Raw genomic sequence first — 44,995 nt, 5'->3', positions numbered from 1 at the left:
CGTCATTATTGTCGTCGCAGACATGCAACACAGGGAAAGAAGGGATAACAGGTGCCCCCACGACAGTCACACTCACCGTCTGGTTGATCTGCCGGATGCAGCCGTTGACGTCCGAAATGCTTGTGAGATGAACCGTAACAGGGCCCACTGCGTCTGTTGGTATTGAAATAATATGTTGTGTTTCTGTTCCAATCGTAGTGTAAGAATCGGCAGCACCATCGATTTCAAAATTAAACGTGTATGGCGCATTTCCGGAACTTGCCGTAAATGTTACTGTAGGCTCATCTGAATTCTGGCAAACCTGAGTAGCGGAAGACACAATGGTAGCCGTAGGTAATGTCCACACGTCCAGATCAAGAATATCTCCTTGTGGATTGGTACAGTTAGCATCTGAAACGTCAACCAAAACAATATGCACAGGTCCTGAAATACTTGTATCGATGGTAACGGTCGGATTTGTATCTGTAGCAGTTCCGGCAACTCCATTTAGCAAATAGTTGAATGTGTAAGGCGCGGTTCCGTTTGAACCTGTAAATGTCACAGTCATTGGATTCGAACCCTGACAGATCGCGGCAACATTTGACGCAATTGTAGCTTCCGGCAACGGATTTACAGTCACCGTTACAAGGTCGTTCTGTCCTTGCGTACAATGTGCATCGGCAATGTTTGTCACAAGGATATCATGATCGCCAGGCGTTAAACCGGAAACCGGAACTGTAACACTATCCTGACCGGCAAGGGTCGAAACAGGGGTTTGGGCAATACCGTCAATCTCGTAGCTAAAACTATAAGGAGCTTCTCCGTTCGATCCGGTGAATGTCAATTGAAATGCACCTGAACCATCACACAAGGTCGTTACATCTGAAACGACAGCTGCTTCAGGAAGTGAATAGACCGTAACAGATATGGTTTCATCTTTAGCCCGTGTACAGTTGGCATCTGAAACTTCGGTCAGATGCACATCATAATCTCCCGGAACACTTGGCAACACTATAGCCTCGGTTCCAGTCGCAGAAGTTAACATCTGGAGTGGTCCGCCGTTAATTTGGTATGTAAACGTAAATGGCGGAGTTCCTACTCCATTCGTACCACACCAGATATTGATTCCAGGTTCTCCTTCACATATAGAAGTTGCGCTTGCTGTAAGGCTTGCATCGGCAACAGGATTAATGGTAACCGTTGCAGATGTTCCAGGTGTGCTGGTACAAGAGGTCGTATTATCTGTAACACTTACAAGAGTCGCAGTTACGGTTCCCGGAACAACAGTGTCAATTGGAATTACAGCCGTGTTTGAACTTATGGTCAACGGAATATCGGCTCCACCAATATTATATACGATGTCATACGGAGGTGTCCCTCCCACAATAGTGAATGTAGCTTGAGGCGAAGCTGCTCCCACGCAGGCTTCCGGAACATCGAATGCTACAGTTCCTGTTGGTACGATTCCGACATTGAGGACGAAATCTACAACGTCGACATCTGTAGGGTCTGTATTGTTTTCGAATCTCACGTACAATATCTGTCCATTTGAACCAGTATAGGTCGTGGCCGGAATGGATGGACCGTCATTCTGGGCATCGATGAGGGTTTCGTGGATTGTTATGGTATAATTCGCAGCAATGTTTGAACCCAGTACTTCGGCTGGAATTCCTGAAATATCAAAATCGGTGGTTCCATCGGCAACGCCATCGTCATCGCATTCGAACAAATCGGCAGGATCTGTCGGATTACCGCAATCAAGAGTCACCAGCGTAAATGGACGAACAGAGATACATGGCGCAGCTCCGGTCTGATCTTCGATACTGGCGTAGATGATTTCTCCGTCAAAACCATTATATGCCGTATAGTTGAGGATTGGATCGACAAGATAAACGGCATCTTCTGCAGAATGGTGGAACTGGATTCCGTACCCGGTTTGGCCGTTAAGGATTTCCGGGTTGATCAGCGTCAGATTGAACGGAGTTCCCTGGCACTCTTCCAGCGTATCCGGATTTCCGAAAAGAACATTTTCCGGACGGTATTCTACAGTGATGTCATCCGTTTGCTGACAGCCTCCGTTAACAGAAACGTTTACGGTATAAACTCCCGGTTCATCGACGACTAAAGTGTATCCGGTTTCATCAGGAATGAGCAGGTCATTAAGATACCAGGCATATGTTGCTCCCGGAATAGCCGAGGCTCCGGCTTCGAGCGTACGGGTATCTCCTATACAAGCTGCCGCGTCTCCGGTGAGGTTAGGGAAATCATCCAGTTCAAATCCTTGGCCGGCAATATCGGTCTGGCCTACGTTGAAGGAACCGGCTTCGAGGAATACGGCTGATTGTACCTGCGTGTCGCTATAATTTCCAATAGCCAGCTTGATTCGGTAATTGTGGTTCGGTATTACCGTTGCTTTAGCTTTCATGGGCAGCACCTGGCCGCGTAGATTAATTGGAGTAACCGCAGCTGGCAATTGAGAATTCATTTGCCCGAACCATTCCGGATTTACAGAATCACAACCACCGTTATATGCTTCATCTCGGATTGAAAAAACCGAAATGAGCGTTGGTGGAAGCAAATCTGGTATCACAGCTATATTGACAGGGTTTGTACCCGGAACCAAAGGCTGGTCGAGATCTGTAAGCAAAAAGGCAAATACGTCACCGAAACCACACTGGAAAACCTCATATTCCTCTGATGCGAACAAAAAGTCAAAACTGAATTCATTTACATACGGAACAAAGTCAAATTGCACGTAAGATACGTTGTTGATATCCGTTCCGGGAAACTCGTTGTATGGGTTCGTGTCACTGACGTATTCAAGGTCCGTATCAGATCCGCCAAAAGTGGAGACATTACCGTTACTGCCTGTGTAATGACCGTCGACATCGCCCGCTCTGGTTGTAGCGATAACAACCCCATCGGTAAGTGGAAAATCGGCATTATTGGTCTCGAAGTAACCTACTGTAGAGTTATTACTGTTTGCAACAAAGCCCAAAGAGGAAAAATTAGATACGTTCGCACAATCGGAATGAATCAATACATCTTCCACTAATTCCTGAAGCGTGAACTGATTGGTTGTAACAGTCACAAATTTATCGTCGGCTGTATCATTATCGGTACACCCGGGACAAGTCGGGTTCTGATCTGGTGTATCAGAATTTACAATTACCGTATTCACAAGATTGGTATGTGTGTCGCTATAGCCTGCAGGGATATGTACGCTCACCTGATACGTTATTACTTCTCCTACCTGCAACGATGGAATCACATCGTTCAGCACACCGGAACCGGTTTTGCCGTTACCCGACCATTCCATGATGGCAATCCCGGCAGGCAGCGGATCGTATACAGATACGTTGTTGGCTGCGCTCGGCCCAAGATTGGTAATGGTTACTACGTATGTCCACATTTGAGGGTTTAACGGATCGTCATCATCCGGACTGTCTGTGAATGTAGCAGAACCATCTGTTTTGAATGTCACGACATCGGCCATTGGAAAAGGTATATCCGTGTCTGTACAACGGAAACAATCCGGGTTCGGATCTGGAGTTGTACTGGTGACATCGACTGTATTGACCAGATTCTGATCCTGAGGATAATCTGCAGGAACAACTACATTTACTGTATATGTAACAACCTGACCTACGGTAAGTGTTCCAAGATTTTCCGAAACAGCACCGGTTCCGCTTCCATTTGGCCCCGTCCAGCTTACATTTGTCGACGGAACGTTTGCAGGAACCGGATCGCTGACAACAACATCCTGAGCTTCTTCAGGCCCATTGTTGACAATGGTTATCGTATATGATCTGATGGTGCCCGGAGTATAACCGATAGAACCATCTGTTTTGGTAACATTGATGTCGGCACCCGTGAGTGCCTGAGTATCTGTATCGGAACAAGCTGTACAAGCCGGATTCGGATCTGTAGAAGTAGAAGTCACGTTAACAACACTTGTCAACGGGCCTGTAAAACCTGACGGAACTCCGAGGGTTATGGTATAAGTCACGGTTGATCCTACGGTTAATGTCGCGATGTTATCGGCCAAAGGCACGTTCGAACCACTGCTCCCATTCGATCCTGACCAGGAAAATGCCGTAATGCCGGCAGGAATAAGGTTTGAAACCACTACTCCGGTAGCATCGTTAGGACCAAGGTTCGTAACCGTAACCGTATAAACGTTATTCGAACCCGGAACGTAGGTTACGTTTCCATCTGAATTCGTAATTACCAAATCGGCTCCAAAAGTATAAGTATCGGTGTCGGTACACGCATCGCACGCAGGAGTCGGATCTGTAGAAGTAGAGGTAACCGAAACCTGGTTGACGATATCTGCAGTCAATCCGGCAGGAACCGTAAGCGTGATTGTATAAGTAACCGTCTGCCCGACTCCTATAGTCGGGATAATTTCGTCAATTCCGGAATCTGTGCCTGAAGTTGAAATGTTGCTGTACCAGTCGTAATTAGTGGCCGGAATCCCAGCCGGGATAAGATTTACCACATGAACATCTGTAGCTGCGGCAGGACCGTTATTGGTAATGGTGAGTGTATAGGTATTGGTGCCAGGATCTGTATAAAGAGTCTGGCCGTCAGTCAAAGTTGTCGTCAGATCTGCTCCTGAACCTTGTATATCTGTATCGACACACTGCGTACAACCCGGAACCGGATCAAAAGTAGGACTCGTTGCAGATGCTGTCGTGGTAAGGTTTCCTGTAAATCCGGCAGGAACCACAAATGTCGTAGTGTAAACAACAGATTCACCGGGCAAAAGCGAAGGAATTATGTTATTTACCGGGCTATTGCTCGCGCCACTGCCATTGGTTCCACTCCAGGTGTAAGCCGTTATTGCCGCAGGTAGCGCCAAATTGAATTGTATGTTTGCAGCAGTCAGCGGCCCGTTGTTTTGGACCGTAGTTGTGTACGTAACCGTTGACCCCGGTGCATACTGAGCCTGGCCATCTGTATTTATGACCTCAACATCTGCTCCAAAGGCTTTCTGATCTGTGTCGATACAAGCCGGGCAAGCCGGAAATGGATCGATGGATGTAGAGGTAACTATAACTTCGCTTGTCAATGGCCCCGTTAAAGAAGCCGGGATTTCCATTTCTATAATGTAAGTCACCATCTGACCCGGATTCAGTGTCGCGATCGTATTTACAAGTGGGTCGTAAATACCCGAAGAACCGTTACTTCCCGTCCACGAAAAGTATTCAATTCCTGCAGGAATCGCGTTGTTGACCGTGACTCCCGTAGCTACTCCCGGTCCCATGTTTATGACCGTAACCGTATAGGTTGAAGTTGTGCCGGGAATGTAATACGCACTGTTATCGGTATTGATAACGACCAAATCCTGGGAATAGGAAAATGCCGAAATCATAAAAAAAAGCAGCAGAAGTAATCTTTTTTTCATAGAGGTAGTATAAAGGAGTTTTGCAAAAAATACTGCAAAAGATAGTTGTTGTTGTTAAATTTTTCTAAATCGCCAAATATAGCGATTGGCCCCAATAATGTTTGTTAAATTTGCCGTGAATTTCACCACTTTTTGATCAAAAAATATGAAACCCGAAATAAAAACCACCGCAAATCCTTCTGTACTGAAATTTGAATTCCCCGAATTCATCGTGAACGGAAATTTCGAATATAAAAACATAGACGAAGCCAAAAATTCAGCCCTGGCAAAGCAGCTTTTTTATCTTCCATTCGTTAAAACTGTCTACATATCAGGCAATTTCGTAGCCATCGAACGATACAGCATCGTGGAATGGGAAGATGTCCAGGCCGAAGTCGCAGAGCAAATCGAGGCTTACGCAAACAGCGGTGTTCCTTTTGTAACAATCGAAGAACAAAAAACCCTACTCAAACCGGTACAGGTTTATGGCGAAATGACACCCAATCCGGCATCACTCAAATTCGTCGTCAGCCGCATGCTTACCAAGACTGCCGCCGAATTCAAAAACATCGACCAGACCGAGGCTTCCCCACTCGCCCGCGAACTGTTTAAATTCCCGTTCGTCAAGGAAGTTTTTATGGATCAGAACTATGTTTCCGTGACCAAATACGACAGTTATTCGTGGGATGAGATTACCCTTGAAACCCGCAGCTTCATACGCGAATACATCCAAAATGGCGGAACCGCGATAGACGAGTCCTTAATCCAGGCCGCGCCGGAACAGGAAAAGCAGCAAATCGCTAACTTTGATTCACTTGACACAACTTCCCAGCAAATCATCAATATTCTCGAAGAATACGTAAAACCGGCCGTAGCTGCCGATGGCGGAAACATTCTTTTTGATTCGTACGACGAAAATGAAAAGCGTGTAAAAGTGGTGCTACAAGGCGCTTGCAATGGCTGTCCGTCTTCTACCTTCACCCTCAAAAGCGGCATCGAAAACATGCTCAAGGATATGCTCCGGGACGAAAGAATTGTCGTCGAGGCCATCAACGGTTAAATCACAAGCGGCTTTCGGGTCGCTTTTTTATACGGCAAATTTCCCGCTGCCCGCTTCTATCTTTTTTAAACCCGTCAGCTTTTGTAATGGTTTTAAATGGCTTCTGGTGGTCGCCTTCAAAACCAAACAAAACCAGGCCGGCTTTTTCAAAAGGATAATCGCTCGCATCGGGGCCGGAATTGGGTATTGACAACCTTTTTTCTTTGAAGGAGAAACTAAGTCAAAAAATTCCGCTTTCGGTTAACTTTGTCCTATTTGAGACCAGAACCATGAACGAACTCGCTCACGAAACCAGCCCTTACCTGCTCCAGCACGCCCAGAATCCCGTCCATTGGAAAGCCTGGAATCCAGCCAGTCTCGAACTCGCGAAATCCCAAAATAAACTCATCATCATCAGTGTTGGTTACGCGGCCTGTCATTGGTGCCACGTCATGGAACACGAAACCTTTGAAGACGAAGAAGCCGCAGTTGTAATGAACGAACATTTCGTCTGCATAAAGGTTGATCGGGAAGAACGTCCGGACGTGGATGCGGTCTACATGAAAGCCGTCCAGCTTATGACACGTCATGGCGGCTGGCCCATGAACGTAATCGCGTTACCCGATGGACGTCCGGTTTGGGGCGGAACGTATTTCAGGAAACACGAATGGATGGAGTCGCTCCAAAGCCTTCAGGATTTATATGAATCTGATAAGGAAAAAATGGAAGATTACGCCCAAAAGCTGCATGAAGGAATCGTCGCTTCGAATTTGCTTCCACCCGCATCAACAGATGAAATCGCTTACAAAATCATCCTTGAAAATCTGGTTGCCAAATGGTCCAAAAGTTTCGACCCCGATTTTGGAGGTTACGCCCGTGCGCCAAAGTTCATGTTGCCGAATAACTGGGAATTCCTGCTCGCCTACGGACACAAATTCCAAAACGCGGAAATCCTCGATCACGTTTTCCTGACCCTTGATAAAATGGCCATGGGCGGCATTTTCGATACCGTCGGAGGTGGCTTTTCGCGTTATTCGGTCGATATGAAATGGCATGTGCCACACTTTGAGAAAATGCTGTATGATAACGCGCAATTGATCAGCCTGTACAGCAAGGCATATCAGCTTACATCAGAACCGCTATATCTTGAAATCGTCCAGAAAACCATCGCTTTCGCCCAACGCGAACTTCTCGGCGAAAAAGGGAATTTTTATGCTTCTCTGGATGCCGACAGCATCAATCCCCAAGGAAAATTGGAAGAAGGAGCATTTTATGTATGGACGAAAAAAGAACTTTCAAATTTGCTCGGAAAAGACTTTGGGCTGTTTTCACAAGTCTTCAACATTACTGATTTCGGTCATTGGGAACACGGGAATTATGTCTTGATCCGAACCGAACCCTACGAAGCGATAGCCGCAAAATCGAATCTGCGCTTACCCGAACTGCTTCTTAAAATCAACCAATGGGAAACGACCCTTTTCAATGCCCGTAAAAATCGTCCTGTACCAAGACTGGACAATAAATCCATCACTTCGTGGAATGCGCTTATGATTACCGGGCTTTGCGATGCGTATAAAGCCACCTCAACGGAATCATGGCTGGACCTGGCAAAACAAACAGCTTTGTTCATCAACACATTTTGTCGTGATGCAAACGGTTTATTGAGCCACACTTCATCTGAAAACGGCAACCAAAAACCCGGATTTCTCGAAGATTATGCTTTCTGTTGCCAGGCATTCATATCACTTTATGAAATATCATTCGATGAAAAATGGCTTCTCGAAGCGCGGCAGCTACTCGACCATTGCCTCGATGCCTTCTTTGATACGGAACATGGATTCTTCAAATTCAACGATACATCGGGAGAAAACTTAATCGCCGATCATTTTGAAATGGAAGACAATGTCATTCCGGCGTCGAATTCTGTTTTGGCTAAAATGCTCCATGTTTTGGGACGGTATTTTGACAACCCGGCTTATCTTAAATTGTCAGATCAGATGATTTCGTCGGTAGTTCCGGTTGCAGATTATGCGTCGGCTTTTTCAAACTGGCTTTCGGTGGCCCTTTTAAAAGAATTGGAACCTTTAGAAGTAATAGTCTGTGGGAAAAATGCGCGCGAATTCCTCAAACCTGTATTCGCCGAATATCTTCCGGATGTGCTGATTGCCGCAACTGAGAATCCATCGGAACTACCACTTTTCAGGAACCGTTTCGTTTCCGGAAAAACCGTCGCCTACATTTGTCGTGGAAAAACATGCAGCCTGCCAGTTGAAAATCCGCAGGAAATCCTGAACTTGCTTTTGCAAACGGATTGATTCAACTAAATCAACCTCAACTATGGGATTCTTTGGTTTTTTAAAATCGATTTTTGGCTCCGGCACTCCTGATAAAGAGTCTGTCGATCGTGGTTTGGATGCCGTGGAAGAGGCGTCGAATGTTGTGCTGCCTTCTACTGAATTGCTTCCGGAACAATCGGAACCGAAACCGTCAGATGAAGATCGAAATCTTTAAGAAGTCTTGAAATCTTTGAGGTAAAAAGGCTCGAAATACGCGACATCTTCAATTTGCCCTTTGACGAATTTATCATACGCGAGCCAACTCATTTCATGTGCCGACGGAAATTCGATACCGTCCAAAAAGTGGAATCTGCCGTCATTTAAAACCGTCTGTGCCTTTACATTGGAATCACCCACAAAATAGAGATTTCCGGAAAATCTGTCGAATGAACCGGCTTCAAGGATCAACGCTTCCGACGGAGAAATTTGATTGGATTTGCCATCGTAAGCGGCACAATAGACTTCCATGCGACGCGCATCGATCATAGGAATGATGATTCCGTCATCGATTTTTGCTGCGGCTGCCAAAACCTGAAGCGTGTCAATAGTAATCAAAGGTTTGTCAAGCGCCACGCAAAGTCCTTTCGCAGCAGAAACGCCAATACGCAAACCTGTATAGGAACCGGGGCCGCGACTAACCGCAATGGCATCTAAATCTGTAAAAGAAACACGGGCTTCATTCAACACATTTTGGATGAACAGATGAAGTTTTTCGGCGTGTTCGTAACCCTGGCCTGCATGTTCTTTTAAGGCAATCGTCTCTCCGTCCCTGGACAATCCGACCGAACAATTTCGTGTTGCCGTTTCAAGCGAAAGCACTAACGCCATTATTCCTTTTCTTTTTTATCGCCGGGTTTGCCGGAAGATTTCTTAGCCACTTTATCGCCCGGATTCAACTCTTTGGAAACCGTGGTGTAAGGCCCCGTGATTACATTCTCGCCTTTTTGGAGGCCGGAAATGATTTCGATGTTCGATTCGTCCTGTATTCCCGTTTTGACCACACGAAGTTTGGCGACACCTTTTTTTTCTACGAATACGCATTCGAACTTCTTATCCTTGGTATTTACCGGAGCCGATTGGTCTTCTACCTTGAAGTTTTTCTTGACAGAAGTCGTATCAGCTTTGACTACTACGGAACTGATTGGAACGGCAAGCACATTCTCGCGCTTTTTGGTGATGATATCGACCGTTGCCGTCATTCCAGGCCGGAACGGAGAAAAATTCTCGGGTTTTCCTTCGAGTAAATCGGCATAAGAAGATTTCAGGATCCGGACCTTTACCTTGAAATTCGTTACCTGGTCGGCCGTTGTCGTAGTACTTGCCGAATTGGAAATGCTCGTTACCAATCCCTTGAATTTCTTTTTGGTATACGCATCTACTTCGACATCGGCGGAATCACCAAGCTTTATCTTGACAATGTCGTTTTCGTTTACGTCGACTTCGACTTCCATATTGTTCAGGTTGGCCACGCGAAGAATTTCGGTTCCCGCCATTTGCTGTGTCCCAAGCACGCGTTCGCCCAATTCGACTCCTAAAACAGAGATGGTTCCGTCTGCCGGAGCATAAATATTGGTCCTTCCAAGGTTATCGCGGGCTTCACTAACGGTGGCATTGGCACTCTGCACATTGTAATACGACGACTGGCGGTTTGCCTTTGCGACTTCAAAAGAAGAAATGGCCTTATCCCAATCTGAACGCGAAATGATGCCTTTGTCAAAAAGCGTCTTGTTCCTGTCGTAATTGGCTTTGGCCTCGGCGAATTGTGCATCCGACTGGCTCAAGCCGGCTTTACTTCCGGATAGGTTGGAAATGGATCTGTTGAGGCTTGACGTATATAAATCGGGGTTGATCTTAACCAGCAACTGGCCTTTCTTGACAACCTGGCCTTCTTTGACAGGCAGTTCGATGATCTCACCCGAAACTTCGGACGAAATCTTCACTTCTATCTCAGGCTGCACTTTTCCGGTCGCGGAAACGGTTTCTACAAGCGTCTGTGAATTCACCTGGGCCAGTTCCACTTCGATTCCTTTGTCTTTGTTCCCGATAACGCCCGATTTGGACAATCCTACAAGTACGATTATCAAAACCACCACAATACCAATCAGGATATAGAGCCTCTTTTTTGACATATTATATTTTGTTTATGGGAATCCCAAAATAGAATTCCACGACCTTGACTTTAAAGATATATTCGAATTTTGCGCGTGCCACATCAGATTGTGCGTTGACAAAAAGCGTCTGCGCCTGATTGAAATCGAACGAATTCATCATTCCCACCGCGTATTTCTCTTTTGCATAATTGAAAGCAGATTCACGCGCCTCGACTGCAACCAAAGCAGACTCATAAGCGTTCAAAGCGCCGTTTGCATCGGTAAAAGCCTGATAGACGTTCCGTTCCAGATCAAGTTCAGCTTGTGACAAAGCCACTTTTGAGCGCTCGAGCGCCAGTTTGGAACGCTGGACACCGTTCCTGGCCGAAAAGCCGTTAAGTATGGGAACATTCAACTGCAATCCGAAAGAGTGCCCTTTATTATCGCTGAACTGGTCGAACAGTGGCGCACGCCTGGCCAATACCGGGACATAATTCGGCACGATTACATTCTGCCCTGTTCCTTCCACTGTTCCTATGACCGCGAAAGGATTTTCGGTATCGGGAGTCTGTCCCACGATCCTGTCAGCATAGGCAGCACGCGTGCTGAAACTGTAAAAACCGGTTATACTTGGTTGATAAGCACCTTTTGAGATTTTCACATCGCGCTCCGCAATTTCAAGATTTGTACGCGCTATCTTGATTTCATATCGCGCTTCTTTCGCTTTTTGATAGACATCATTGGCCGTTTGGGACATGACTTCGCTTTTAAGCAAATCGTAGTCGCGGTCTTCCACGTCGAAATCTTTGAATTCCCGCAGTTGAAGCAGTTGTGCCAGGCTTAATTTAGAAATCAGCAGCGCATTCTCGGCATCCACGACCGATTTCTGGCTGGTTGCCACAGTGGCTTTCATATCGAGCAAATCACCTGCGGGAACGGAACCGGCCTTGACCATTTCCTCTGTACGGTTCATCTGGCGTTTGTTATTGGCCAACTGCTCTGTCTGGACCTTTAGGTTCTCTTTATTGAAAAGAATCTGGAGGAATGCATTGGCCACGTTGAGCGAAACATCATCCCTTATCTTTGAAAGTTGGTACGACGCTGCAAGCGCGCTCAATTTCGCACGACGCAGTTTGTTCTGGTTCTGTAAACCTTTATAGATATCGACCCCGACCGAGACACCCGCAGAGGTAAATTGCGTAGTCTGGTTCTCGAGTAAACCAGTCGTGATGTTCTGGTTCAAACCGATATTCCACGAGTGCGAAGCATTGCCGTTGATTGAAGGCACAAAATTCCCGATCGCGTCTTTTCGGTCGATGCCGGCAACCTGGTTATCGATGTCAGATTGTGCTATCGAAATGTTATTCTTTTGTGCATATTCGACACATTCCTCTAATGTCCATTTTTTGGCCTGCGCTTGTGACATGCTAGTCATCAGCAGGAAAAATGCAGCTATATAAAAATAGTTTTTCATAAAAATAGATGGTACGCACAATAGGGTCGTGCAAATTTAACTTTTTTGGTCAGATGATGAATTATTTCCCTGATTCCTTTTGAAGTCCCTGATTCCAGACCTTGATTTTCTCGCCGGCTTTTACACCGTTTTTTATCTGGACATAGATGCCGTCACTGACACCGAGTTCGAGTTCGCGTCTTTCGAATTTCTGGTCGCCCGTCATGATCTCGGCAAAAGGTTTCTGGGTTTTTGGATCGAATTGAACAAGTGCTTCTTTTATGGAAAGCACATTCTCTGCCTTATCCAGTATAATCGATGCATTGGCACTGAGGCCGGCTCGGATAAACGTCGTGTCCCTATTCTTCAACGCGCCTTTAATCTCGAATTGGATGGCTCCATTCTCTGTCTTTCCTTTTGGAGCGATATAATTCAGGACGGCATCGAATTTCTTGTTTTCGATGGCTCCTACCGTAATTTCAACCGGAAGGTTTTCATGAATACGGCCTACTTCAGATTCGTCTACTTTGCCTACGAAAATCATTCGCCCTACATCGGCTAACGTCGCAATCGTAGTTCCTTCGTTGAAGTTGTTGCTTTCGATGACCTGGTTCCCGACTTTGACCGGAACATCAAGCACCATTCCGTTGACCGTTGACCGGATCATGGTATTGGCATAATTGCCCAAACCTGCTGTCGTTCCCGTTTTGACGATATCCAATCCCTGACGCGCCGAGGCATACGTTTGTTTTGCCTGTTTCCACGCCGTTTCAGAAACCTGGTAATCGTTGGCCGAAATAACACCTTTGTCAAAAAGGGTCTTTTGGCGCTGGTAAATCTTTTCTTCGTTGTCGAGCGCAATTTTGGCCGATGTCACCTGATTCTGCGAACTGCTCAAACTTGACACATTGGCAACGACACGAATCTGGGCAATTGGGTCGCCCGCCTTGATATGGTCGCCCGCCTTGATGAACACTTTTTCTATGATTCCCGAGATATTCGGTTTGATGAGCACTTCCTCGTCCGGAACGATGTTTCCAGTGGCGATGGTGTTTTTTACGATAGTGCGGTTTTCGGGCGTTTCGGTTTCAAACACAATGGGCGATTGCTTGTTTTTGGCGTACAGATAATACAACGAGCCACAAAAAACAAGGGCAATGAATACTAAAACGACAATGGTAACTCCTTTTTTCATTTCTGATTATTTTGCTATGCTGCAGATAGCGGTTGATTGATTTATTCGGTTCTGAGTGCGTCTACAGGTTTTACACTAACGGCAATCTGGGCGGGAATGAGGCCGGCGAGCAATCCGCTTCCTACAAGTATCATGAGCGCAATAAAGACCACGACCAGGTTGACGCTCGGGTTGGCGAACATCATATCTTCTTTTGGCATTCCGTCAAGGATATGGTTTATGAGGGCGATGATTCCAGTCGCTACGGCAATTCCGGCCATTCCGGCAATGATGGTGAGGAAAATCGATTCGCTTAAAATTTGTCGGCGGATCATTCCCGGTGTCGCGCCCAATGCACGCCTAATCCCAATTTCCCTCGTTCTTTCTTTAACGACGATAAGCATGATATTCGAGATTCCGATGACGCCCGAAAGCAACACCAGCGTTCCTACGAAATACGCAATGAACGTCAATATCCCGAACAGCCCATTGACTTTGGCAAATTCCTCGTACAAGTCGAAATTCCCAATGGCGCGGTCATCGTCGGGATGGATCGTATGACGGGCTTTGAGAAACGAAATGATTTCCGGTTTGAGTTCTGTGATGGATGCATCATCTTTTGCCGTGATGGCCATCCATCCGACAATATCTCCATAATTGAACGCCTGCTGGAACGTGGTGAACGGAATGAAAATATTCTTTTGCGCTTCTTCCCCACCTCTGTCCGTATTTCGTGATTTGTACACGCCGACGACCATAAAATTGATGCCGTTGATTTTAATATAAGACCCGATGACATCTTCTCCAGGCATATACATCTGGTTAATCACACCCTGGCCAATAACGGCGACTTTGCGCTTGCTTTCCAGGTCATTTTGGTTGACAAATCGGCCCTGGATGATACTCATGGATTCCTGTTGTATCAGTTCCGGGCAATCGCCGTAAATACCGAATGCGGCCGTTTTGGTCCCGCGGATTACATTGTTGGTGCCTTGGTAATCGCCGAGTTGGTTTCGGGGCGATACAAAACGCAGATCCGGAAAGTGTTCCTTGAGTGCAGGCACATCGGCATTATTGAAATTGAACTGGCGGCCAATAGGCAATCCCTTATATGGTTTGGAAACTGATTGTGTCCAGATGAACATGGTATTCGTCGCAATTCCGGAAAACCCTTTTCGCACCCCGTTTTCAAGTCCGTTGCTTGCCGCAAGAAGTATCACAAGGATAAATATTCCCCAGAATACGCCAAACGCTGTAAGCACCGTCCGGAAAACATTAGCCGAAAGCGCCTGAAGTATCTCGCCCCATTTATCTCTGTCGAACATATTATTCTTCTCTTAATGCTACTATTGGTTTGATTCTGGCCGCACGCCAGGCAGGAAAAAATCCGGCGATGGCTCCGGCAATGACAAGCAAAATGAGTGTGGTGACGGCTACATTGAAATCGACTTCGGGATTCTTGAAAAAATCGCTTTGCATCATGGGTCCGCCGAGTTCCAACAGAATCAGGCTGGCCAACAATCCGACAAAACCGGCAATCGTCGTAATAAAAATAGACTCGTGCAAAATCATGGTGACGATGGACCAGGGCGATGCACCCAACGCTTTTCGAATACCGATTTCCTTGGTGCGTTCCTTGACGATGATAAGCATGATGTTGCTCACCCCAACGACTCCGGCAATGATGGTACATATCCCGACCCACCAAAAAAACAGGCGGATGTATAAATTGAGGTCGTAGAATTTTTTGACTTCTTCCATCTGGCTGTTGATACCAATGGCACCTTCATCGTCCGGTGCGACCTGATTCTTCGCACGTAACATATCACCGAGGCCTTTTGTGAAGGAATTGACATCTGCCAAAGCCTCGTCATACGTATCTTTCTTTTTCAACGTGAATTGCATATTGTGCACCTGTGTCCCCATTCCGAAAACGCTTTGGATCGTGGTGTATGGAATGTAGATCCTCGATTCTTCGCGTTCGCCACCCGGATCTGTGTAAACCCCGACTATTTTAAACGGGATTCCGTTGACGGTAAGCACTTCGCCTATACACGGTTTGTCCTTGAAGATGACCAATCGCATCGATTCTCCTATCACCCCGACTTTTTCAATGTTGCGAACGTCATTATCGTTTATGAACCGACCTTGTGTAACCGTTACATTTTCGAGGAATTGCCTGTCGGATGTAATACCGCGCACACCGTAATTATTGGTTTCTTTTTTATAGGCTATCATAGCTGACCAAAGCGATACGCTCGGTGATTTAAGCACGATTTGGTCATTGAATTTATGGAGGGCCATATCATAATCTGCATTATGCATTTGGATTTGCCTTCCTGGATTCAGGCCTTTGTATTCTTTTGTGGTCGAGTTTGCCCAGACTTCGATAAGGCCGGTCGCGTCTCTTTCGAATTGTGACTGGATACCGTTTTGCAGGCCCTTCCCGACTCCGAGTAATATCACCAGGATAAAAATCCCGGATGCCACGGAAATCCCTGTAAGGAAAGTCCGCAGCTTATTCTTGGAAATAGCCTGAAAGATTTCCTGCCAACGTTCGAGGTTAAACATAGCTTGAAGCGCGTTGCTGGTTGATCATCACATCATCTATTATGAGCCCGTCTTTGAGCACGACGTTGCGTTTGCACATAGCGGCAATATCGGGTTCGTGGGTTACGATGAGGATGGTCTTTCCTTCATCATTTATTCCCTGGATGAGTTCCATGACTTCGTAAGACGTTTTGGTATCGAGTGCGCCTGTAGGTTCATCGGCCAATAAGACTTTGGGATGAGAAGCCAACGCGCGGGCAATGGCGACCCGTTGTTTTTGTCCGCCAGACAACTCGCTGGGCAAATGATGTGCATGTGACGCCAAACCTACTTTTTCAAGATAGGACATCGCCTGGTCATTGCGCTCGGAATGTTTGATTCCCTGATAATACAGAGGCAAGGCGACATTATCGAGGGCAGACTTATAACCGATGAGATTGAACGATTGATAGACGAATCCGAGGAATTTATTGCGGTAACGTGATGCGATGGTTTCGTTCAGGTTTTTGATTGGGACGCCATCGAGGTTATAACTTCCGGTATCGGCTTCATCCAGAATGCCAAGTATATTGAGCAATGTAGATTTACCTGAACCGGATGAACCCATAATGGCTACGAGTTCTCCCTGACCGACATTGAAATTGATTCCCTTGAGTACATGGAGCTTGGAACTCCCACTCGTATAAGACTTGTGAAGATCTTTGATTTCGATCATGTAGTGATTGGATGCGAATGATTGATTGATGAATTAACGGCTATTGCCGCCAACGACACATACGACAGCAAAATCCCGGAATTGTTACAGCAAGCGACAAATATTTTACTTTTGCGGCACCGGTCATGAGACCCGTTTAATAAAGCCAAATCCACAACCCATGAAATCTGGAGTTTCCATCGTATTGAATATTGTAACGCTGTTTTTGCTTTTTGGTTGTTCGTCCACCAAAAAAATCGAAGCCATGCGACCGGAACCGGATACGGCTGCGCCCTTGTTATATGATGCCACACCTTCTTTCATCGATTTACCGGTACAACTCAAATTAGCCGATATAGAAACCCAGACCAACAAATACCTGAACGGGCTTATCTATGAAGATAAAAATGTAAAAGACGACGATATCGCGATGAGCATCTGGAAAACCGGTCCGGTCCAGATTACGAACGAAAAAGGCAGGATCAAGACGGTTTTCCCTATGAAGGCGACAATCAAGTACCGCGTGGGGACAGATAAATTGCTCATTGATCTGTCCACCGTACGCGAATTCAACCTGAACGGGAAACTGACGTTGCTGAGTGAAGTAGGCCTTACAAATTGGAAAGTCAGCAGTAAAACAGAACTCAAAAGCATCGACTGGAACGAAAGCCCCACGACGACTGTTCTCGGGAAACAGGTTCCCATTACCTACATCATCAATCCGGCAGTAAAATTCTTCCGCGAAGACATCGAAAAAAGTCTTGATGAAGCTATAGGAAAATCAATGGATTTTAAGAGTAATGTATTGGATGCGCTCGAAAAAATGTGCACGCCTTTCCAGATGAACCAGCAATTCGATACGTGGTTAAGATTGGTTCCGATAGAATTGTATACGACCGATGCTGTTCTCCAACCGAATGCCGTCAACCTTGAAATGGGACTCAAATGCAATATCGAAAGCTTCATCGGGAAAAAGCCGGAACAATCATTCGACCGGAACAAGATCGTGTTAAAACCTGTTGCCAAAATGCCCGATCATATTTCGGCAAATATCATGGCGATTTCGACGTATGAAGATGCATCGCGCGTCATCGGCTCAAATTTCGCGGGACAGGAATTCGGGTCGGGAAGCAATAAGGTCAAAGTCAATTCGATTCAATTGTGGCAGAAATCGGGTAAACTGATTATCGCGATGGATATGGTTGGAAGTGTCACCGGAATGGTGTACTTGTCCGGCGTTCCGAAATACGATCCGGCGACAAAAGAAATTTACATCGATGGATTGGACTACGCGGTCGATACGAAAAGCAGGCTGATCAAAACGGCGAACTGGCTTGCATCTGGCCTTATCGTCAAGAAAATGCAGGCGCTTTGCCGGTATAATATTTCGGGCAATGTCGACGACGCCAAAAAGAGTATCATGACGTACCTGAACAATTATTCGCCGGTCAAAGGCGTTTTTGTGAACGGAAACATCCAATCGATCGATTTCCAGAAAGTGAGCCTGACCGATCGCGCCATAATCGCCCTGATGAGCGTCAATGGAAAAATCGACGTTAAAATTGACGGACTCGACTAATGAAACTGCCCCAAAAGATAAAATCCTACTTTGCGCGCTATGGTTTCCATTCGTGGAAGGAAATGGATTGGAACGAGAAACAGTCGGCTTTTACGTATCCGGAAGAAGAAAACCTGCTCGAGATTGGGAGTTTGCTGCGTCAGTTGGACAATGCGGAAACGCCCGATAATCCGAAACTTCGGATGAACCGCAAATCGGCACGCATATTCGATTCTCTTGATGACCTGATTCCGTGGCTAAGGGCCGTAATCCTGGAAGATTTAAAAGAAACGTCGTTGGAAAGCGATGAACACGGTTGGGACTTCAGGTACTTCACCCAAAAACACAACTCCTGTCAAGATACGATCTGCATCTGTAACGGACTCAATTCAAAAATCGAAACCGGCCAGAATTGTATTTATGCGATGGCCTCGATACGGAAATTCGAAGGGAAATATTACGGCTGGAGCAATGTATTTCCTGCTTAACCTTTGACTTTCCTGCGGCTGCGGTAGATAAAATAGCCCACAACACCCACAAGCAAATACGGAATGACCATAAGATAAACGATGCCATCGTTGACCGCTTCGGCCTGTTTCTGGTTTTCCGAATTCGCAAGCACGGCACGGCACATGGCGCATTGGGCATTGATCCCTGAACTCAGGAACAACACACAAACAACCAATATCGCAACGAGTTTCTTAGGCATAATAAGGGGAAATCATGAAATAGACAATCACACCCGTGACCGCCACATACAACCAGATTGGATACGTGATTTTAGCAATTTTACGGTGTCTGTCAAAACGTTGTGCAAGTGCTCTTACATATGTCACCAGAACCAACGGAATGATGATGATCGAAAGCAGGATGTGCGTAATCAGTATAAAGAAATAGATGCCGCGAATCATGCCTGCGTCGATGGCTTCCTGAGGTGATAATTCGCCGTTGTGGTCCACGTCGCCATAATAGGTATTTGTTGCCGTCATGTGATAGGCTACATACATAATAAGGAATACGACAGACAGCCCAATGGCAAACGTCATAAGGTTTTCGTGTAATTTTCGATTGCCGCGTTTGATGGCCATGACTGCACTTACGAGCACGATTGCCGTGAGTCCGTTTATGGTTGCATAGATTGGCGGAAGGAACGACAGCGGTTCGACTTCAATTCCAAAATCTTTAAGTTTTATACCGAACAGAATAGCAACGGCAACCGGAATGATTATCGAAACGGCGATAATGCCTTTGTTGTATTTTTTTTCGAGGTTGACTTCTTCCATTATTCTTTCAAGAGTTTAGCGATATCGGTCATTAAGGTACGGACGCCTTCTTTTTCGGTTCCATCGTAATACGCGATCGGGTTTCCGAATTCATCGAGGCGTGAACGGATATTTCCATTTTTATCTACAAGGGCAAAAAAACCGGAATGCTCGAAACCTGCTTCTATGTTAGGGTTTGTCCCTGCGTACAAATTGAATCCTTTGTTGGCAAGGTTGAAAATGTAATCCCTGTCACCTGTAAAGAAGCGCCAGTTCGTTGATTTTACACCTAAAGCCTCCGCGTGATCTTTGAGCACTTTAGCCGTATCGTGTTCCGGGTTGATCGTAATCGAGGCAATGCCGAAATTCGGGTTGCCAAAAAACTGTTTTTCGATGACCAGCATATTCTGGTTCATTTTTGGGCAGATGGTTGGACACGTCGTAAAGAAGAATTCGAGCACATAGACTTTGCCTTTGTAGAATTTGCTTCCGGATTTCTTTCCGTCCTGATCGGTCAGTTCGAATTTCGGGGCTTTGGCAATGGTTATGAGTTCTTTTCCCTCGGGCTTTGCATTATTGGCCACGGCATCTAGTCGCTCTCCGCGAACCACATCATGATTTTTTACACGGTCGATGATCTTTGGAATAAACAGAATCCCGAAAACCAGCACAACCAGTGAAACCCATATGTATGATTTGTTCTTCATAATCCTTTTGGTCTTTTTTCGGCATTGTGGTTCTTGCGCAAAGCCGCCTTGTATTCGTATAGCAAAACCTTGAAATCGTCGAGCATTTCGTTGCTGATGATTGACGGATGGAACGTATCGTATCCGTCGATGGTTTTCCCTTCGTCTTTTCGTCCGCGAAGATTGCGTTGCTTATCAAGCATATAGACGAAAGATGAACTGGCATCTGGCAACAACGGCTGCTGGACTTGCATCGATGTGTGAAACGTTTCGATTTCAGATTTGGGGGCGAAGACAAAATGCCATTGTTTCATATCGACGACTTCGGCAAATTTATCCGTGATCAGTTTAGCGGCGTCTTTGGATTCGGGCGGACACAGATAAACGAATTGGAGATCCTTGAACTCGTGGTATCTGTTATAGATTTTCTGGTTCAAATTGAACAGGTTTCCGCGATGCTCGATCAGATCCGATCCGCCAAAACCTAAAACAGTAATTTTTCCTTGTAACCGAACCGGATTTCCATCTAAATCTGACCATTGGCCAAACTCCGGAATTCCCTTATGAAGCGTGGGTAGACTCGAAAAACTGTTGACGCCCGAGGCAAAGAATAAATACGCAACCACAGGAACTATGAAAAGCAGGAAAAGAACCAGGATTTTTTTCATTTTATGAGCCTCGGATTGCGGGTACAAAAATAAAAAAAGGCGGTATCAAACCGCCTTAATTATAGAATTATTATGTTGTTAAAAATTCCATTTAATCGTGGAATTCGCAAAAACACCGTAGATATAATCTCCTTCAACAAGGAGAATGAAAATCAGATACAAAATCAGGAAGATTACAGTAGCCACAACAGACCAACGCAAACTTGCTTTTTCACCTTCCATGTGCATAAATGCCCAAACGATGTAATAGGCTTTGACAATGGTCAGGATAATGAAAATCCAGTTAAGCAAATTCATTCCAAGCAATGTGTGCATGTGAAGTGCATCTGGCTTAACAATACCCAAAGCTACTTCGACAGTTGTAATTACAGACAGAATTCCGAATACTTTCCAGATCCTGCCCAAATTAGATACATGTTCGTGAGAGTCGTGTGACATAACTATATTTTATTAAACCAGATAGAAGAATGTGAAAACGAAAACCCATACAAGGTCAACGAAGTGCCAGTATAAACCGACTTTTTCGACCATTTCGTACGAACGTCTTTTTTCATACGTTCCCAAAAGTACATTGAGGAAGATGATGATATTGATGATAACTCCTGAGAAAACGTGGAAACCGTGGAAACCGGTAATAAAGAAGAAGAAATCTGCGAACAGCTTACTTCCGTATTCGTTTCTCCAAAGATTAGCACCTTCAACTACCATGTGAGCGTTACCGACCATTTCAAGTGAAGCTTCACGGGTCAGCACTTCTTTATGCTTGACTTTGTTTACGCCAGCCTGAAGTTTAGTATTGGCAACATCTTCTTTTGTTCCCTGGTAAATTCTCTCGGTACGAACAAGAAGTTCTGGATGCGCTTTGAAAGCCGCCTGTACTTCTGCGACAGAATAGGTAGGCAGAGTTTCTTGCTCTTTCATGAACCACATACCGCGGCTACGTGTCAGTTCCTGGCGTTCCTCTGGCAATTGGACCACAAAGTCCTCCAGTTTTACACGCTCGATTTTATGATCCGGACCTTCTTTTACGAATTGCAGCAAGCTTCCGCCTTTTGTTTCGACGGCTCCGTATTCACCTTTGATGAAGTTTTTCCACTCCCAGGCCTGTGACCCAACGAATATCAAACCTCCGATAATAGTCAGCAACATATAAAAAGCAACCTTACGCTGCTTCATCTGATGTCCGGCATCAACCGCCAAAACCATGGTCACCGACGAGAAAATCAGGATGAACGTCATCAACGCCACATAGTACATAGGCAAATTTTGACCATGCAAGAACGGAAAGTGGGTAAATACTTCATCCGGCAACGGCCAGGTCTCGATGAATTTGAAACGGGAAAAACCGTAAGCAGCGAGGAATCCGGAAAATGTCAGGGCATCTGACACGATGAAAAACCACATCATCAGCTTGCCATAACTGGCTCCCATGGGCTCGTTTCCTCCACCCCAGACCTTTGTTTCACTACCGTGCGTAACTGTCGCGTCCATATATGTGTTTGCGTTAAAAAGTTCCCAAATTTAAGGGATTTTTTTTATTTAAAGAAGGACAAAAATAAAAACAGGAATAACCATAAAAAATCGAGAAAATGCCAGTACGTAGCACCTAGCTCAATTCCAAGGGTTTGACCCGGCTTATATTTTTGTTTAAAATGATTATAAATTATAACGAGGAGCGAAATCATACCGCCCAATACGTGCGCAAGATGCACTAATGCAACAACATACAGAAAAGTAGTAGTTATACTGCTTGCCTGCCCGGTAAAGTAATAACCCATCTGGATTATTTGTCTGAAGCCTTGGAATTGCAGGAAAAAGAACGCAAGACCAAGCAAAAAAGTCGCCAACAAAGCACCTGTTGCAGAAGTATGCTTTCCTTTACGCACAGATACCAGCGCCCAATGCATCATAAAACTGCATGTCAATATAACCGCAGTACTCGCATAAAAAGCGGTCGGCATTTGGAAATCCTTGATCCAGTCAGCGCGGCCTTTGCTTACGAGGAATGCGCTCGTCAATCCGGCGAACATCATAAACATGGAAATCATCGCGAACCAAAGGATCAGCTTTGCCGAGCGTTCCTTGCGTGCCTTATGTTCCTCAACGGTCATTGCATTATTTGTCATTATCTCAGAAATTTATCAAGGACGTATACGATCTGCACCAGCGAAATATAGGAAACACTCGCCAACATGAGTGCTTTGGCAGCTTTTGGAGTCCGGAGTCTGTACAGTTTGACGGCATATACCAGCATCCACAATCCCATCAGCAACACGACTGCCGCCGACCAATGTGTGATATAAAATTGGCCTGTGTAACCGGAAGCCGGAAGCAACGAAGCCACAATGAGCCAAACCGTATATAAAATAGTCTGTAAAGCGGTTGAATTATCGCGTTTACCCGTCGGCAGCATAAAGATATTCGCCTTTTCGTAATCGTCGTACAAAAACCATCCGATGGACCAGAAATGCGGGAATTGCCAGAAAAACTGAATCAGGAAAAGCGTTCCGGCCTCAATCCCGAAATTGCCCGTAGCGGCAACCCAGCCTAACATGAACGGTATCGCGCCCGGAAAGGCACCGACGAAAACCGACAGTGGCGTTACCGTTTTCAAAGGCGTATAAACGCATGTGTATAAAAAGATGGAAATCGCCCCGAACATGGCTGTTTTGGGGTTGATCAGATACAGAAGGATAATTCCGGTCAGTGTCAGCAGGAAAGCGATCGAAAGAGCCGTAGTTACAGACATTCTTCCGGCTGGAACAGGCCTGTTTTTGGTTCGGTCCATCAAGGCATCGATGTCTTTTTCAATGACCTGGTTAAAGGCATTCGAAGCGCCGACCATGCAATAGCCGCCAATAATGAGCATTATCAAAATACTCCACCGAAACGGATGGCTGTCGCTAAAACCCAGAAGATAACCCGCAATAGACGAAAACAAGACACTGATGGCAAGCCCGGCTTTGGTAATCGCCTTGAAATCGGCAAAGGCAGATTTAACGGAAAAAGAGGTTACGGGTGCGTCCAATGCGGTTTTCATTTGGCTCAAAATCGCGCAAAGGTACGTTGGGAAAAGGTAATGGCAAAAGGGATTGTTGGATTTTATTTAATCATAAAAATATCTTTTGCCGCCGTTACAATCAGGAATTGAAGAATTCCCGGACTTTTGGGTTTTTGACCACTTTATACGTGAGCAAAACAAATCCGACAATTTTAATGACCATTGCCGCAAACAAAACTTCATGGGCATACGGATAATGCATGATTTTCATCATCGCGCCCGGAAAATCAAGACAAATTCCGGCAATCAGAATAAATAAGGCGTGTTTGGTTTTCATAAGCGGTAGTTTTTATACATAGGACAACCAGCCATTAAATTTGTACTACGAGTCCAGCCAGAAAACTGCGACATTAAAGTTTCGTCGAATTCGATGCACTTCAAATCTTTAATAGTACAGCTTAGTAATCGAAATACCAGTTAAACACATCAGATCTTAACCCAATGGAAAACCAGGCCGTATTCTCTCCGAAAACTAAAGCCGTATCTGTCTTCGGTTCAAAACTGCGATAGATAAAACTCGCATAAAGCTTAAGATTTGTGGCCGGATTTACAAGATAACCCGCCTGGATATCGGTAAAGAAAACATCGGCACGATTTCCCTGTCCAACTTTTACACCTGTATCATATGGCCGCCCTTCCGTATAGTTCTTGTAAATGTTGCTGCCGTAGTTATACGAATCTTCGCTTGTGTCAAAATCAAAACCTCTTTGGCCGAAGGTGAACTTGACATCGGCAAAGTAACGTCCGTAATTATATCTGGCGATCACCAGTAATTCCTGAAAATTTGAACCCCAATTATGGCCGAGGCTTTGGTTGTTGTGTCCGTAATTTGTAATTGGATCACTGTGTGAATAAACATACGGACGAACCCGGTTGTATTCCATCTGAAGCGTCAGGTGATCGATATCGAATGCATTAAAATACTTCAGCCCAAGCTGATACCCGAATTTATTCTTCCAGCTCTTATCGCCTGACTTCATATCGGCTAAAGAAAACTCATCAAGCAGATATTGGGCGTAGAAATTAAACTGATTCGTGAATTTATATTTGGTTGTAAGCGCGAGCAAAGCATTTCCTGATTTTGAAGACGATGCAAATTCCACTGAGCGGTAAAATATTATCGGATTGATGAAACTCATATCAAACCCCCGATTCTCATCTCTCGCCCAAACCACCGACTCAAAGAAACCGATGTTCCAGCGTTTGGTCAGGTTAAGGCTCAGGTAATGGGCTGCCGAGAATTTAGTGGCATATGTTCCATCTACGGTTGCCTCCGGACGTACATCTTTGAGCCAGGTGTAGACATTGGTATACTTGATTTTCCAGAAAGTCGTGTTGATCTTAAAATACGGATACGGACTCACACCATCGCCCAAAAGCAACGACCGGTAACCATCGCCAATGAAATTACGGCCGTAACCAAGGTTCAGGTTGAGGAATTTTGCCGGTGTGTATGAGAGGTTTGCTTCTGCAAGGGGAAAATCATACGCATCGTCCTTGAAACCTTTGGCAATACCCATTCCCGGAATAATCGCCGGATTTCCACCAGAAGGCTTTATCGATTCCGCATAGGCGTTGTAATAATCCGCGAACCGGCCCTGACTTTCATATATAGTCGTGGTGAAGTTGATGTTTTCACCCAAACCGCCTTCAAGCCTGATTCCGCGTGTATTTACAAATGTATTATCGACTTTATCTGATGAACTTTTACCCAATTGAAGATCCAGAATCGGGTTCAACGTAAACCAGTAATCCTCGCCCTGGATTTGAACGGTGCTTTCGTTCCAGAGTTTACGTCCCCACCAACCCGTTTTATTTTTGGCTATCTTTTGGTAAGCCGTCTCAAGATTGTAATATCTGTTGACATCGGCATAGGCATAAGGTTTTGAAGCCGTATGGTTATTGGCGCCAATCTGGTTCATGGCATCATCGAACTGAGCATAGTAGCTATGCGAGAACGGAATGTTCAAATGACTCCTGAACTGCGGATTATCCCACTTTTTATATGTTTTGGCGACACTGTCGAATTCGGCGAGCTCCTTTGAATGATCGATTTTCGGTTTTTTAGGCTTAGGTTGAACCATGCCTGAAGGAAGAACCACTGGCTTACTCAAATCCTGCACATTCATTTCTTTGGGGTCGACAAGCGGAATGGCAATACGAAGCGTATACTTCTGATAAGTCGTTTTACCGTTAAAGGTAGCCGGCGAAACTTTAGGCAATGTGGCAAAAACGCGTTTGGATTCTTCTGCAACCGACGGCTTGTCTGAATCTACAAAAAGAACCTTGAACTCGCCTTTATCAGTAACTTCAAAAAGCACGGTCGCCATTCCGGAATAATCGGCGGCAACATCCTGGGGAACTTTGAAACTTTCAAAGACAACCTGTTGTACCTTATTGTAAAAACAGGCTTCACGTTGGGCCTCATTTTCTGATTCGCATCCGGGATAAACCGGAGCCCGTTGCGTCTGTGCAAAGACCGGCAGGAAACTACAAATAAGCAATACAGCGTAAATCTTTCTCATTCTTACTATCAGAATTTATTTTCGACCCAGAAACCGTATGCCGAACAACGTCATGACAGCTATCAGGCAACCTGAAAAATTGGCAAGTACGTCCATGACATCGGCTTGTCTTGTTTTGGTAAAAAGACCTTGGGCAATCTCGATGAAAATTCCAAAGAAAAGCGATAACAACATCACCTTAACAAGTTTCGGCCAAAACGCTGTCGTATTTTCCGAATCAAAAACCTTAAACCATAATATGGTAAATATAAAATGGAAGGTCAGGTGAACGTATTTATCTACATTCGAAACCGTGACATTAGGCAAATCATTGAAACTTATCAGGCAAAGCACCAGGACAAAAATAGTCCACGTCCATGCCGCGACAAGCCAGATTTTTTTAGGCACCGATAAGGTCTTTGTAGGCATCGGCAGATAGCAGCGATTCAAAATCGGCCACATCAGCAACTTTTACCTGAATCATCCAGCCTTTTCCGTAAGGATCAGAATTCACGAGTTCCGGCTTGGTTTCAAGCTCCTCATTGAACCCGACGATTTCACCGGCAAGCGGAAGGAATAAATCTGAAACGGTTTTTACAGCTTCCACAGTTCCGAAAATTTCGTCTTTTTCCAGCGTCTGGTCAAGTGTTTCCACTTCTACGTATACGATGTCGCCGAGTTCTTTTTGAGCGAAATCTGTAATTCCGATAGTGGCGACGTCACCTTCAAGGCGCGCCCATTCGTGATCTTTGGTGTACTTTAATTCAGCCGGGATGTTCATAGGTTGTGTATTATGTTAGTCGCGCAAATGTAGCTTTTACGACGGTATTATAAAATGTTTTGAGCCAATTCTTAGTTACCGAAATTATATCTGAGCGTAAAGCCCGCGCGAATGTTGGTCATTGGGAACGAAGTAGAAATGACGGCCTTGCTGAATTGGTGATCGTAATAGAAAATCAGCGTCAGGTTTTTACTGAAGGAATAATCGGCCGTTAGTTTCGCGGCCCATATGTTCTGTCCGCCTCCAATCTGGTTGTTATCGTAATCAAGGTTTCGGACGATGGTTTTGTTGTTTCGGTACGATCCGTCGAGCTTGATGTTGATGTCGCTGCGGATGACACCGCTCGGATCATCGGCCATTCTCGAAGTAATGGTTACATCTTTCACCCGATATCCCAATCCGAGCACATATTCCATTCCCTGAACTTCAGTAAGCAGGTTATTGTCGAAACTCATGGATAAGGCGCGGTCTTTTTTAAGTTCGGCCAAAAACTTGAACGAGTTCTTCATTTCGAAATCCACACGCATCAACGGGTTGAACTGCTCTACGAGGTTGACGTTCGAAATGATGGTCTTGTTGAAAAAGTTACCGCCTGTATCGGTTCCATTCGGGTTCTGGTCGTATTCGAAATTGGAACGGAATGAGTTGATCGTGTAAGACGCCCGATAGCTTGACTGCAACGAGAAGCGCTTGAACCGGTCCTTGAAGAATTTATAGCGCATCAAACCGGAATACTTGATAGTCCAGTTCGGGATAGGCACATCGCGGAAAGAACCTAGCGAAACTTTGTTGGCCGCTTCCCCATAACCCGAGTTAAGCAAACCTGTACCCGTATATGCGGCCATGAATGCAGGCAACAATACGGCCTGGCTGTTCTTTCCGAAACCTACAGGAAAACCATCTGCCCCAACCGGGAAACTCGTGGTTCCGTAATATTGGGTTGCAAGTCGGTTGGCGATAATGATTCGGTTGTCACGGAAATCCTGGAACGGCGACGATTCGAATTCATCGCTTTTCTTGAACGACGTCTTTAACATGACCGTCGTGATCGAGAAGTTTCCGAAAGAGTAAGGCGAACGTGAGTTGTAATGATCTGTTTCGATTATGCCGACCGTTCTTTCATCATCACCTACATCGTATTGCTCTGAATAATTATCGGCATACGTCCTGTTTCCGGTAAGGTCGATCTTGAGATCCGGGAACAAATCGATATTCGCAGTAAAATCAAGTGTTTTGTTAGTGACTTCGGTGTAATTCTGGTTGAACTCCTGATATGTGGTCAGATAACCCCTTTTGGCAGCTTCATAACGCACGTCATCCTGGGAACCGAAAACGAAGCCCAAAGTCGGCTTTGACGTTCCAAAGAAACCAAGTCCCGGAACATAACCCGGAAGCACCGTACCTCTCGTATCGACATAATTGAGCTGGATATTCTTGATACTGGTTGCCACTCCGATAAGTCCGTCAAGCCACATATTGCTGTCCTGAGCGGGAGCAACATTGGTATTGGTGATTTTTTCGCCCGGTTTTGGTGCGGCGGCAGGTTTTGCAGGTGCTTTTTTAGGCTTCTTGACCAAACCGATGTATTTATAGAAACTTTCCATGTTCAAGGCCGCATTGATTTTATGCGAAGCGGCATTCTGGATCGTATTCCCCAAATTGTAATTCACCCCGTCAACTTCAACAGATGACAACGCAATGGAGGCGCGGTTCCAACTGTAATCGCCCGTGTAAGAATACGTGGTTTTAAGGAAACTCAGGAACGGCAGTTTATACAGCGGCAAATCATAGTTGACAACAAGTTGCTGGTTGTGCTGATTCGGTATCCCGACCGAGAAGAAATCGTCCCAAACCGTAATTGAATTGTCGGGAACATTGTTTTCGTCTATGTAATTCCTCACGACATGGCTTGAAGTCGCATTGTAATTGATCTTAAGCGATTTGGTCAGGTTGAAATTGAAGCCGTATTGATAGTTGAATAAGTAATTCCGCTGATACAAGGCATCGATTGGAATTCCGTCCACATCTACATTACGGAACTGCTGTTTGTTGTACTGGCGTAATACATTAGAGTTGAATGTCAAACTGGACGGCAGGTAGTTGAAATTAAAATCCTGAAGCATTTTCCAGTAACTCGACTTTTTGAGGTATTTGCTGTTTTTGAACGGCTCGACAGGCTTCGGCTGGAAGCTATAATTATAATCGGCGGTTGCGCTTACCTGTTGATCAATGTAACTCTCGATTTCATAATTATGCCTGTTGACTTCGTTATAGGAATACGATAGGGTGAGGTTTTCCGGATCGTAAATACGCTGCTTTTGTTCCGGCGCACGTTCTTTCCGCACGCCGATAAAGTTGATGCTTGAACGCTTCGTATAATCAATGGCGCGGTTTTTAAGGTTCGCCCGTTCGTTGGCATCGGCCGTATTGTCAAGCAATTGCTGAAGTTCGATATCCTGATAATACGGATCGTACTTTGGCGTACTGGTCTCTTCACCTATGGCGTAATTGAATGGCAGGTTCACGCCCCATTTCTTCGGAAGCAACTTACCCAGATTGACATTGGTGACAATATTGTACTGCTTTAGATCTTCACGGCTGCGTTCATTCGGGCCTTGTTCGAGAGATCCGAAACCTATGGTACTGATTCTTCCGGTTCCGGAAACGGTCATGAAATCGGCCACATTCGAATCCATGCTCACCACACCGGCCCATCCGCCTTTATTATCCATGTCGGCAAGTCGTAATTCGTTGAACCACACTTCACCGCGAATGTCGCGTGCAATGGTTGGCGCACCGTTTCTTGGAATCTGCGGATCCTGTGTATTGTTACGGATACCGATCATAATGGTCCGCACCAAACCAAAGTTCGGATTTCCTTTGATACCGATACGCAATTCATTATCGGCTCCGGCACGTGATGCATCCAAATCTCCTTCACGTACAAAACGAATTCCGGTAGCATCTGCGGGCGGAGCGGTCGACGGACTTAGAGCCAACACCTTCAATTTGGTCAGCAAATCAAGGCTCAGATCCATGTTGTTTGCTTCCGGCCAGACTTCTTCCGAATTTAGCGGAAGACAGGTGCCGGTAGAACTATTATACGTAGCCTGTGTCACTTTGAGCGGAACCTGTACTTCGTAAAAGTTCTGTGAAAAGTCGTTACCAAAACGAATGAAAGCCACCATTTCATTGTCGTTCAATCCAGATCCATTATCGGCGATCGCCTCGGCATGAAGGAACATTTTGAGTTTCTTGAACTGACGGAAATCTACCTGGACGTTCTTGAATACCGAACGTGCATCACCCGGCTCTATTCCGCCCTGGCCATCCACACGCAACGCAAGTGCCTGTTCGTTCTGATTGATGACCGAATTGTTTTGGTATAATTGTTCCCGTTGAACATTCGGAGGAGAAACATAATTCACCGGACAACGCGTCCCGTTTTCCTGGATGTTCAATGCCTGTACGTCAAAATTGGTCTGGTCGAGGCTGTTATCGGTATCCGTATCGAGAACACCTGTATATCTTCTCCATTCACCCCGAACCAAATCAAGGGCTCCAAAACGAAGCGTGACTGGCTCAGAGAATCCGGTAAGGAACATACGCATGAACTGTACCGTGCGGAAATCTGATATACCTCCAATGCGTTGGACCATTTCTGTCGAGACCGGAATTTTGAACAAAAGCCAGTTCGCCGAGGTCGCATTTGCACCGCTCGGAAGATTCGTGGCAGGCGTTGTACGTTTATCGACAAGGAAAGGTGCGTTGGCATCACCCACGTTCATATTCGGATACATTTTGACCGCATACTCAAAATACGCATTGATGGTATTCATGGTATTGTCCCGGTTCACGTCTTCAATATCCGGAAGCGTGGTAGATCCGCGGTTCGTATCACCCACTGTTACCGGAGAGTTGCCTTGAGTTCCGTTGTAATTCAGGTACCGCTCAATGACGTTTCCTTCTACATTGAGATAATATTGATAGTTGTCGCCAGATGGATCGGGCAAACCTGCAAACTCCGGAAAAGTAACCGCTTCCTGATCGTCGGTAAGTCCGTCAAAACCTAAATCCTGGGCTTCACGGTTCCCGCCGTCGACATCGAATGCATAAATAAGTGACTGGGAAGCAGGCACATTACCCCATTGCGTAGCCGTTACAACCTGGCCAGGCCCGAGACCGTTTTCAAATTGCTTGCGCCCGTCTTTAAGTATGTCTTCAGAAATGGCACCAAGGTCAATGAACAAGGTTCCCGTATTGCCGGCAGATGCCTGTTGGTCTGGATTTCCCTGATCGAAGTACGGATCCATTACCCAGAACTGTACATATTCTACGTTGCTCTGCTCAAAATTCGTCGAATTCAGGGCACGCATGATTCCGCCGAAATTCGATGACGGATCAGGTAGCACGCCCGTAGATGCCGCCTGTGGGTTGTAATTGAACGGCCCACGTGCCTGTGGATAATAGCTAAGATCCAGTGTGCTTACCACCGTTGTTTGTCCTACCGCAATGTCTGTATCCGGATATAGCTCATCGTAATAGATACGTCTTGTGCTATTATACCCTATTTCCTGTGCAGAAATACCTGTAGGCCGCTGGGCATAAAAGATCGGATCGATAGTGTACCAGGAAAGTTTCGCCCGTTTGAAACCATATTCAAGCCCTGTTGCCGATGCGTTGAAGTTGAAATTCAGGTCCGGATCCGGATTGTTGTTGTTTTCCGGTGTAGACGACAAAGACCAAGATAACGGCGATCTCATGTCAATAGTGGTTTGAGAACCTTCAAAGTCATCTACGTACAAGGTAGATTCTCCTTCAAAGCGGTCAGCTTTTGGGGTATCTGGCTTAAGGAATGCCACTTCTGCACGGACCGAAATATTAGAAGGAACATCCGTATCGATATTCGGAAGGTGGTTCACCATTCGCGTCAGGAACGGAACTTCGGTCGCATAATTTCCATTGACGCCAAAAATACTGTTGTTGACAGATTCCTGTCCGTAGTTCGACTTTTGCGTAAACGGCTTTTCGGTCATCTTCAGGAAGGTCGCCCCAAGCAGGAATTTTTCCGAGAATTTATGTTCGACATTAACTCCAAAGAAACGACGGGTCTGTTGTCCGAAATTGGAATTGTTCTCTACCGAGACTTCGATCGGCGTGTTCGATGCCTGCAATGACGGATCGAGAATCTGGACACGTCCCAACTGATAGTTTACGCTGTAATCGACACCTTCTACCAAAACACGTCCGCCGGCAGTTACGACTACGGAACCTTGAGGCACATTATAAGCCCCAATCGGAATTCCGTCACCTCCGCTTGATTTGAAGCGTCCGCGAAGCTGGAATTTGTTTTTCTCGCTTTGCTGCAATGCGTCGGCCTGTGTGCTTTCATACATTCGTTTGTAAACGTACTTGCGCTGGTTGTCGTTGTAGGCGATGAGCGATGTTTCGTCTCCTTGGTAATTTTCAGTATTCGAAAGCCTTAATTTGTTGAAAAGCGTTTCACCAAAAGGTTGTGTGGTAGAGAAAATGATCCGGCCATACTGAGTGTCGACAGTAAGCCCGGGCAAATAATCAAAGAAACCATCACCGCCAACCTGCGGATCGTTATTGTAATTCAATCGGTCCATATTGAACACTTTCAAAAGAGGTGTCTCAGCTACAGGATCCGCGGGCGGAGATGCAGGGAAAGGTGTTCCGGAAACCGGCGTAATATAGTTGAGTGGCGACGGATCGGTGTAAAGAATGTTGAAACGGAAATCTTCCTGTTCCAACTGGAAAGCACCGGGAATCTGATAAATATTTTTCATCATCAAATCCCAAACCGGCATGTTCACATTCGTCAGGCTGCTCCGAAGCATTTTAAGGACAAGGCTCTGTGTGGAAACCGTGGCTGTTTCACCGGTATTCGGATCTGTTGTGGCCTGGGTAGCATCGACACCATCCGTACCGAATTCCCCAACCTGGTACACTTCGCTTCCAATGGTATACTGATACGAAACCGCAAGTACTTCATCGTTCGACAGTTTTTGCTGAAGCGAGATATAACCGAGTTGCGGATGATAAGTAAATTCAGCCGTAGTCAATTTCCTGGCATTCTCCAACTTGGAATAATCACGGCCTTCACTTACTGTTGCAAAGTTGAAACCAGCCGAAGCCGTCACTATTTCACGGATATTGGAATTGAGCAATCCGCCTCCTGCAGTAATAAGGGCCGGATCGTACTGGTTATTCGAGTTGTCCGGAGGCAAATCGGGTTGGTTGGGCGTAAAGAACGTGGCCGGAGTTACCGGATTTATTACAACCACGTCAGAAACGGCTTCCCCTGAAAGCTGGGATTCACCCAAATCCTGTAGCGCGACAATGTTACGCATGTTGTTATTGGTTCCGGCCACACGGTTTTGCCTGTTCGTGACCCAGACTTCGATGCGCGTAATCTGGACGCGGCTGTCGATAAACGGATAATTCCGCATGGCATCGTCATAATGATCGCGGAAATATTGGGAAAGGAAATAGTGCCTGTCCGAATCGTAATCCAACGCGAACAATTCAAAATCCTGGATTGTACCGCCACCTTGGGCTGTTACGGTTTTGGTCTGTGATTTCTGTTCCGAGAAAACACCCGTAACCGTAGTGCGCCCGAACTGCAATTGTGCCTTGACGCCAAAAAGGCTCTGCGCGCCACGGATCAACGAACTGCTTAGCGGAAGGCTCACGTTACCGACTTCGATTTTCTGGAGAATGTCGTCTTCGTCCGGCGTGTATTCAAGCTTGATGAGATTCTGGAATGCGAATGTCGATTCCGTATCGTAATTCACGTTCACGGCAAGCCTCGTCCCTACTTTACCCATAAGGCTCATGCTGATACGCTGGTCGAAATCAAACGTAGTCGATGCACGGTTTCGCGGGGAAAGCGCTGGATTATCTGTTTTGGTGTAGCGCACACCAAGATCCATTTCGACATTCCCGGTTGGCTTTACATCTATGGTATTACTTCCAAAAACCGACTGGAAAAACCCGGAATTGACGTAATACCGCGGCAACAAGTCTTTCTTTTTATCTTCGCTACCCTCCTTTTTACCGTCGATGGCATCTGACTTTTCCTGGAAATACTTGCGCATGTTTTCACGCGTCACGAGTTCCTGATATTCGGCAGGCGTTAAGATAATAGGGTAATTGATGTTGAAACCGTCGAAAGTATTGGTGTAGATGTATCTGTCGGTAACCGGATCATAGGAATAAGCCTCTATGATGCTCGGCGGGTTGCCCATATTGAGCTTTCCCTGATTGTATCCGATAGTATCTGTGGGAGTATCATCTTCTTCGACAACCTGTGCAAAGCCAGAAAAACCTCCGGTAAGCAACAGCAGGAAAATAAATGCAACGCGGTAATATATCTTCGTAAGGTATTCTGTTTTCAATCTCATTACAGGTTTTTAAGCGCCGCTTTGATCAACACTTCTACAGTGGCATCAGGGTTAGCAGCAATTGCCTTTTCCAATGCCTTCTCAGCCAATTTTTTGTTAAAGCCCAAAACTTCCAAAGCAGATAACGCTTCATCCTTGCCCGTATTGTAGGCTGCCGTGGAAACTTCGTCTATATCATATAGTTTTAACACTTTGTCACGTAAATCGAGTACGGCCCGTTGTGCGGTTTTAAGCCCGATACCTTTTATGGACTGTATGGTTCCCGAATCACCGTTGGCCAATGCGCGAATGATTTGCTTTGGTTCAAGCGACGACAACATGGTACGCGCGATCCCGGCGCCAATGCCGGATACAGTAATAAGCAACCGGAACAGTTCACGTTCTGATTTCTCTACAAAACCGTATAGCACATGCGCATCTTCACGAATCTGGAGATGGGTGTACAACCGTATGTTTTCGGAAGCGGGCAACAGGGAATACGTGTGAAGGGAAATGTTAACAAGATAACCCACACCGCCACAGTCTATGACCACTTCGGTTGGTGTTTTCTCGACCAATCTGCCCTGGATATGCGCGATCATCAAATGTTAAGTAATTCCCAAAGATATAAAAATTATTGAACTGCAACTTTTGTGAGCGGTTCTCTAGCTTTTTACGATCAGATTGCGCAATCTTTTTTGTTTTTCCTGTGCGTCGACAACGGCTACCGTGGCCATAGAAACCATTTCTTCGACACTTGCCCCGAGCTGGAAAATGTGGACTGCCTTGTCAAGACCAAGCATGATTGGCCCTACAGATTCCACGTTATCAAGCTCCTTTAAAAGTTTATAGGTGATGTTAGCCGATGCCAAATCAGGGAAAATCATCGTATTGACCTTTTTATCGGCGAGTTTGGAGAATGGAAATTTCTTTTTGAGCATTTCCTGGTTAAGGGCGAAATCGGCCTGCAATTCACCGTCCACAATCAGATCAGGATAGTATTTATGCAGATAGTTCACGGCATCCCGAACTTTTCTGGCAGCAGGATCGGCCGAAGAACCGAAGTTCGAAAACGAAATCATCGCAATCACAGGTTCCATCCCAAAAAGCCGGACTGTCTTTGCCGTCATCAAGGCGATTTTAGCAAGTTGATCAGCGGTCGGATCCGGATTTATAGCGGTATCGGACAAAAACATCGGCCCGCGTGCCGTCATCATCATATTCGTCGTGGCGACAAGCGAAATGCCTGGCGCACGATCTATAAGCTGTAAAATCGGTTTTACGGTCGCCGGATAGTTTCTCGAATAACCCGTCAGCATGGCATCGGCTTCTCCTTCGTTAACCATCATGGCCCCGAAATAGTTGCGTTCGCGCATCCACTTTTGGGCATCGAGCAATGAAACTCCGCGGCGTTGACGGTCTTTCCAGTACATTTCGGCGTAATGCAGCCTGCGTTTGTCTTCGGTATTGGTCTTGGGATCGAAAATAGGAATTTGCGCATCGAACCCGAGTTCTTCCATCAATTCCACAATGGTATCGCGGTTTCCGAGCAATATCGGATGGGCGATTCCTTCTTCGTGTACAATCTGGGCCGCCTTGAGCACATCGAGCTGGTCGGCTTCGGCAAAGACGACGCGCTTTGGATCGTTCTTGGCACGGTTGGCCAACAGGCGCACCATTTTATTATCGGAACCTAATCTGTCAAGCAGTTCCTCTTCATATTTTGTCCAGTCGTGAATCGGATGCAATGCCACGCCAGATTCCATTGCAGCGAGAGCAACGGCCGGAGCAACGGTTGTGATAAGCCTCGGATCGAAAGGTTTCGGAATGATATAGTCGCGCCCGAAATTAAGCTTGGTCTCGTTGTAAGCGATGTTCACCTGTTCCGGCACCGATTCCTTGGCCAATGCCGCAAGTGCTTTCACGGCGGCCATCTTCATTTCTTCGTTGATTTTCGTCGCCCGAACATCAAGCGCCCCACGGAAAATATATGGAAAACCAAGTACGTTGTTGACCTGGTTCGGATGATCGGAACGCCCGGTTGCCATGATAATGTCACTGCGCGTTTGGATCGCGACGTTGTAATCGATTTCCGGAATCGGGTTCGCCATGGCAAAAACGATTGGATTCGCGGCCATCTTGAGCAACATTTCCGGAGTCAGGATGTTTCCGGCAGATAATCCGAGGAAAACATCAGCATTTTCAAGTGAGTCAGATAAGGTAAGTCCGTCTCGGTCTTTGGCGTATCTTTTTTGCAAATCAGATAAATCTGTCCGTAACGTCGATATCAATCCGTCTTTGTCGAACATGATGATATTTTCTGCACGCACACCAAGCAGAACGTACAGGTTGGCACAAGCCAAAGCCGCCGATCCTGCTCCCGAAACCACGATTTTTACAGCTTCGATTTTCTTTTCGGCGAGTTCCAATGCATTAAGCAAAGCCGCAGACGAAATGATTGCGGTTCCATGCTGGTCGTCGTGCATGACCGGAATATTCAGTTCTTCTTTGAGGCGTCTTTCTATTTCGAACGACTCGGGCGCTTTGATATCTTCGAGGTTGATTCCACCAAAAGTGGGCGAAATCCGTTTGACCGTATCTACGAATTCATCTATGTTTTTGGTATCGATTTCAATATCGAACACATCTATATCGGCAAAAATCTTGAACAGCAATGCCTTACCTTCCATGACAGGTTTGGAAGCTTCGGGTCCAATATCGCCGAGTCCCAAAACCGCAGTTCCGTTTGTAATAACAGCTACAAGATTTCCTTTTGCCGTATATTTATAGACATTCTGGACGTCTTTGGCAATTTCAAGGCAAGGCTCGGCAACACCGGGCGAATAGGCCAGCGACAGGTCGCGTTGGGTGGCATATTTTTTTGTCGGGACAACCTTGATTTTACCCGGAGTGGGCTTGGCGTGGTATAATAAGGCTTCTCGCCTTTTGCTGTATTTATTCATCTTGACAGATTAGAATGCGGCTTGCAAAGGTAAAAGTTATTCAGTTGCCACCTTATAAAAATCGACGGTTCACGGTTCTTCTTTGTTCTGATTACGATTTTTTCCGAGTGCGAGCTTGATTTTCACGTCTCCGGTTTTGTCGTCATCAGCTGCCAGTAAATGCACTACGACACCGCGGTTACGGCGTTTGGCGAGTTCTTCGGCATTGGTGATTCCCTTATCACGTTTGGGGTCGCGCAACGGTACATCTACATACATCAGCGTCCCTTTTCCAAACGAATACGTACCTGAAATATCCATATTCAACAGGCTCGAACTGATAAAAAGCGGGGCTATGTGAACCTTATCGCCTTTAAATGTAAAGGATCCGCTCAGGTCTTTGAACAGGATTGTGTCGAGGTTGCGGTGTGGAAAAGCGAATTTGCCGATATTCTTTAAAGGTTCAAAATGCTGCAGTCCGCCTTTTTTAAGGGTAAAATCGACCGTGCCTTGCATGCTGTTGGGTTGCAAGGTTCCGTTTTCGCGAATGTTTCCGTTCAATTTTGCGGTCATATAGAACTTTCCGCTCAGATTTTTACCGGTGAGGGTCTTCATCCCGAAATTATCGAATTCACCAAAGAATTTCCTGATATTGACTCCGGTAATGGTAGCATCCATGGTATACGGATTCGTTTTTTGCCCGCGATTGAGCAAACCGTGGACTATCATGGTTCCATCGGCATGATTGAGGCGTGTGTTTTGAATCTGGATTTTTTCATCGGACACTGTCACCTTTGCGCGCACGTCAGATGCCAGGAAGTTCCTGAAATGCAATTTGTCAACCTTGAGCGCAATATTGAGATTGCTTTGGTCGATGAATTCAGCCAGTTCGTTCGTGAAATTCCCGGGCTTTTTAACGACTTTTTTCTTTGCTTTTTTCGGTTCGATGTAAGAAAGCATTTCGGCTAGGAAAAACTCTTGGCTGTACAAAGAGATATCGGCTTTGAGTAATTTTGGATCGTTGTAATACAGCTTGAGGAAATTATCGATTTGGCCGCTTACGTTGAACACGCTTTTGCCTGTGTTCATTCCAAGTTTGCGGATTTGCAGTTCCTGATCAGTAAACAACAAATCGATGTTGACATTCCGGAACTTCATATTGCGCGGGACGTAATCCAATTCGCCACCAATTACATCGACTTTCCCTTTAACCAATGGTCGGATCAGTTTATAGTTGTTGATATCGGCCACAAAATCTACATTGAAAGCTGCCGTTCCGGATTTGAACAAAAGCAACTCTTTGTCAATGACGCTGTTGATCCTATCTACCGGAAAATTCCCGCTGACTTTCCCCTTCGCAATCGGATCGACGAGGTTGTCAATCGAGAAACGACTCATCTTAAAAGGAATCGTTCCGTATTCACCTGAAAAATTTGTCAGAATGATGCTCGAATTTTCATCGACGGTCCCTTTGCCCGCTACAAGCCTGTTGGTGAACAAACCATCGAAGGCACACTTATATACGTTTCCGCCGGGCGAATGCAGTGTATTGTCACGGCATTTCGCTTTTACCAGAATCAGCGGATCTTGTTCCGATGAAAGATCTCCCACAATATCACACGTCACGAAAATGGGTTTTTCAATGGCGAACATATCCAGTTTCTCACGGATGTTATTGGCCAACAAACCCGATGCGTTCTTCCACACTATTTCTTTGGTTATCAGATGGATTTCGAAAGGTGCGCTTTTGTCCCCGAATGTAAATTTGGCCCCGATAATGAATTTTTCGCCCCCAATATCCAACCGGCGGGGGTTGACGACAAGTTCTTTTTTCGCGGAATCATAATCGACATCAAAATTGCCTTCGACCATTTTATGATCCATGAAACTGCCGTGGCTCTTGTTGAAACTCATGCTTTCGGCGAAAGTCCTCAGGCCGGCCGAGGCGGAAAATCCCCCGGAATGATAGTCAAGCCCGCCTTTGAGTTTTTTAATGTCGTACACAAACAGTTTGTTCCGAAGCTGGTTGTCTGCCGTGAATTTGACATTCTGCATTGAAAACCGCCTGAGTTGCGGCATGCTTTTACGGGTTCCGTCAGGTTTGTTGTCCTTTGATTTGAAGATGGCCGTATTGCTGTATCCAGTAGAATCTGTAAGTATGTACACCGATGCATCATTGATCCCTATTTTGACGATGTCGATTTTCTTCCGAAGCAAAGCCATCGCATTGACCGAGATTTCAACCGAACCGGCTTTAAGCAATTCTTTGTGATGGGATGCGAATTTTTTGTCCTTCAGGTGCACGTCTTCCAACCGAAGCGACAAATTGGGAAAGCCATTGAAGAACTCCGGAACCAGTTGGCCAATGACCAGTTCGCCATCGAGATTCTCATTGAGTTTGGCCAGCAGTTTTTCCTTGATTTCGGGCCCGTGGCTTTTGACGTACCAGGCAGCCGCGCCTACCACAATTCCTAAAAAGAGAAAAGTACCTACGATAATGCCCAGAATCCATTTCCACCAGTGCCGTTTTTGGAATGACTTGCGCGCCTTGTCCGTTATCTTTTTCATTCGCTGCCGATTGTAAGTAAAAATCGGCAATTGGAACGAGAATGCAATATGAATTCCTGAATTCTTGGCCAAGTCAACCTATTATTCTTTGACGAACCTGATGTTGCGTTCGAGACCTTCGAGCTTGGTACGTTTGACCGCCGAATTTTTAAATACGGCCTGAAACGTCTCCCTCGTGATTTCTTCCCAGTCTTTTTTTGCCATCGACAGTAATTCCGGATTCGGGTTGAACAAGGGTTCGTTGTGCGATTTTGAAAACCGGTTCCACGGACATACATCCTGGCACACATCGCAACCGAAAACCCAATCGTCGAATTTGCCTTTCATTTCAATCGGGATGTTTTCCTTGAGTTCGATGGTGAAATAGGAAATGCATTTGCTGCCGTCGACTACATAAGGAGCTATGATGGCTTCGGTTGGGCAGGCATCGAGACAGGCCGTACACGAACCGCAATGGTCTGTGACCGCGTGGTCATGTTCGAGGTCGAGGTCAATGATAAGTTCGGCGATAAAGAAAAAAGAGCCAACCTGCTTGCTGAGCAAGTTCGAATTCTTGCCAATCCAGCCGAGTCCGCTTTTGGCCGCCCAGGCTTTATCGAGAACCGGAGCCGAATCTACGAAAGCGCGTCCGTCCACATCACCAATTTCCGTGCGGATGCTTTCCAGAAGTTCACGCAATTTCTCCTTGATGACAAAATGATAATCCTGGCCGTAAGCGTATTTGGAGATTTTATATGATTCCGGGTTTTGGATTTCCGACGGATAATAATTGAGCAGCAGCGAAACCACGCTTTTGGAACCTTCGACGAGTTTGGTCGGGTCGAGGCGTTTGTCGAAATGATTTTCCATATACGACATCTGGCCATGTCTGTTTTGGTTGAGCCAGGCTTCGAGTCGCGGCGCTTCTTCTTCGAGGAAACCCGCTTTGGAAATACCGCACGAAAGAAAGCCGAGGCGTTTTGCTTCGGATTTGATGAATGCGGTATTTTTCTGGGTCGTGGATTTCATTTGCAAACGATGAGCCCGCGTAAGGGACGGAACCAGTTGTGTGAGCTCGTGTCGGGTGGCGCGAGGCCGCAGGCGCCGCCCGACACAGCGAGTGGTTCCTGCCCGACGGCGGCCTTACAAAACTAGGCTTCAGCCGTAGCTTTTGTTGGCCGGCGGCACGCCATTAAAACAAGCAACCGCAAAGGTAGTCAAAACCTGAAACCCAAATCAATAGATTAGTTTGTATCCAAAACCCCTGAGGTTCACGATTTCCACCGACGGATCGGCTGAAAGCTTTTTACGCAGTTTGGTAATATAAACGTCCATGCTTCTTGCGGTGAAGAAATTTTCGTCGCCCCAAAGCGTGAGCAGCGCAAATTTCCGGTCGAGGATTTCGTTTCGGTTTTTGAGCAAAAGCAGTAGCAATTCACATTCCCGGTTGGAAAGTTTCGCGACATTGCCGTATTCATCGGTCAACCTGAGCTTTTTGTGTTCAAACGTAAATTTCCCAATTTTTGTTCCCTCGGCCAAAACAGGAGCCGAACGCCTGAGCAGTTCTGAAATCCGGAGAAAAAGTTCGTCCAGGCTGAACGGTTTTTTTAGGTAATCGTTCCCTCCGCTGGCGTATCCGGTCTTTACGTCGGCAATTCCGTCGCGGGCCGTAAGGAAAAGTATAGGGACGGCCGGGTCTATCCTCCGGATTTTTGCCGCGAGGGTAAATCCGTCTATTTCCGGAAGCATGACATCGAGCAGGCAGATGCTGTATTTTGAAGCGGCAAAATTGGTGATAGCGGCTTTTCCGTCAGTGGCCCAGTCTACGTGATAACCTTCTTTTTCAAGGCTTTCGCTGACGACCTTGCCAAGAAAAAGTTCATCTTCTGCAAAAAGTATGTGTGGCTGTTGCCTCATTTGGGAAGTTTGATAGTGAATACGGCTCCAGATTCCGGATTGCCTGATACTGAAATGGTTCCGTTGTGTTTCAAAATGACTTTATGGACATAATTCAAACCGAGGCCAAAACCTTTGACATCGTGCCGGTTTCCCTGGCCGATCCTGTAAAATGCATCAAATACCTTTTCCCTTTCGGCTACTGGAATTCCGGGGCCGTTGTCGGCGATTTCAATGAATACATGCTTGGCGGTTTCATTGGTTTTTATGCCGATTTCAACCGATGGCTTGTTGGAATATTTAATGGCATTGTCAATAATATTGCATAAAGCTTTCCGAAGTTCCACCTCATTTCCTGTCAGGGCTGTTCCTGCCAGATTCTTTTCGTAACGGATATGGGTATTCGGAAAATGAAGAATTACATCATTAATGACATTTGCTATCATCAGTTCCTTTTTATCCTGATTCACCAAAACCCCGACTTTAGCCGCATCGAGTATTTCAGAAGTCAGTATCCCAAGCCGTTTGACCTGATGCAAAATAATATCGAGATAGGAATTGCGGCTTTCCTGATCGTGTGCGAATTTTTTGAGTGATTCGGCGGTGACAGTCAATGAAGCAAGGGGCGTGTGCAATTCATGGGTCATATTGTTGATGAAATCATCTTTTATCTGAGCCAGTTTTTGTTGGGTCAAAAGCAGTCGCAGCGTGTATGCAAAACAGAACAACGTCAACAATAGCAATGCGACACTTCCAAGGATTGCCCATTTGAGTTGTTTGAATACAAAAAATCCGGAATCATTGAAAGTTGCGTAAATCCATTGAGGTGTCACATTGGTCCGGACTGCGATATTCTTTTTATCTGTCCTGAAAGAAGCGGCATTCGATTTTTGCGGGTTGAGGCTAAAATCCAGTATGATACCGCGCTTTTTCAATTGCATCTGGAACTGTTTCCTGACAATTGCCGTGTCAAGCGGAACATGGAAACGGATTTTATCCAGTCGTTTACCCAATTGCTGCGTATAATAAAAAACATAGCCGTTCTTAATGTCGTTCCGGGCAACACTTACCATGTGTTCGATAAACACATCCCTGGCTTCCGGGGTTATGGTATCAAGCCGTTTCCGGAAATTGTCCAGGCTCATTGAAATCTGGTCCAGCCCTTTTCCGACTGGATGAACCTGGGCCATGGTAAAGACAGTGACTTTTTCGGTGGGATTGATGTGGGTCGAAATACGGATGTAGCCGGTATCTGAAATCCAGGTGCGGAATTCGGCGGCAATCTGTTCGTAGCGGATTGAAAAGGAAGAATCTACGGCAATGGCAAACGCCTCATTGGTGTTCCGGACAAAAGTTCTTTTCTCTACCTGGTAACTCTGCCAGCTGTAAAAAAACTGCAGGAAGGCAATCCCGACGACACAAACGGCCATTAGTGAAACAATCCGGATTATGTTTTTACCCATGACCCAAAAGTAAGGCATCAGTCAAAAAAACAGGCCAAAGCGTTAACACTAATTAACCTTGTTTATGGGAGTGTTAACCTGATTCCGATTTACGTCAGTTTAGATTTGGCAAAAAAACATCACATGGATACATTCAAAAAAATCTGTTGCATCATGGCATTTTGCCTTGGCTGTTTTAGCGGAATCTCACAGAACGACAAACTGGTCATGTCCAGCAAAGGATCATTCGACAAGAAAGAATTGCGCGACATATTGGATTTTCAGGGAATGGATTACTACAAAGTCAGCATTTCTGGGGAGCAGCTAAAGAATAAGAATTATTATATTGTCTCGAAGGAATTCTGGAAGGGTAAAATCAAAAAGACCGATACGATCTTCGATTCCCGTCAACACGAAGTATTCCGGATTGGCAAAGACACGCTGGCGTTCCGGATTATGAGTGGAAAGACATCTGAAAAGAATTTACGCGTTCAATTCTTCTTTGAACGGTTCGGCATCAACCGGAATTTCAAATGCACCAAATCTGACGCTTACAGCCTGCGTGACTCCGGAACGCTATCTAAGATCAATTTCGGAAAGCCGTTTTATGCGTTTGCCTGCATACTTCCGACCGAACATAAAGACGGCAGCAAATCGTGGTGTGAGGTCGATGCCGATGCCGATATGGAAAACTGGGGGAAAAATCTAGGCATCGAACATTATCTGCTTTTCGAGATGAAGTTCTACTGACGAATCAAAAAAGTCCGCCCTGATAATCTGTCCGGATACGACCTAAATGACGATAGGCTTTTTCTGTAGCTTCACGTCCACGCGGTGTTCGCATGAGGAAACCTTCCTGTATCAGGAACGGCTCGTAGACTTCTTCTATGGTTTCACCGTTTTCCGAAACAGCCGTCGCCAATGTGGTCAAACCTACCGGGCCGCCTTTGAACTTATCAATAAGTGTCTTGAGGATTTTGTTGTCCATTTCGTCGAGGCCGTGTGCATCTACGTTGAGCGCTTTCAAAGCATATTTGGCAATTTCGACATCTATTTTGCCATTGCCTTTGATTTGGGCAAAATCGCGCACGCGACGCAAAAGGGCGTTTGCGATACGGGGTGTTCCGCGGCTTCGGCCTGCAATCTCGATGGCGGCTTCCATTGAAATTGGAACTTTGAGAATCATGGCCGAACGTTGGATGATGGTCGAAAGCAGTTCGGTGTTATAATATTCAAGACGCGACTGGATTCCGAAACGGGCACGCATTGGTGCCGTAAGCAAACCGGAACGTGTAGTCGCTCCTACTAATGTAAACGGATTGAGGTTGATTTGGACGGATCGTGCATTCGGTCCCGATTCGATCATGATGTCGATCTTGAAATCTTCCATAGCCGAATACAGATACTCTTCTACTATCGGACTCAACCGGTGGATTTCATCTATGAACAATACATCGCGCTCTTCCAGATTCGTAAGCAAACCGGCCAGATCGCCTGGCTTGTCAAGAACAGGACCCGATGTTATTTTGATACCGACG

At 45.8% G+C, this 44,995-nt stretch carries 34 protein-coding genes (1 of these 34 running past the window's edge); 6 read left to right on the top strand and 28 right to left on the bottom strand.

All coding sequences use genetic code 11. The features are described 5' to 3' along the window. Positions 1 to 5,389 (bottom strand): choice-of-anchor L domain-containing protein (locus G6047_RS03700; RefSeq protein WP_169526128.1); only part of this gene is annotated, 5,389 nt, incomplete at its 3' end. A 145-nt stretch (positions 5,390 to 5,534) separates the two neighbouring features. Between G6047_RS03700 and G6047_RS03695 the strand changes: the two genes are divergently transcribed. The 3 genes from G6047_RS03695 (at position 5,535) to G6047_RS03685 (ending at position 8,918) form a co-directional block, all read left to right on the top strand. Beyond that, positions 5,535 to 6,428: a NifU family protein gene (locus G6047_RS03695; RefSeq protein ID WP_169526127.1), complete on the top strand. Its 894-nt coding sequence runs from the start codon at positions 5,535 to 5,537 to the stop codon at positions 6,426 to 6,428. Between the two features lie 269 nt (positions 6,429 to 6,697). Further along, positions 6,698 to 8,722 carry a thioredoxin domain-containing protein gene (locus G6047_RS03690; RefSeq protein WP_169526126.1) on the top strand — a complete coding sequence of 675 codons (2,025 nt, stop codon included), beginning with the start codon at positions 6,698 to 6,700 and terminating at the stop codon, positions 8,720 to 8,722. A gap of 22 nt (positions 8,723 to 8,744) precedes the next feature. Next, positions 8,745 to 8,918 carry a hypothetical protein gene (locus G6047_RS03685; protein ID WP_169526125.1) on the top strand — a complete coding sequence of 58 codons (174 nt, stop codon included), beginning with the start codon at positions 8,745 to 8,747 and terminating at the stop codon, positions 8,916 to 8,918. On the opposite strand, the gene tsaB is transcribed toward G6047_RS03685, so the two are convergent. The 7 genes from tsaB to G6047_RS03650 all read right to left on the bottom strand — a co-directional run bounded on the left by tsaB (position 8,915) and on the right by G6047_RS03650 (position 16,725). Beyond that, complete coding sequence (tsaB, locus tag G6047_RS03680) at positions 8,915 to 9,571, bottom strand: tRNA (adenosine(37)-N6)-threonylcarbamoyltransferase complex dimerization subunit type 1 TsaB (protein ID WP_169526124.1); 657 nt, start codon at positions 9,569 to 9,571, stop codon at positions 8,915 to 8,917. The two genes, G6047_RS03685 and tsaB, sit on opposite strands and share 4 nt — an antisense overlap. Next, positions 9,571 to 10,872 carry an efflux RND transporter periplasmic adaptor subunit gene (locus tag G6047_RS03675; RefSeq protein ID WP_169526123.1) on the bottom strand — a complete coding sequence of 434 codons (1,302 nt, stop codon included), beginning with the start codon at positions 10,870 to 10,872 and terminating at the stop codon, positions 9,571 to 9,573. The genes tsaB and G6047_RS03675 overlap by 1 nt, the downstream gene beginning before the upstream one ends. A 1-nt stretch (position 10,873) precedes the next feature. After that, the gene (locus tag G6047_RS03670; protein ID WP_169526122.1) at positions 10,874 to 12,307 is read right to left on the bottom strand and encodes a TolC family protein; all 1,434 of its coding nucleotides are present in this window, start codon (positions 12,305 to 12,307) and stop codon (positions 10,874 to 10,876) included. A 61-nt stretch (positions 12,308 to 12,368) separates the two neighbouring features. Further along, positions 12,369 to 13,481 carry an efflux RND transporter periplasmic adaptor subunit gene (locus G6047_RS03665; protein ID WP_169526121.1) on the bottom strand — a complete coding sequence of 371 codons (1,113 nt, stop codon included), beginning with the start codon at positions 13,479 to 13,481 and terminating at the stop codon, positions 12,369 to 12,371. A gap of 41 nt (positions 13,482 to 13,522) precedes the next feature. Then, a complete protein-coding gene (locus G6047_RS03660; RefSeq protein WP_169526120.1) occupies positions 13,523 to 14,785 on the bottom strand; it encodes an ABC transporter permease in 1,263 nt (420 codons plus the stop codon). Position 14,786: 1 nt separating this feature from the next. Beyond that, positions 14,787 to 16,031: an ABC transporter permease gene (locus tag G6047_RS03655; RefSeq protein WP_169526119.1), complete on the bottom strand. Its 1,245-nt coding sequence runs from the start codon at positions 16,029 to 16,031 to the stop codon at positions 14,787 to 14,789. Continuing rightward, positions 16,024 to 16,725: an ABC transporter ATP-binding protein gene (locus G6047_RS03650; protein ID WP_169526118.1), complete on the bottom strand. Its 702-nt coding sequence runs from the start codon at positions 16,723 to 16,725 to the stop codon at positions 16,024 to 16,026. Before G6047_RS03650 ends, G6047_RS03655 begins: the two co-directional genes overlap by 8 nt. Positions 16,726 to 16,885: 160 nt before the next feature. Here G6047_RS03650 and G6047_RS03645 point away from each other — a divergent pair, with 160 nt between their 5' ends. After that, positions 16,886 to 18,283 carry a DUF4403 family protein gene (locus tag G6047_RS03645; RefSeq protein WP_169526117.1) on the top strand — a complete coding sequence of 466 codons (1,398 nt, stop codon included), beginning with the start codon at positions 16,886 to 16,888 and terminating at the stop codon, positions 18,281 to 18,283. After that, positions 18,283 to 18,750, top strand: a complete 468-nt coding sequence (locus G6047_RS03640) for a hypothetical protein (RefSeq protein ID WP_169526116.1) — start codon at positions 18,283 to 18,285, stop codon at positions 18,748 to 18,750. The genes G6047_RS03645 and G6047_RS03640 overlap by 1 nt, the downstream gene beginning before the upstream one ends. Here G6047_RS03640 and G6047_RS03635 read toward each other — a convergent pair. From G6047_RS03635 to G6047_RS03545, 19 genes are all read right to left on the bottom strand, one after another. Beyond that, a complete protein-coding gene (locus tag G6047_RS03635; protein WP_169526115.1) occupies positions 18,747 to 18,971 on the bottom strand; it encodes a hypothetical protein in 225 nt (74 codons plus the stop codon). The genes G6047_RS03640 and G6047_RS03635 overlap by 4 nt on opposite strands. Then, positions 18,964 to 19,545, bottom strand: coding sequence for a DUF420 domain-containing protein (locus G6047_RS03630; protein WP_169526114.1), 582 nt, complete (start codon positions 19,543 to 19,545; stop codon positions 18,964 to 18,966). Before G6047_RS03630 ends, G6047_RS03635 begins: the two co-directional genes overlap by 8 nt. After that, on the bottom strand, positions 19,545 to 20,234 hold the full coding sequence (locus tag G6047_RS03625; RefSeq protein ID WP_169526135.1) for an SCO family protein: 690 nt from the start codon (positions 20,232 to 20,234) through the stop codon (positions 19,545 to 19,547). Before G6047_RS03625 ends, G6047_RS03630 begins: the two co-directional genes overlap by 1 nt. Next, entirely contained in the window at positions 20,228 to 20,878 is a 651-nt protein-coding gene (locus G6047_RS03620) for a hypothetical protein (protein WP_169526113.1), read from the bottom strand. The genes G6047_RS03625 and G6047_RS03620 overlap by 7 nt, the downstream gene beginning before the upstream one ends. Before the next feature lie 78 nt (positions 20,879 to 20,956). Further along, on the bottom strand, positions 20,957 to 21,316 hold the full coding sequence (locus G6047_RS03615; protein WP_169526112.1) for a cytochrome C oxidase subunit IV family protein: 360 nt from the start codon (positions 21,314 to 21,316) through the stop codon (positions 20,957 to 20,959). A 12-nt stretch (positions 21,317 to 21,328) separates the two neighbouring features. Beyond that, entirely contained in the window at positions 21,329 to 22,369 is a 1,041-nt protein-coding gene (locus tag G6047_RS03610; RefSeq protein ID WP_169526111.1) for a cytochrome c oxidase subunit 3, read from the bottom strand. Positions 22,370 to 22,413: 44 nt separating this feature from the next. After that, complete coding sequence (locus G6047_RS03605; RefSeq protein WP_235946487.1) at positions 22,414 to 23,004, bottom strand: cytochrome c oxidase subunit 3; 591 nt, start codon at positions 23,002 to 23,004, stop codon at positions 22,414 to 22,416. Then, positions 23,004 to 23,918: a heme o synthase gene (gene cyoE, locus G6047_RS03600; RefSeq protein ID WP_169526110.1), complete on the bottom strand. Its 915-nt coding sequence runs from the start codon at positions 23,916 to 23,918 to the stop codon at positions 23,004 to 23,006. Before cyoE ends, G6047_RS03605 begins: the two co-directional genes overlap by 1 nt. A 100-nt stretch (positions 23,919 to 24,018) precedes the next feature. Further along, on the bottom strand, positions 24,019 to 24,216 hold the full coding sequence (locus tag G6047_RS03595) for a GldL-related protein (RefSeq protein ID WP_169526109.1): 198 nt from the start codon (positions 24,214 to 24,216) through the stop codon (positions 24,019 to 24,021). Positions 24,217 to 24,337: 121 nt separating this feature from the next. Continuing rightward, positions 24,338 to 26,464: a gliding motility protein RemB gene (locus G6047_RS03590; protein ID WP_169526108.1), complete on the bottom strand. Its 2,127-nt coding sequence runs from the start codon at positions 26,462 to 26,464 to the stop codon at positions 24,338 to 24,340. A 15-nt stretch (positions 26,465 to 26,479) separates the two neighbouring features. After that, positions 26,480 to 26,872, bottom strand: a complete 393-nt coding sequence (locus tag G6047_RS03585; protein WP_169526107.1) for a VanZ family protein — start codon at positions 26,870 to 26,872, stop codon at positions 26,480 to 26,482. Next, the gene (gene gcvH, locus G6047_RS03580) at positions 26,844 to 27,224 is read right to left on the bottom strand and encodes a glycine cleavage system protein GcvH (protein WP_169526106.1); all 381 of its coding nucleotides are present in this window, start codon (positions 27,222 to 27,224) and stop codon (positions 26,844 to 26,846) included. The genes G6047_RS03585 and gcvH overlap by 29 nt, the downstream gene beginning before the upstream one ends. Before the next feature lie 71 nt (positions 27,225 to 27,295). Further along, a complete protein-coding gene (sov, locus tag G6047_RS03575; RefSeq protein WP_169526105.1) occupies positions 27,296 to 34,651 on the bottom strand; it encodes a T9SS outer membrane translocon Sov/SprA in 7,356 nt (2,451 codons plus the stop codon). Beyond that, on the bottom strand, positions 34,651 to 35,232 hold the full coding sequence (gene ruvA, locus G6047_RS03570; RefSeq protein ID WP_169526104.1) for a Holliday junction branch migration protein RuvA: 582 nt from the start codon (positions 35,230 to 35,232) through the stop codon (positions 34,651 to 34,653). Before ruvA ends, sov begins: the two co-directional genes overlap by 1 nt. 63 nt (positions 35,233 to 35,295) lie before the next feature. Further along, a complete protein-coding gene (locus G6047_RS03565) occupies positions 35,296 to 37,593 on the bottom strand; it encodes an NADP-dependent malic enzyme (RefSeq protein WP_169526103.1) in 2,298 nt (765 codons plus the stop codon). A gap of 69 nt (positions 37,594 to 37,662) precedes the next feature. Next, a complete protein-coding gene (locus G6047_RS03560) occupies positions 37,663 to 40,140 on the bottom strand; it encodes an AsmA family protein (protein WP_169526102.1) in 2,478 nt (825 codons plus the stop codon). 81 nt (positions 40,141 to 40,221) lie between these two features. Beyond that, positions 40,222 to 41,148: a tRNA epoxyqueuosine(34) reductase QueG gene (gene queG, locus G6047_RS03555; protein WP_169526101.1), complete on the bottom strand. Its 927-nt coding sequence runs from the start codon at positions 41,146 to 41,148 to the stop codon at positions 40,222 to 40,224. A gap of 207 nt (positions 41,149 to 41,355) precedes the next feature. Then, positions 41,356 to 42,036, bottom strand: a complete 681-nt coding sequence (locus tag G6047_RS03550) for a response regulator transcription factor (RefSeq protein ID WP_169526100.1) — start codon at positions 42,034 to 42,036, stop codon at positions 41,356 to 41,358. Further along, entirely contained in the window at positions 42,033 to 43,478 is a 1,446-nt protein-coding gene (locus G6047_RS03545) for a sensor histidine kinase (RefSeq protein ID WP_169526099.1), read from the bottom strand. Before G6047_RS03545 ends, G6047_RS03550 begins: the two co-directional genes overlap by 4 nt. A gap of 123 nt (positions 43,479 to 43,601) precedes the next feature. Between G6047_RS03545 and G6047_RS03540 the strand changes: the two genes are divergently transcribed. Beyond that, on the top strand, positions 43,602 to 44,207 hold the full coding sequence (locus G6047_RS03540) for a hypothetical protein (protein WP_169526098.1): 606 nt from the start codon (positions 43,602 to 43,604) through the stop codon (positions 44,205 to 44,207). 4 nt (positions 44,208 to 44,211) lie between these two features. On the opposite strand, the gene ruvB is transcribed toward G6047_RS03540, so the two are convergent. Beyond that, positions 44,212 to 44,995, bottom strand: partial view of a Holliday junction branch migration DNA helicase RuvB gene (gene ruvB / locus G6047_RS03535; RefSeq protein ID WP_169526097.1) — the 3' portion only. The gene runs 239 nt beyond the window's last position; only the last 784 of its 1,023 coding nucleotides appear in the window; its start codon lies off the right edge, out of view — the gene reads right to left on this strand; its stop codon occupies positions 44,212 to 44,214.

Source organism: Flavobacterium silvaticum, from assembly GCF_012911565.1.
Taxonomy (GTDB): domain Bacteria; phylum Bacteroidota; class Bacteroidia; order Flavobacteriales; family Flavobacteriaceae; genus Flavobacterium; species Flavobacterium silvaticum.
This window is presented reverse-complemented; position numbering and strand designations above follow the sequence as displayed.

Excerpts from the sequence above, each read along its gene's own strand:
- G6047_RS03550 (WP_169526100.1), bottom strand. The coding sequence starts at position 42,036 with ATGAGGCAACAGCCACACATACTTTTTGCAGAAGATGAACTTTTTCTT.
- G6047_RS03545 (WP_169526099.1), bottom strand. The coding sequence starts at position 43,478 with ATGGGTAAAAACATAATCCGGATTGTTTCACTAATGGCCGTTTGTGTC.
- G6047_RS03595 (WP_169526109.1), bottom strand. The coding sequence starts at position 24,216 with ATGAAAACCAAACACGCCTTATTTATTCTGATTGCCGGAATTTGTCTT.
- ruvA (WP_169526104.1), bottom strand. The coding sequence starts at position 35,232 with ATGATCGCGCATATCCAGGGCAGATTGGTCGAGAAAACACCAACCGAA.
- G6047_RS03610 (WP_169526111.1), bottom strand. The coding sequence starts at position 22,369 with ATGGACGCGACAGTTACGCACGGTAGTGAAACAAAGGTCTGGGGTGGA.
- G6047_RS03590 (WP_169526108.1), bottom strand. The coding sequence starts at position 26,464 with ATGAGAAAGATTTACGCTGTATTGCTTATTTGTAGTTTCCTGCCGGTC.
- G6047_RS03675 (WP_169526123.1), bottom strand. The coding sequence starts at position 10,872 with ATGTCAAAAAAGAGGCTCTATATCCTGATTGGTATTGTGGTGGTTTTG.
- G6047_RS03695 (WP_169526127.1), top strand. The coding sequence starts at position 5,535 with ATGAAACCCGAAATAAAAACCACCGCAAATCCTTCTGTACTGAAATTT.
- G6047_RS03655 (WP_169526119.1), bottom strand. The coding sequence starts at position 16,031 with ATGTTTAACCTCGAACGTTGGCAGGAAATCTTTCAGGCTATTTCCAAG.
- G6047_RS03605 (WP_235946487.1), bottom strand. The coding sequence starts at position 23,004 with ATGACAAATAATGCAATGACCGTTGAGGAACATAAGGCACGCAAGGAA.
- queG (WP_169526101.1), bottom strand. The coding sequence starts at position 41,148 with ATGAAATCCACGACCCAGAAAAATACCGCATTCATCAAATCCGAAGCA.
- G6047_RS03615 (WP_169526112.1), bottom strand. The coding sequence starts at position 21,316 with ATGTCACACGACTCTCACGAACATGTATCTAATTTGGGCAGGATCTGG.
- G6047_RS03665 (WP_169526121.1), bottom strand. The coding sequence starts at position 13,481 with ATGAAAAAAGGAGTTACCATTGTCGTTTTAGTATTCATTGCCCTTGTT.
- sov (WP_169526105.1), bottom strand. The coding sequence starts at position 34,651 with ATGAGATTGAAAACAGAATACCTTACGAAGATATATTACCGCGTTGCA.
- G6047_RS03685 (WP_169526125.1), top strand. The coding sequence starts at position 8,745 with ATGGGATTCTTTGGTTTTTTAAAATCGATTTTTGGCTCCGGCACTCCT.
- G6047_RS03645 (WP_169526117.1), top strand. The coding sequence starts at position 16,886 with ATGAAATCTGGAGTTTCCATCGTATTGAATATTGTAACGCTGTTTTTG.
- G6047_RS03690 (WP_169526126.1), top strand. The coding sequence starts at position 6,698 with ATGAACGAACTCGCTCACGAAACCAGCCCTTACCTGCTCCAGCACGCC.
- G6047_RS03650 (WP_169526118.1), bottom strand. The coding sequence starts at position 16,725 with ATGATCGAAATCAAAGATCTTCACAAGTCTTATACGAGTGGGAGTTCC.
- G6047_RS03630 (WP_169526114.1), bottom strand. The coding sequence starts at position 19,545 with ATGGAAGAAGTCAACCTCGAAAAAAAATACAACAAAGGCATTATCGCC.
- G6047_RS03640 (WP_169526116.1), top strand. The coding sequence starts at position 18,283 with ATGAAACTGCCCCAAAAGATAAAATCCTACTTTGCGCGCTATGGTTTC.
- G6047_RS03660 (WP_169526120.1), bottom strand. The coding sequence starts at position 14,785 with ATGTTCGACAGAGATAAATGGGGCGAGATACTTCAGGCGCTTTCGGCT.
- G6047_RS03620 (WP_169526113.1), bottom strand. The coding sequence starts at position 20,878 with ATGAAAAAAATCCTGGTTCTTTTCCTGCTTTTCATAGTTCCTGTGGTT.
- G6047_RS03635 (WP_169526115.1), bottom strand. The coding sequence starts at position 18,971 with ATGCCTAAGAAACTCGTTGCGATATTGGTTGTTTGTGTGTTGTTCCTG.
- G6047_RS03540 (WP_169526098.1), top strand. The coding sequence starts at position 43,602 with ATGGATACATTCAAAAAAATCTGTTGCATCATGGCATTTTGCCTTGGC.
- G6047_RS03670 (WP_169526122.1), bottom strand. The coding sequence starts at position 12,307 with ATGAAAAACTATTTTTATATAGCTGCATTTTTCCTGCTGATGACTAGC.
- gcvH (WP_169526106.1), bottom strand. The coding sequence starts at position 27,224 with ATGAACATCCCGGCTGAATTAAAGTACACCAAAGATCACGAATGGGCG.
- G6047_RS03560 (WP_169526102.1), bottom strand. The coding sequence starts at position 40,140 with ATGAAAAAGATAACGGACAAGGCGCGCAAGTCATTCCAAAAACGGCAC.
- cyoE (WP_169526110.1), bottom strand. The coding sequence starts at position 23,918 with ATGAAAACCGCATTGGACGCACCCGTAACCTCTTTTTCCGTTAAATCT.
- tsaB (WP_169526124.1), bottom strand. The coding sequence starts at position 9,571 with ATGGCGTTAGTGCTTTCGCTTGAAACGGCAACACGAAATTGTTCGGTC.
- G6047_RS03565 (WP_169526103.1), bottom strand. The coding sequence starts at position 37,593 with ATGAATAAATACAGCAAAAGGCGAGAAGCCTTATTATACCACGCCAAG.
- G6047_RS03585 (WP_169526107.1), bottom strand. The coding sequence starts at position 26,872 with ATGCCTACAAAGACCTTATCGGTGCCTAAAAAAATCTGGCTTGTCGCG.